66 protein-coding genes (1 of these 66 cut by a window edge) are annotated in these 57,671 nt (G+C 37.0%); 42 read left to right on the plus strand and 24 right to left on the minus strand.

Translation table 11 applies throughout. The features are described from left to right. Window positions 1-11 precede the first annotated feature (11 nt). A complete protein-coding gene (locus AN161_RS04660; RefSeq protein WP_143114608.1) occupies window positions 12-479 on the plus strand; it encodes a DUF6097 family protein in 468 nt (155 codons plus the stop codon). Window positions 480-1,002: 523 nt separating this feature from the next. Here AN161_RS04660 and AN161_RS04665 read toward each other — a convergent pair. Continuing rightward, window positions 1,003-1,353, minus strand: a complete 351-nt coding sequence (locus tag AN161_RS04665; protein ID WP_053593218.1) for a DUF3592 domain-containing protein — start codon at window positions 1,351-1,353, stop codon at window positions 1,003-1,005. 537 nt (window positions 1,354-1,890) lie between these two features. On the opposite strand from AN161_RS04665, the gene AN161_RS04670 reads away from it, so the two are divergent. From AN161_RS04670 to AN161_RS04730, 13 genes are all read left to right on the plus strand, one after another. Further along, entirely contained in the window at window positions 1,891-2,883 is a 993-nt protein-coding gene (locus tag AN161_RS04670; protein WP_082339672.1) for an ABC transporter substrate-binding protein, read from the plus strand. Window positions 2,884-3,006: 123 nt separating this feature from the next. Then, on the plus strand, window positions 3,007-3,444 hold the full coding sequence (locus tag AN161_RS04675; RefSeq protein WP_053593424.1) for an Rrf2 family transcriptional regulator: 438 nt from the start codon (window positions 3,007-3,009) through the stop codon (window positions 3,442-3,444). Between the two features lie 80 nt (window positions 3,445-3,524). Next, a complete protein-coding gene (locus tag AN161_RS04680; RefSeq protein ID WP_053593220.1) occupies window positions 3,525-4,124 on the plus strand; it encodes a DsbA family oxidoreductase in 600 nt (199 codons plus the stop codon). A gap of 101 nt (window positions 4,125-4,225) precedes the next feature. Beyond that, complete coding sequence (locus AN161_RS04685; protein ID WP_053593221.1) at window positions 4,226-4,828, plus strand: nitroreductase family protein; 603 nt, start codon at window positions 4,226-4,228, stop codon at window positions 4,826-4,828. A gap of 791 nt (window positions 4,829-5,619) precedes the next feature. Then, entirely contained in the window at window positions 5,620-6,477 is an 858-nt protein-coding gene (locus AN161_RS04690) for a DUF72 domain-containing protein (protein WP_053593222.1), read from the plus strand. After that, window positions 6,477-7,298, plus strand: a complete 822-nt coding sequence (locus AN161_RS04695; protein WP_053593223.1) for a sulfite exporter TauE/SafE family protein — start codon at window positions 6,477-6,479, stop codon at window positions 7,296-7,298. The genes AN161_RS04690 and AN161_RS04695 overlap by 1 nt, the downstream gene beginning before the upstream one ends. A gap of 122 nt (window positions 7,299-7,420) precedes the next feature. Beyond that, the gene (locus AN161_RS04700) at window positions 7,421-8,788 is read left to right on the plus strand and encodes a bifunctional UDP-sugar hydrolase/5'-nucleotidase (protein WP_053593224.1); all 1,368 of its coding nucleotides are present in this window, start codon (window positions 7,421-7,423) and stop codon (window positions 8,786-8,788) included. A gap of 35 nt (window positions 8,789-8,823) precedes the next feature. Further along, window positions 8,824-9,927, plus strand: a complete 1,104-nt coding sequence (locus AN161_RS04705; RefSeq protein WP_053593225.1) for an HD-GYP domain-containing protein — start codon at window positions 8,824-8,826, stop codon at window positions 9,925-9,927. 23 nt (window positions 9,928-9,950) lie between these two features. Continuing rightward, window positions 9,951-10,748, plus strand: a complete 798-nt coding sequence (yunB, locus tag AN161_RS04710; RefSeq protein WP_053593226.1) for a sporulation protein YunB — start codon at window positions 9,951-9,953, stop codon at window positions 10,746-10,748. Window positions 10,749-10,940: 192 nt separating this feature from the next. Continuing rightward, window positions 10,941-11,864 (plus strand): lipoyl synthase, encoded by a 924-nt coding sequence (gene lipA, locus AN161_RS04715; protein ID WP_053593227.1) that lies wholly within the window; start codon window positions 10,941-10,943, stop codon window positions 11,862-11,864. A 32-nt stretch (window positions 11,865-11,896) separates the two neighbouring features. After that, window positions 11,897-12,250, plus strand: a complete 354-nt coding sequence (locus AN161_RS04720; protein WP_053593228.1) for a YutD family protein — start codon at window positions 11,897-11,899, stop codon at window positions 12,248-12,250. 248 nt (window positions 12,251-12,498) lie between these two features. Then, window positions 12,499-13,026 (plus strand): HAD family hydrolase, encoded by a 528-nt coding sequence (locus AN161_RS04725; protein WP_053593229.1) that lies wholly within the window; start codon window positions 12,499-12,501, stop codon window positions 13,024-13,026. Window positions 13,027-13,107: 81 nt separating this feature from the next. After that, window positions 13,108-13,293 carry a hypothetical protein gene (locus tag AN161_RS04730; RefSeq protein ID WP_143114610.1) on the plus strand — a complete coding sequence of 62 codons (186 nt, stop codon included), beginning with the start codon at window positions 13,108-13,110 and terminating at the stop codon, window positions 13,291-13,293. A gap of 175 nt (window positions 13,294-13,468) precedes the next feature. Here AN161_RS04730 and AN161_RS04735 read toward each other — a convergent pair whose 3' ends face one another. Next, the gene (locus tag AN161_RS04735; protein ID WP_053593231.1) at window positions 13,469-13,735 is read right to left on the minus strand and encodes a DUF3055 domain-containing protein; all 267 of its coding nucleotides are present in this window, start codon (window positions 13,733-13,735) and stop codon (window positions 13,469-13,471) included. A gap of 88 nt (window positions 13,736-13,823) precedes the next feature. Between AN161_RS04735 and AN161_RS04740 the strand changes: the two genes are divergently transcribed. Together AN161_RS04740 and AN161_RS04745 are read left to right on the plus strand one after the other, a co-directional pair. Further along, on the plus strand, window positions 13,824-14,276 hold the full coding sequence (locus AN161_RS04740; protein ID WP_053593232.1) for a DUF86 domain-containing protein: 453 nt from the start codon (window positions 13,824-13,826) through the stop codon (window positions 14,274-14,276). Further along, on the plus strand, window positions 14,273-15,022 hold the full coding sequence (locus tag AN161_RS04745) for a TIGR01457 family HAD-type hydrolase (protein WP_053593233.1): 750 nt from the start codon (window positions 14,273-14,275) through the stop codon (window positions 15,020-15,022). Before AN161_RS04740 ends, AN161_RS04745 begins: the two co-directional genes overlap by 4 nt. A gap of 112 nt (window positions 15,023-15,134) precedes the next feature. Here AN161_RS04745 and AN161_RS04750 read toward each other — a convergent pair whose 3' ends face one another. Next, the gene (locus AN161_RS04750; RefSeq protein ID WP_053593234.1) at window positions 15,135-15,371 is read right to left on the minus strand and encodes a YuzB family protein; all 237 of its coding nucleotides are present in this window, start codon (window positions 15,369-15,371) and stop codon (window positions 15,135-15,137) included. A 360-nt stretch (window positions 15,372-15,731) separates the two neighbouring features. Here AN161_RS04750 and AN161_RS04755 point away from each other — a divergent pair, with 360 nt between their 5' ends. Beyond that, on the plus strand, window positions 15,732-16,796 hold the full coding sequence (locus AN161_RS04755; protein WP_053593235.1) for an NAD(P)/FAD-dependent oxidoreductase: 1,065 nt from the start codon (window positions 15,732-15,734) through the stop codon (window positions 16,794-16,796). Between the two features lie 71 nt (window positions 16,797-16,867). Here the strand turns inward: AN161_RS04755 and AN161_RS04760 are convergent, their stop codons facing one another. Further along, a complete protein-coding gene (locus AN161_RS04760; protein ID WP_053593236.1) occupies window positions 16,868-17,203 on the minus strand; it encodes a YuzD family protein in 336 nt (111 codons plus the stop codon). Between the two features lie 83 nt (window positions 17,204-17,286). Between AN161_RS04760 and AN161_RS04765 the strand changes: the two genes are divergently transcribed. Continuing rightward, complete coding sequence (locus AN161_RS04765; RefSeq protein WP_004228295.1) at window positions 17,287-17,523, plus strand: NifU family protein; 237 nt, start codon at window positions 17,287-17,289, stop codon at window positions 17,521-17,523. Window positions 17,524-17,575: 52 nt separating this feature from the next. Here the strand turns inward: AN161_RS04765 and AN161_RS04770 are convergent, their stop codons facing one another. Further along, window positions 17,576-18,268, minus strand: a complete 693-nt coding sequence (locus tag AN161_RS04770) for a DUF2225 domain-containing protein (RefSeq protein ID WP_053593237.1) — start codon at window positions 18,266-18,268, stop codon at window positions 17,576-17,578. A gap of 185 nt (window positions 18,269-18,453) precedes the next feature. On the opposite strand from AN161_RS04770, the gene AN161_RS04775 reads away from it, so the two are divergent. Then, window positions 18,454-18,825 carry an iron-sulfur cluster assembly accessory protein gene (locus tag AN161_RS04775; RefSeq protein ID WP_053593238.1) on the plus strand — a complete coding sequence of 124 codons (372 nt, stop codon included), beginning with the start codon at window positions 18,454-18,456 and terminating at the stop codon, window positions 18,823-18,825. Between the two features lie 719 nt (window positions 18,826-19,544). On the opposite strand, the gene AN161_RS29435 is transcribed toward AN161_RS04775, so the two are convergent. Together AN161_RS29435 and AN161_RS04780 are read right to left on the minus strand one after the other, a co-directional pair. Then, window positions 19,545-19,718, minus strand: coding sequence for a hypothetical protein (locus AN161_RS29435; RefSeq protein WP_158002972.1), 174 nt, complete (start codon window positions 19,716-19,718; stop codon window positions 19,545-19,547). Between the two features lie 658 nt (window positions 19,719-20,376). Beyond that, on the minus strand, window positions 20,377-20,868 hold the full coding sequence (locus AN161_RS04780) for a CarD family transcriptional regulator (RefSeq protein ID WP_053593239.1): 492 nt from the start codon (window positions 20,866-20,868) through the stop codon (window positions 20,377-20,379). A 147-nt stretch (window positions 20,869-21,015) separates the two neighbouring features. Here AN161_RS04780 and AN161_RS04785 point away from each other — a divergent pair, with 147 nt between their 5' ends. Next, the gene (locus tag AN161_RS04785; protein ID WP_053593240.1) at window positions 21,016-21,459 is read left to right on the plus strand and encodes a MarR family transcriptional regulator; all 444 of its coding nucleotides are present in this window, start codon (window positions 21,016-21,018) and stop codon (window positions 21,457-21,459) included. Window positions 21,460-21,601: 142 nt separating this feature from the next. Here the strand turns inward: AN161_RS04785 and AN161_RS04790 are convergent, their stop codons facing one another. Beyond that, complete coding sequence (locus AN161_RS04790) at window positions 21,602-21,856, minus strand: hypothetical protein (RefSeq protein WP_053593241.1); 255 nt, start codon at window positions 21,854-21,856, stop codon at window positions 21,602-21,604. Between the two features lie 228 nt (window positions 21,857-22,084). On the opposite strand from AN161_RS04790, the gene AN161_RS04795 reads away from it, so the two are divergent. From AN161_RS04795 to AN161_RS04815, 6 genes are all read left to right on the plus strand, one after another. After that, window positions 22,085-22,582, plus strand: coding sequence for an NUDIX hydrolase (locus AN161_RS04795; protein ID WP_053593242.1), 498 nt, complete (start codon window positions 22,085-22,087; stop codon window positions 22,580-22,582). A 23-nt stretch (window positions 22,583-22,605) separates the two neighbouring features. Beyond that, a complete protein-coding gene (locus AN161_RS04800) occupies window positions 22,606-24,357 on the plus strand; it encodes a sensor histidine kinase (RefSeq protein WP_053593243.1) in 1,752 nt (583 codons plus the stop codon). 4 nt (window positions 24,358-24,361) lie between these two features. Further along, window positions 24,362-25,108: a LytTR family DNA-binding domain-containing protein gene (locus tag AN161_RS04805; protein WP_053593244.1), complete on the plus strand. Its 747-nt coding sequence runs from the start codon at window positions 24,362-24,364 to the stop codon at window positions 25,106-25,108. A gap of 118 nt (window positions 25,109-25,226) precedes the next feature. Continuing rightward, window positions 25,227-27,020: a carbon starvation protein A gene (locus AN161_RS04810; RefSeq protein WP_053593245.1), complete on the plus strand. Its 1,794-nt coding sequence runs from the start codon at window positions 25,227-25,229 to the stop codon at window positions 27,018-27,020. A 140-nt stretch (window positions 27,021-27,160) separates the two neighbouring features. Continuing rightward, complete coding sequence (locus AN161_RS29440; protein ID WP_158002973.1) at window positions 27,161-27,322, plus strand: hypothetical protein; 162 nt, start codon at window positions 27,161-27,163, stop codon at window positions 27,320-27,322. Window positions 27,323-27,424: 102 nt separating this feature from the next. Then, window positions 27,425-27,754, plus strand: a complete 330-nt coding sequence (locus AN161_RS04815) for a YuiB family protein (protein WP_053593246.1) — start codon at window positions 27,425-27,427, stop codon at window positions 27,752-27,754. Window positions 27,755-27,947: 193 nt separating this feature from the next. On the opposite strand, the gene AN161_RS04820 is transcribed toward AN161_RS04815, so the two are convergent. Further along, window positions 27,948-28,430 carry a divergent PAP2 family protein gene (locus AN161_RS04820; protein WP_053593247.1) on the minus strand — a complete coding sequence of 161 codons (483 nt, stop codon included), beginning with the start codon at window positions 28,428-28,430 and terminating at the stop codon, window positions 27,948-27,950. 112 nt (window positions 28,431-28,542) lie between these two features. Here AN161_RS04820 and AN161_RS04825 point away from each other — a divergent pair, with 112 nt between their 5' ends. The 7 genes from AN161_RS04825 to cysI all read left to right on the plus strand — a co-directional run bounded on the left by AN161_RS04825 (window position 28,543) and on the right by cysI (window position 36,298). Beyond that, on the plus strand, window positions 28,543-30,051 hold the full coding sequence (locus AN161_RS04825) for a leucyl aminopeptidase (protein WP_053593248.1): 1,509 nt from the start codon (window positions 28,543-28,545) through the stop codon (window positions 30,049-30,051). A 68-nt stretch (window positions 30,052-30,119) separates the two neighbouring features. After that, window positions 30,120-30,299, plus strand: a complete 180-nt coding sequence (locus tag AN161_RS04830; protein WP_053593249.1) for a hypothetical protein — start codon at window positions 30,120-30,122, stop codon at window positions 30,297-30,299. A 540-nt stretch (window positions 30,300-30,839) separates the two neighbouring features. After that, window positions 30,840-31,616 (plus strand): uroporphyrinogen-III C-methyltransferase, encoded by a 777-nt coding sequence (gene cobA, locus AN161_RS04835; RefSeq protein ID WP_053593250.1) that lies wholly within the window; start codon window positions 30,840-30,842, stop codon window positions 31,614-31,616. 11 nt (window positions 31,617-31,627) lie between these two features. Then, entirely contained in the window at window positions 31,628-32,368 is a 741-nt protein-coding gene (locus AN161_RS04840) for a sirohydrochlorin chelatase (protein WP_053593251.1), read from the plus strand. Continuing rightward, window positions 32,368-32,517, plus strand: a complete 150-nt coding sequence (locus AN161_RS27345; protein ID WP_075807174.1) for a YezD family protein — start codon at window positions 32,368-32,370, stop codon at window positions 32,515-32,517. Before AN161_RS04840 ends, AN161_RS27345 begins: the two co-directional genes overlap by 1 nt. A 254-nt stretch (window positions 32,518-32,771) precedes the next feature. Further along, window positions 32,772-34,559 (plus strand): assimilatory sulfite reductase (NADPH) flavoprotein subunit, encoded by a 1,788-nt coding sequence (locus AN161_RS04845; protein ID WP_053593252.1) that lies wholly within the window; start codon window positions 32,772-32,774, stop codon window positions 34,557-34,559. Between the two features lie 17 nt (window positions 34,560-34,576). Beyond that, window positions 34,577-36,298: an assimilatory sulfite reductase (NADPH) hemoprotein subunit gene (cysI, locus tag AN161_RS04850; protein WP_053593253.1), complete on the plus strand. Its 1,722-nt coding sequence runs from the start codon at window positions 34,577-34,579 to the stop codon at window positions 36,296-36,298. A gap of 61 nt (window positions 36,299-36,359) precedes the next feature. Here the strand turns inward: cysI and AN161_RS28555 are convergent, their stop codons facing one another. Further along, window positions 36,360-36,620, minus strand: coding sequence for a hypothetical protein (locus tag AN161_RS28555; RefSeq protein ID WP_143114612.1), 261 nt, complete (start codon window positions 36,618-36,620; stop codon window positions 36,360-36,362). Between the two features lie 188 nt (window positions 36,621-36,808). On the opposite strand from AN161_RS28555, the gene AN161_RS04855 reads away from it, so the two are divergent. The 4 genes from AN161_RS04855 to cysC all read left to right on the plus strand — a co-directional run bounded on the left by AN161_RS04855 (window position 36,809) and on the right by cysC (window position 40,620). Then, a complete protein-coding gene (locus AN161_RS04855) occupies window positions 36,809-37,510 on the plus strand; it encodes a phosphoadenylyl-sulfate reductase (RefSeq protein WP_053593254.1) in 702 nt (233 codons plus the stop codon). Window positions 37,511-37,522: 12 nt separating this feature from the next. Continuing rightward, window positions 37,523-38,587 carry an inorganic phosphate transporter gene (locus AN161_RS04860; protein ID WP_053593255.1) on the plus strand — a complete coding sequence of 355 codons (1,065 nt, stop codon included), beginning with the start codon at window positions 37,523-37,525 and terminating at the stop codon, window positions 38,585-38,587. A 303-nt stretch (window positions 38,588-38,890) separates the two neighbouring features. Then, entirely contained in the window at window positions 38,891-40,030 is a 1,140-nt protein-coding gene (gene sat / locus AN161_RS04865) for a sulfate adenylyltransferase (protein ID WP_053593256.1), read from the plus strand. After that, complete coding sequence (gene cysC / locus AN161_RS04870; RefSeq protein WP_053593257.1) at window positions 40,027-40,620, plus strand: adenylyl-sulfate kinase; 594 nt, start codon at window positions 40,027-40,029, stop codon at window positions 40,618-40,620. The genes sat and cysC overlap by 4 nt, the downstream gene beginning before the upstream one ends. Window positions 40,621-40,692: 72 nt before the next feature. Here cysC and mnhG read toward each other — a convergent pair whose 3' ends face one another. The 7 genes from mnhG to AN161_RS04905 are packed head-to-tail and all read right to left on the minus strand — an operon-like array spanning window position 40,693 to window position 46,451. Continuing rightward, a complete protein-coding gene (gene mnhG / locus AN161_RS04875) occupies window positions 40,693-41,061 on the minus strand; it encodes a monovalent cation/H(+) antiporter subunit G (protein WP_053593258.1) in 369 nt (122 codons plus the stop codon). Beyond that, window positions 41,045-41,326 carry a Na(+)/H(+) antiporter subunit F1 gene (locus tag AN161_RS04880; RefSeq protein WP_053593259.1) on the minus strand — a complete coding sequence of 94 codons (282 nt, stop codon included), beginning with the start codon at window positions 41,324-41,326 and terminating at the stop codon, window positions 41,045-41,047. The genes mnhG and AN161_RS04880 overlap by 17 nt, the downstream gene beginning before the upstream one ends. Beyond that, window positions 41,323-41,802 carry a Na+/H+ antiporter subunit E gene (locus AN161_RS04885; protein WP_053593260.1) on the minus strand — a complete coding sequence of 160 codons (480 nt, stop codon included), beginning with the start codon at window positions 41,800-41,802 and terminating at the stop codon, window positions 41,323-41,325. The genes AN161_RS04880 and AN161_RS04885 overlap by 4 nt, the downstream gene beginning before the upstream one ends. Before the next feature lie 4 nt (window positions 41,803-41,806). After that, entirely contained in the window at window positions 41,807-43,294 is a 1,488-nt protein-coding gene (locus AN161_RS04890; protein ID WP_053593261.1) for a Na+/H+ antiporter subunit D, read from the minus strand. Beyond that, the gene (locus AN161_RS04895) at window positions 43,287-43,628 is read right to left on the minus strand and encodes a Na(+)/H(+) antiporter subunit C (RefSeq protein WP_053593262.1); all 342 of its coding nucleotides are present in this window, start codon (window positions 43,626-43,628) and stop codon (window positions 43,287-43,289) included. Before AN161_RS04895 ends, AN161_RS04890 begins: the two co-directional genes overlap by 8 nt. Continuing rightward, the gene (locus AN161_RS04900) at window positions 43,628-44,050 is read right to left on the minus strand and encodes a Na(+)/H(+) antiporter subunit B (protein WP_053593263.1); all 423 of its coding nucleotides are present in this window, start codon (window positions 44,048-44,050) and stop codon (window positions 43,628-43,630) included. Before AN161_RS04900 ends, AN161_RS04895 begins: the two co-directional genes overlap by 1 nt. Next, window positions 44,037-46,451, minus strand: a complete 2,415-nt coding sequence (locus AN161_RS04905; protein ID WP_075807175.1) for a Na+/H+ antiporter subunit A — start codon at window positions 46,449-46,451, stop codon at window positions 44,037-44,039. Before AN161_RS04905 ends, AN161_RS04900 begins: the two co-directional genes overlap by 14 nt. Before the next feature lie 154 nt (window positions 46,452-46,605). Here AN161_RS04905 and AN161_RS04910 point away from each other — a divergent pair, with 154 nt between their 5' ends. Then, window positions 46,606-47,169: a DUF5366 family protein gene (locus tag AN161_RS04910; RefSeq protein ID WP_053593264.1), complete on the plus strand. Its 564-nt coding sequence runs from the start codon at window positions 46,606-46,608 to the stop codon at window positions 47,167-47,169. 122 nt (window positions 47,170-47,291) lie between these two features. Here the strand turns inward: AN161_RS04910 and AN161_RS04915 are convergent, their stop codons facing one another. Further along, complete coding sequence (locus tag AN161_RS04915; protein WP_053593265.1) at window positions 47,292-49,142, minus strand: transglycosylase domain-containing protein; 1,851 nt, start codon at window positions 49,140-49,142, stop codon at window positions 47,292-47,294. Window positions 49,143-49,651: 509 nt separating this feature from the next. Here AN161_RS04915 and AN161_RS04920 point away from each other — a divergent pair. Beyond that, a complete protein-coding gene (locus tag AN161_RS04920; RefSeq protein ID WP_053593266.1) occupies window positions 49,652-50,239 on the plus strand; it encodes a peptidylprolyl isomerase in 588 nt (195 codons plus the stop codon). Window positions 50,240-50,261: 22 nt separating this feature from the next. Further along, window positions 50,262-50,474: a hypothetical protein gene (locus AN161_RS04925; RefSeq protein ID WP_053593267.1), complete on the plus strand. Its 213-nt coding sequence runs from the start codon at window positions 50,262-50,264 to the stop codon at window positions 50,472-50,474. Between the two features lie 114 nt (window positions 50,475-50,588). Here the strand turns inward: AN161_RS04925 and AN161_RS04930 are convergent, their stop codons facing one another. From AN161_RS04930 to AN161_RS04950, 5 genes are all read right to left on the minus strand, one after another. Further along, window positions 50,589-51,293 (minus strand): hypothetical protein, encoded by a 705-nt coding sequence (locus tag AN161_RS04930; RefSeq protein WP_075807176.1) that lies wholly within the window; start codon window positions 51,291-51,293, stop codon window positions 50,589-50,591. Between the two features lie 179 nt (window positions 51,294-51,472). Further along, window positions 51,473-52,753 carry a hypothetical protein gene (locus tag AN161_RS04935; protein WP_053593268.1) on the minus strand — a complete coding sequence of 427 codons (1,281 nt, stop codon included), beginning with the start codon at window positions 52,751-52,753 and terminating at the stop codon, window positions 51,473-51,475. Beyond that, on the minus strand, window positions 52,746-53,273 hold the full coding sequence (locus AN161_RS04940; RefSeq protein WP_053593269.1) for a sigma-70 family RNA polymerase sigma factor: 528 nt from the start codon (window positions 53,271-53,273) through the stop codon (window positions 52,746-52,748). The genes AN161_RS04935 and AN161_RS04940 overlap by 8 nt, the downstream gene beginning before the upstream one ends. A 273-nt stretch (window positions 53,274-53,546) precedes the next feature. Then, a complete protein-coding gene (locus AN161_RS04945; protein WP_053593270.1) occupies window positions 53,547-53,804 on the minus strand; it encodes a hypothetical protein in 258 nt (85 codons plus the stop codon). A gap of 312 nt (window positions 53,805-54,116) precedes the next feature. After that, window positions 54,117-55,289, minus strand: a complete 1,173-nt coding sequence (locus AN161_RS04950; protein WP_053593271.1) for a MalY/PatB family protein — start codon at window positions 55,287-55,289, stop codon at window positions 54,117-54,119. A 72-nt stretch (window positions 55,290-55,361) separates the two neighbouring features. Between AN161_RS04950 and AN161_RS04955 the strand changes: the two genes are divergently transcribed. Beyond that, a complete protein-coding gene (locus AN161_RS04955) occupies window positions 55,362-55,622 on the plus strand; it encodes a DUF1871 family protein (RefSeq protein ID WP_082339692.1) in 261 nt (86 codons plus the stop codon). Between the two features lie 262 nt (window positions 55,623-55,884). Here AN161_RS04955 and AN161_RS04960 read toward each other — a convergent pair whose 3' ends face one another. Further along, the gene (locus tag AN161_RS04960; RefSeq protein ID WP_053593273.1) at window positions 55,885-57,225 is read right to left on the minus strand and encodes a sodium-dependent transporter; all 1,341 of its coding nucleotides are present in this window, start codon (window positions 57,223-57,225) and stop codon (window positions 55,885-55,887) included. A gap of 266 nt (window positions 57,226-57,491) precedes the next feature. On the opposite strand from AN161_RS04960, the gene AN161_RS04965 reads away from it, so the two are divergent. Next, window positions 57,492-57,671 carry the beginning of a sigma-70 family RNA polymerase sigma factor gene (locus tag AN161_RS04965; protein WP_053593274.1) on the plus strand. Its footprint extends 369 nt past the window's final position, so only the first 180 of its 549 coding nucleotides appear in the window; the start codon lies at window positions 57,492-57,494; the stop codon falls past the right edge of the window.

The raw sequence follows: 57,671 nt of genomic DNA on the forward strand, positions 1-57,671 counted from the left end.
GCGAGAAAGAAGTGAGGAATCTGAATTACGGAAAAACGATGCTTGAATTTCATTCTAGCGCGGAAGAACTTAAACAGCTTCACAAAATAATTAGTGATTACAACTTACCTATTAGAAGTGAAGATACTTTTGAAAAACAAGCGGTGGAAGTTAGCGAATATTTAAATGAACCTACTTTTATCGAAGCTCGGAATAAAAAACGATCTTTAAACATTATGTCAGGTGTTATTGCATTACCAATCGTTGTCTTTATTGTTTATATGATATTAGGAAAGTTAAAAATAATAGGTCGCGAGGATATCTTTAAAAATATACTTGATTGGTTTTTAGCGTATCCATGGGCTTTTATTCTGTACGCTTTTATATTTGCTTCTATCGTAATTGGACATAAATTAATAGAAAAGAAAATGTATAATAAAATATATCCTAATTTAAAGTTGAAATTATTAGACCAATTAAATCAAAATATTGAAAAGTAGGTTTAACTGAGTACGGAGTTTCTTTCCGCTCATTTCTCTAACAGCAACTCCTGCCTGAGGAGCAATGAGATAGGCATGTCAAGCGCAGCAACGTACTGACCTAGAAATTCTAAGATAAATAAAAACACCTTTCGTTGGAAAACGGGTATTACACCTTATGAAAACAACGTGAAGGTGTTTTTTCTATGGTGGATTTATTAATCGTTAATTTGACTTGTTTCTCCAAGTATTTGTTGATTCATATTCTTTTTAAAAAAACAAAAGAATCGTAATAAATCCTACAGCCTATTTGTGATGATTCAGGTGGTATTTACTATATTTTTGAGTTAATAATTTGTCCTAGTACTATATAAAAATCTAAAAACCATGGCTGAGAATTGTATAAAAGCTAAATATAGCAGTTTCTCACAGCAATAACGTTTGAATATGAGCAACTTGTTTATTCAGAAGGTGTTAGTGATACTATTTTGTCATAGGAAAGGGGAAATCTCATTTTCTATGCATTATTCAATGTACCTACCTTCTATATTTGATATTTAAGCTTAAACTGTTGAGGCTTCTCTTTATTATAAAGAATCGTCACCCATTGTCCTTCCTCAAAAAAAGAGCGATTTTTCGTATATGTCCACACTTTGTTCGTGACAGTGATTGATTTATTTTGTAATGACGTAAATTGTACTGTCAGCTTCACTCTACGCTTTGATTCTCCTTTTGCATATGTAATCTCATGGCCAACTGTTCGGTGTGAAAAATCACTTTCGATAATCTGTGCGTTCGTTTCAATCCATTCAATTTTTTGATACCTCAGTGGTAATATCCATAGTGCGACAAAAATGATTAGAAAGAAGATAATTACCCCAATAAAAATGTACATTTGCATCCCTACCTTTTTTCTTTTTTAAACAAAAGCCTATAGGTAAACTCGAAATTTTTGAATTTTGTTTTTTTTTGTGAAAGGTTGCCAGAGCCAGCAATGCTTTGGAAACTTTACTTTTATAATACTATACACTCTTTACTTTGTTCACAATTTAAAAGCAATTGAATATAACTTATGGAAATAATACTAGATTTTATTAGCAATAAAGATTAAAATGATAATGATTATCAATATCAATTAAAAGGAGACGATTAATTTCAATAGACAAAGACATTGTTCTTAAGAATAGACATTTTTTTAGGAGTTAAAGGAGGTATAGGTGTGAAAAAGTTGTCGTAATAGATGAAGGCGCTTTACAAGGTGTTTTTTGATACCCACTGGATGTAGTAAGAGGAATTGTAGAGTGGTTTAGGCTGAAGATGATACATTGCTCTTCTAAGTGGGACAATAAATTCCCTTGAACTTTCTCTATGAAAGTTAATGTATTACTGTGTTAGTTATCCGCAAAAAAACTTTGGAAGGAGCATAAGAAAAGTGAAAAAGAAATTTTTATTAGCTAGTTTTATAGCATTATTTATACTTATTTTAGCTGCATGTGGAGGAGAAAAAGAGACAGAACAAAATGTATCCTCTAATAATATTGAAGAAACACCCCAATCTAAAGAGGAAATTACTGATGAAAACGGAACTAGAACAATTGAATATCTTGGGGAAAGCTATACAGTCCCACAAAATGTAGAAAGGATTGTTGTGACTGGTGCAATGGAAGCGATGGAAGATATGGTAGTACTTGATGTTCATCCAGTAGGGGCTATATCTATAGGCGGGAAATTTCCTGAACTTTATGCTTCAGTAATGGATCAAGCAGAATCTATTGGTGAAAAAATAAAGCCGAACTTTGAAAAAATAGTAGAATTGAGCCCAGATGTTATATTAGGTTCAACAAAATTCCCTGAGGAAGTACAAGGTAAATTAGAGAAAATTGCTCCTACTATATTAGTGTCACACATTGCTACTGACTGGGAAGCTAATTTAAATTTATTAGCTGAATTAACTGGAAAGGAAGCAGAGGCAGAAAAGATTTTATCGAAATACAAAGCAGATATTGAAGCTGCAAGATCAACTTTAAATGAAAAACTAAAAGGTCAAAAAGTGGCTGCTATTCGTATTCGAGGAGGGCAACCTTATGTATATCCAAAAGAAGTATTCTTAAATCCTGTATTATATGGAGAGCTTGGTTTAGAGGTTCCTAATGAAGTTAGCAAAGCTAAATCGCAAGAAGCAATTTCTGTAGAGCAATTGGCAGATATGAATCCAGACTATTTATTTATACAATTCTCAGCAGATGAAAACTCAGATTCGCCAAATGCATTAGAAGATTTCAAAAAGAATCCAATTGTTCAAAATATCAATGCCTTTAAAAATAATCAAGTGTTTGTAAACGTGGTAGATCCTCTTATGGAAGGAGGACCGGCATACAGTCGAATTAAGTTTTTAGAAGGTATCCAGCAGCATCTTATAAAATAGCATGTTCAAGTATAGACCCAACAGTTTTGGGTCTATATTTTTTCATGTGTTGTATTTTTTTATAAAACAGTTGACTTATTTTTTTGGTTGTAACTATAATGGTTACAGCTGGAGGTGATGAAGATTAAAATTAGCAGTCGCTTTACAATCGCTGTTCATATTTTATCAATCATCAAACAAAATCCATCGACCATTTGCACATCAGAATTTATGGCGGAAAGCGTAAATACAAATCCAGTAGTGATTAGGAAAATATTGTCCTATCTTAAAAAGGCAGGTATAGTGCAAGTGCGCCGAGGAACAGGTGGAGCTTCTTTAGTAAAAGATTTACATTCTATCACTTTGCTAGAGGTTTTTCGTTCAGTAGAAGTTGTTGAAGAAGATAAGTTATTTCATCTACATGAAAATCCAAATTCTGATTGTCCTATAGGTGCAAATATACAGGCTGTGCTAGAGCTAATTTTAGTTCAAGCACAAGAAGCTATGGAGCAAGTATTAGCCAATATTACTATGGAACAAGTGATTACATCTTTAGTTCATGAAATTCAACAGTCACAATAAATGCATTGAATGCATTATTTATTTGACTTAGTTGTAACTAAGATGGTTACAACAGAAAAGAGAAAGGGAGGTTTTATGGGGTGACTCTTAAAATTAAAGCATATTCGGATTTTATTTGTCCTTTCTGTTTTTTAGGGAAAGGGCCATTAGATGAAATTGCAAAAGAAAAGGATATTGAAATAGAATGGATGCCGTTTGAATTAAGACCTAAACCATATCCTAAAATTGATCCTTGGAAAGAGCCTGCTAAATTAGGATCATGGGATTCCTATATTCTCCCTACAGCGAAAAAGCTAGGGATTGATATGCGATTACCGCGTGTATCTCCACATCCTTATACAAATTTAGCTTTTGAAGGATATCAATTCGCTAAAGTACATGGAAAAGGAAATGAATTTCATCATAGAGTTTTCACAGCATTTTTCCAAGAGGAACAAAATATTGAGGATGTAGAAGTGTTAACTCAATTAGCGAGTGAGGTAGGTTTGCCTAAAGAAGAATTCAAAGAAGCCTTACTTTCAGGTAAATATCATGAAGCACATCGAGAGGCTTTGAAGCATGCTTATGAAGAAGCAAATATTACTGCTGTTCCTACATTAATTATTGGAGATGAAATGATCCAAGGTTTAGCTAGTAAAGAAAGAATAGCGCAAGTGATCGATCAGCAATTGAAAAAATAGATACTGTAAATACTAGATTTAAACAGTAGCGTATAAAATGAAGCTGCATGTAAAAGTCTATGTATATAAATTAATTTAATTGAAATTTGGAGGAAATACAAATGTCAGTAAACACAACTAATGTAAAAGAAGCAATTATTAATCGTCGTTCAATCCGCAAAGTGAAAAAGAACGATGCGATTACACAAGAAAAAATTGAAGAGCTATTAAAAATCAGCTTACATGCACCATCTTCATTTAATATGCAAAGTGGACGTGTAGTAGTTTTAATGGATAATGAACATGAAAAGTTTTGGGATATTGTCAAAGAAACATTACGTGCACGTGTTCCGGCAGAAAATTTTGCTGCGACTGAAGAGCGTTTACAAGGATTTAAAGATGGTGTAGGCACAATCTTATTCTTTGAAAACCAAGCAACAATTAAACAAATGCAAGAAAATGCCCCTTCCTATAAAGAGCAATTCCCATTCTGGTCACACCAAGGAAGTGCAATGCTGCAGTACGCAACATGGATGTCTCTAACTACTGAAGGAATTGGAGCATCTCTTCAGCATTATAATCCAATTATTGACGAGGAAGTTAAAGAAACTTGGAATATTCCTGCAGAATGGAACCTAGTAGCTCAAATGCCATTTGGTGAACCAAATGAACAACCAGGAGAAAAAACTTCTTTACCTTTTGAAGATGTAGTGAAATTTTATTAATTAAATCAATAACTATAAATAAACCCCGTTAAGTGGACGTGATTTGGCTTAGCGGGGTTTTTAACATTTAGTCGAATGAAAAATCGTATCCCACATAGTTAAAAATATTATTAAATCCTATATTTTCTGTTACAGCAATGGAAGGCTTGTTTGATTTCATATATTTGATTATTAAATTGTTCATTTTCTTCATTTCCTATAAAGAAAAATCCATCATTGTTGCCTAATCAAATAAGTGCTGTACGTGATGTGTCGATATTATCCGCAAATATTCGTCCAGGATTCACATCATCCACGACAGCTTGCACTTCTAAGTGACATTTCTCATTTAACAGCTCTTTACACCTGTAAAATTCATTTTGCTATAGTTCAGTAATCATTTACATCACTATCCTTTCGCATTAAATTTGCTATATTTTGACTAAAGTTCGGAATGACATTTATTAAAATGTATATCGTGTGCTTAGGTTTATTTTCGTTCCGACTGGGCGACTCCTTGGGGATCCGTCTGGTGCGAAGCGAAGCGGCTCATCGGACGCCTCCAGGAAGCTCTGCTCTGCGCGTCAGCGGCAATGTTTTATCTGTGCGAAAGCGAAGCGTCAGCAACAAAGCGCCCAGCCGGAATGGAAATCAACCCTACCCCATGATGATGATCCTATATTTTAATCGAATAGTAAAATAATGGTAATTTTCATCATTACTGTCCTTTATGAGTTATGTTTTTTTACGATACGTTCATATTTCGTTAGAAAGTGTATGCTATGATAAATGTACATAGAGGAGGGAGTCACATGATTCGGGTTGGATTAACTGGTTGGGGTGATCATCCTTCGCTTTATAGTGGAGTGACTGCCTCAAAGGATAAATTATTCGATTATACAGGTCATTTTTTAGCGGTAGAAGTAGATACTTCTTTTTATGCAATACCTTCGAAAGAGAATGTTCAAAAATGGTGTGAGGATACGCCAGAAAATTTTCGTTTTGTTGTAAAGGCTTATCAAGGAATGACTGGTCATTTACGTGGCGACATACCGTTTGAATCAAAGAATGACATGTTTAATACCTTTATTGAATGTGCCAATGAGTTTAAAAGTCATGGGAAGCTAGCAATGATACTAGCGCAATTTCCACCATGGTTTGATTGTCAGGCAAAAAATGTACAGTATTTATTGTATATTAGGCAGCAGCTCAAAAGCTTTGATGTAGCTATTGAATTTCGCAATCAGACATGGTATGCGGATAATGTAGTGCAGCAAACAATGGATTTTTTACGAGAGCAACAATTTATTCATACAATTTGTGATGAACCACAGGCTGGCGTAGGCTCTGTACCATTTTATCCTACTGTTACTGCAACTAAGGCACTTGTACGTATTCATGGACGAAACATTCATGGTTGGCGCAATACTGGAAATGCCGAAAACTGGCGGAAGGTTCGCTTTTTATATGATTATAATAGTGAAGAATTGCAGCAGTTTGGACAGCATATGAAACATCTTCAATCAGAAGTACAGGAGCTCTATGTATTATTTAATAATAATTCAGGACATCATGCTGCTAAAAATGCTAAGGAGTTACAAGAAATTTTAGCGATTAGAGATGTTGGGTTAGCGCCTAAACAATTAAACATGTTTGAAGGGGAACTATAATGGAATTTATTCTTTTAGTGATTATTGCATTGTTTTCGGGGTTAATTGGCTCGTTAGTTGGGCTTGGTGGAGGAATTATTTTAGTCCCAGCAACATTATACGTTGGGTTAAATCTTGGGATGATTCCAGATATAACTCCCCAAAAAGTGGTTGGTTTATCTGTGGTCATGATGATTTTTACTGGACTTGCCTCTACGTTAAGCTTTATGAAAACTAAAACAGTGGACTATAAAAGCGGTTTTATATTTTTCATAGGGAGTATTCCTGGAACAATGCTGGGTGCATGGGTAAATAAGGGATTAGATTTATCCTCATTTAATTTATATTTTGGTATTTTACTGATCATTTTAGCTACGATATTACTTGTACGTGATAGATTGAAACCTGTAAAATGGTTTGTAAAAAATGGTATGCAACAAGAATTCACGGATACTGAAGGAAATACCTTTGTATATGGATATCCAATTTGGTTTGCAATTGTCTTAACATTTGGCATTGGCTTTGCCTCTGGATTATTTGGTATCGGTGGAGGCTCGATGATCGTGCCTGCCATGATTATTTTATTTTTATTCCCACCACATGTTGCAGTGGCAACATCGATGTTTATGGTATTTCTATCGTCGCTTGTTAATTCAGCGAGTCATATTTATTTAGGACATGTGCCATGGCTCTATACGATTCCTGTTATTCCAGGAGCTTATATCGGGGCAAAGCTGGGGGCAGCATTAAATAAAAAAATTAAATCAGAAACTCTTGTAGTAGCCCTTCGAATTATTTTATTATTATTAGGAATTCGTTCCATTATCGAAGGCTTATTGTAATATTGATTTGAAGTTTCTGTAAATCAACTTTATACTGGACAAGAAAATCCGAAGAGTAAAGGTTATTTTGATATCAGGACTTATACAGATAAGGAAGCTAATTTAAAGAAGAGGTGGCTTAAATGCTGGAAAAAATTCATATTTTTCACACGAATGATTTGCACAGTCATTTTAAGTATTGGCCACGAATGCAAAGCTATGTGAAAGAGATGCGTACTGAGCTTACAACCCAGGGGGAAACAAGCTATTTATTTGATGTCGGTGATCATTTAGATCGTTCAAATATTTATACAGAAGCAACAGTCGGTAAGGGCAATGTGAAGTTATTGAATGAAGCTGGCTACGACGTAGTGACAATTGGTAATAATGAAGGCATAACATTGTCACATAAGGAGCTATATCATCTATATGATGAAGCGACTTTTGACGTTGTAGTTGCCAATGTGTATGCCTCACAAGGAACGAATCCAGCGTGGATGAAGCCATATGTTGTATTAACTACTGACCATGGCACAAAGCTTGCAGTTATTGCAGCAACTGCTATGTTTGAAATTTATTATAAGGAATTAAACTGGCAGATGGATGATGCACGAAGCACACTCACTCGCTTAGCACTTCAGCTTCGTAAAGAAGTAGATATTATTGTTTGTTTGTCACATTTAGGGATAACAGAGGATGAGCTTTTAGCTGAGGAATGCCCAGAAATAGATGTTATATTCGGCTCACATACACATCATGTTCTCCCAAATGGAAAGCTGATTAATGGCGTTTTATTAACAGGCGGAGGGAAATTTGGACAATATACGGGACATCTTGTGGTAGAATATGATAAAAAATTGAGGAAAATTGTTGAAAAAAAGGATGCATTAATTCATAATAAGGATTTGCCTACTGTTCAATATGAAAAAAATATTGTACAGTCTTTTGAGGAAGAAGGCAGACGATTACTTGATATTCCAGTATTCACTACGAAAAAATCGTACAATAAAGAATGGTTCCATTATTCGCAATTATCGGATTTGTTTGCACGGGCCATTTTAGAGAAAAGTGGAGCAGACTGTGCGTTATTTAATGCGGGTATTTTTTTAGATGGTTTACCTAAGGGAACAGTGACTGCATTAGATTTGCATAGAATTTTCCCACATCCTATAAATTTATGTACGATTGAATTATCTGTTCCTGAAATGAAAGAAATTTTTCAGCAATCTAAAAATGAAGAGTGGCCCTATATTGAACTGAAAGGTTTAGGGTTTAGAGGCGTTATCTTTGGGAAGATGCTGACTTATGGCTTTTCCATGAATGAAGATCGTCAATTACTTATCAATGGAAAACTTGCAGAGAACGATCGAATTTATAAATTAGTAACTCTTGATTTGTTTACATTCGGTTATTTTTACCCAAGCTTTAAATATGCGAAGAAAAAATATATTCTACCAGAATTTTTACGAAACATTATGATAGATTATGGGCAAAGATTTTTTAAGCAATAGTTAAAATGCTTTAAGAATGGATTGGGGAAGAAGTCATGCGATTAATTTCAATCGATGTATTAAAAGAAGGAATGGTGTTAGGAAGAACCATTTGGAATGAGGCAGGACACCCTCTTTTAAAGAAAGACGTTGTCATTAATGAACGTATTATACAAAGACTTCAACAATTAAATACGCATTATGTATATATAAACGATAAAATTTCTGAGGGTATTGAGGTAAATGAAACAGTTTCAACTGTTACTCGAAATAAAGCAATTTCAACCATTAAAGATTCTTTCCAGTCAATCGATGGTTTAAATCCAGTAAATGCCTCTTATGTGCTTGACCAGCAATCAAAAGCGATTATCTCAATTGTAGATGAGTTATTGTCGGCAGTTAGTGGTAATGAAGAAATTCTAACAATACTGACAGATGCGTATTTATTTGATGAATATTTATATCAACACTCCTTTCAAGTTACCCTTTATTCGATAGCAATTGCTAAAGAGCTTGGATACTCATATGAAGATTTACGCTTAATAGGGATTGGCGCTTTGTTACATGATATAGGGAAACTGATGGTACCAAAAGAAATCCTGACAAAACCTGGGCGTCTAACGCATGAGGAATATGAAGCAATGAAGCAGCATACTCGATATGGCTTTGATTTGTTACGTAATTTACATTCCATATCATTGCTTGTTGCACATTGTGCCTTCCAGCATCATGAACGAATTGATGGGAGTGGCTATCCACGGGGATTAGTTGATTTTGAAATCCATCCGTTTGCAAAAATTATTGGTGTAGCAGACGTCTTTGATGCGGTGACTACGAGTCGTGTATATCGTGAAAAAATGCTACCATCTCAGGGTCTAGCAATTTTAGAAGCAGGCTCTGGAACTATATATGATGCACGTATTGTGAAAGCACTGACAAAGTCTGTTGTACATTATCCTAACGGTGTTATTCTAAAATTATCGGATGGACGTCGAGGTATTGTATCAAGACAAAATACATTGAATGCAGCATTACCGTGGATTCGTATTTTTGAGGAGCAAAACCAATTATTAGCAGCTACATATGAAATTAATTTAATGGACTACCCAACCGCAACAATTGAAAGTGTTGAAGCGGATTATATTGCGAGAATCGAATAAAAATCTCCTCCTGTTCATATTTTATGGAACAGGAGGAGATTTTTTTGTTTTTCCCTCGAAAAAGAATGAAATTACGATCATATAGTAATTCTGGTAACTATCGGAAAAAAGGAAACAAGTTGAATCGTTTAACCCTATTAATTGTAAGCATTGTTGTTGGTGTTATTTTATTTATTTATTTTTTAAATGAGCGGCTTATGCCCACCTACTTACAATATGCTGAAGTACAAACGACTAAGATTGCATCCTATGTTGTGAGTAAAGCCACAGCAAATAATTTAGATATTAATGATGTTCTTGTAGAAGTATCCCCTGGCAGCAACTCTGATTTGACAATTAATACAGAAATAATTAATCGAGTTCGAGCAGAAACGGTAAAGCAAGTAAAATTGAATTTAGAGCAGGCAGAGCAAGGAGAGTTGTCGCATTTGCCAAATCTTGATAATGTTGAATATGATTATAATAAGATAAAAGAAGGTAATGGGGTAGTTTTTTATATACCTATTAGCCAAGCGGCCAATATCCCTTTACTCGGGAATTTAGGACCTAAAATTCCAGTACGTTTTCATGTCATTGGCAATGTGCATAGTGAGGTTACTTCTTCAATAACGGAATATGGTATTAATAGTGCATTGGTGGAGGTAGGAATTCATTTAGAGGTAAATGTACAAATTATTGTCCCTTTTGCTAGTAAAACCTCTACCATTTCTCAGGATATTCCGGTGGCAATCGGCATAGCCAGGGGGCAAGTGCCCAATGTTTATTCAAATGGTGATCAAGCAACACATCCCTCAATTGAAATACCTATCCCTAATAAATAGAAATGTTTACCTCCGGAGGATGTCACGGAATCGGAAAGGAGTTTTGTGCAAGCACAAAGCCGATTCCGAACGCAATTTTGTCGAGGCAAAATTGATTATGATAGTTGTTGGAGTCCATTTATTATGTTACATTGACAACAGTAAAGATAGTTAATAGAAAAAATGCACAATTTTGATAGGGGCGATATTCGTATGACATCTTGTAAACCTACAAGCAAAGAAAAAGAAGAACATTTAAGAAAACCAGATTGGTTAAAAATAAAACTAAACACAAATGATGAATATAAAGGGCTAAAGAAGCTCATGCGTGAAAAAAATCTGCATACAGTATGTGAGGAAGCACGCTGTCCGAACATTCATGAATGCTGGGGTGAACGACGTACAGCGACAATGATGATTCTTGGATCAGTTTGTACGCGTGCTTGTCGTTTCTGTGCTGTTAAAACAGGCCTACCAAATGAGTTAGACTTAGCAGAGCCAGAACGCGTAGCAGATTCAGTAGCTATTATGAACTTGAAGCACGTTGTTATTACAATGGTAGCGCGTGATGACTTAAAGGATGGCGGTGCACAAGTATTAGCTGAAACAGTGCGTGCGATTCGTCGTAAAAGTCCACTTACATCCGTTGAAGTTTTACCATCCGATTTAGGTGGTCTGAAAGAGAATCTTCAAATTTTAATGGATGCGAAGCCAGATATTTTAAATCATAATATTGAAACAGTGCGTCGTTTAACGCCAAGAGTACGTGCACGCGCAAAATATGAGCGTTCATTAGAGTTTCTTCGTTTGGCAAAAGAAATGCAGCCAGATATCCCTACAAAGTCATCTTTAATGATAGGCTTAGGTGAAACAGATGAAGAAATTTTAGAAGTTATGGATGATTTACGAGCGAATAACGTTGATATTATGACAATTGGTCAATACTTACAGCCAACGAAAAAACATTTACCTGTCAAAAAGTATTATTCTCCAATAGAGTTTGGTAAACTGCGTAAAATCGCAATGGAAAAAGGTTTCAAGCATTGTGAAGCAGGCCCACTTGTACGTAGTAGTTATCATGCTGATGAACAAGTTAACGCAGCAACAAAAGAACGTCAGTTACAAGCAGAATCGTAAAAACAAATGTTGAAATGGAAGGTGGTGTCACTTTGATCAATATTGAAGGATATGAGTACGAGCTTATTCAAGATTACCGAGAAGCTTTTGAAGAGGAAGTGTTCAAGGAGCGATACTCAGATATATTAGCCAGATATGATTATATTGTAGGCGACTGGGGCTATAATCAATTACGCTTAAAAGGCTTTTTTGATGATAAAAATCAGAAAGCAACTTTCGATACGAAAATTAGTACACTGCAAGATTACTTATATGAGTATTGTAATTTTGGCTGTGCATATTTCGTATTGCGCAAATCCGGAAAATCTATTAAACAGCCAGAAGTTGTAATAAATGAAGATAGCGAAGTGACAAAGCCTGTTGAGAATGAACAACTAGCAGAATAAGCTTTTAAAACCTGATGTGATTTGCATCAGGTTTTTACTTTGTAGTGATAGGTTTTTTAAAATTGGGAATAATAAAAAATGATTACAAATAAATGCTTTATTTTGACTCATCACCAACAGTGAGAGATGACATTTGTTAAAATGCATGCCATTTATATAAGTCGGAACGGAAATCAACCCCACGTTATGGTGATGAGCTTATATTTTAGTATTGATTTTTATTTTATATTTAAAGGTGTGTTGTTAAGATGGAAAAAGCTGTATTTTTGGACCGTGATGGGGTCATCAATGAAGTGTTAACGAATCGAGTTAAATTTGTCAATAAGCCTAAGGATCTCTATTTCCTGCCACATGTCCCTGAAGCTATAAAAAAATTGAATAAGTACTTTGATTATATATTTGTGGTAACCAATCAAGGTGGCGTTGGATTAGGGTATATGAAAGAAACGAAGCTTCAACAAATACATGAGCATATGATAAAGGAGCTAAAGAAGGAAGGGGCCACTATCCATGAGGTCGTATATTGTCCCCATAAACCAAAGTCGGGCTGTGCATGCCGTAAGCCCAATAGTAAATTAATCGTTGATCTTGGTGAAAAGTATAATATTGATTTGGCAAAATCCTATATGGTAGGAGATACGGATACAGATATTATCGCAGGCAAACGAGCAGGGACTAAGGGAGTATTCTTAGGTGAAAAAGATCCGCTGGCAGATGCGGTTTTTCCAGATTTAATTAGTGCTGCTGATTGGATTATTAAGGATGCAATAGCATAACTCGCTAGCATTGTTGATGTAGCAAAGCGATACGTATAAATTCCTTAAAAAAGGATAATTTATTTACTGGAGGTGATTAATTTGACGAATGAAAAACGCAATAAAAAACCGTTAGACCGAGAAGAATACGGATTTGGCTTTGATATTAGTGTTGATGACTTAGCAGTAATCGGACAAAATCAACAAGCCAAAAAGCAAAACGACAATGAAAACAAAGACAAGCCTCACAATAAGGATAATCCTGCTATTTTAAATGATGAAAAGTAGGGGCATGATCCGCCGAGACATAATTGATATTTAAGATACTTACAAAAAAATTCCGCCATCCTTCTGTTGAACAGTGCGCAAAGTATATCCCTATGTCCGCAGAAAAGCGGAATTTTTTTGTATTAATTCTTAATTGCTACTATTGTAGGTATAAAAAAACACCCACTGAAGGGTGTTAATTTAATAATTCACGTAAATATTCTCGTAGCTCGACTGTCTCTTCCTCTGTGCGATTGTATACATGTTCAAGATAGCCAGGCTCTTCTACATCATCTGGACCAATTATAGCAAAGCGTCCAAATTGGATATCCATAACAAGTACTTTTCCAAAGAAGCGGCCTGATTGTAAAATGGCTAAATCATATCGTAATTTATTTCCAGCAAAACTAACAAAGCGTGTTTTCGTATCTTCTACATCATCATATAAAAAAAAACGTTCCATCTTTTATTCTCCTTCCAGTCCTATAGATATGGTACTATAGAAGAGAAATGACTATCAACTTTTAAAGATTTGAATGGGGGCTTTCCTTGTGTATTTTGTAGATCGTAATAAAATCACAAAAAATTTACAGTACTTAGATGGACTATTAGCTATCTTAGAGACAGAAGATAACTGGGTAGAAAATGATATTAAGAAATTAGCAATCGAGCGAATTGGTCACAATATTATGGAGTCAATGATGGATGTAGGAAATTTAATGATTGACGGCTTCATTATGCGTGATCCAGGAAGCTATGAAGATATTATTGATATATTACTCGATGAAAAAGTCGTATCGACTGAAATGGAAGCACCTTTAAAAGCAGTAGTTGGCTTACGTAAAATGCTTGTTCGTGAATTTACAGATGTAGATATTCAGGAAGTTGTAAATGTGTTAACAGCGAATCTACCAACGTTAAAGCAATTCACACCAGCTGTGAACAATTATTTAACAAATGAACTCGGCCCTGTTTCAGCATTTTTGCCAGAGGATCATCAATGAAAACCTACAAGGCGTATTGCTTTGATTTAGATGGTACAGTATATCGTGGAAAAGAAGGTATTCCTTCTGCGGTTACTTTTATTAATCGTTTACAACAAGCAGGAAACGAGCCATTTTACGTAACAAACAATTCTTCTAAGACAAGAGAGCAGCTGCAGGAAGCTTTAAGCGCTATTGGTGTGAATGCACCGTTAGAGCATATTTACTCTAGTGCATTAGTCACAGCGAAATATGTAGCCTTGAATTTCCCTGGTAAAAAAGTAGCTATGTTGGGTTCTGACGGTATTCGTAAAGCGTTATTTAATGAAGGTATTGAACCTACTGAGGATGAACCAGAGGTATTTGTTATGGGGATTGACCGAAATCTAGATTATATGGCACTTGCAAAGGCGACGATTGCTGTGCAAAATGGTGCGACGTTTATAGCAACGAATCAGGATATTAAATTTCCGACAGAATATGGATTTCTGCCGGGGAATGGGTCGTTTGCCCGATTAGTAGGAGAGGTTGCAGACGTTGAGCCAATCTATATCGGTAAGCCATCACCTGCAATGCTTGAAGTCATTGCGACAGAGCATCGCTTTACAAAAGATGAAATGGTGATGATTGGCGATAATTACGACACAGATATTATGTGTGGCATTCGTTTTGGTTGTGACACAATCCATGTTAATACAGGTGTTACACCAACAAAGGTTGTCCTTGAGAAGGAGCAGCAACCAACCTATGTGGTAGAAGCTCTATAAACATAAAAAAAGGATGCTTATGTCGATTTTTTTGGCATAACATCCTTTTTATATGTTCAAATTTAGTATTAGTAGCGTTTTATCATTATATGAATGAGGTATTACGCCTTCATTACCATAACGGATTTTCCTCGATAAATTGATAAATGGCTTTCGTCAACTCTTCAGGAGATTCAGCCTCAACTAATTCACCATTGACGATTGCATAAAAGGATTCTGAACACTTTGTACAGTAGCTGAGGCAGCCATATTCCAAAACGTCGATGTTAGGATCGCGCTCTAGTGTTTCATAAGTTTTTTGAGAGCCATTTGCCAAATTACTTATACAAAATTCAACCATTGGATTCATACATGTTCACCTCACCAAAGTAATGCTACTCGCTTTTAAAACATTCGTCAATGATTTAAGTTTTGCTTTGAGGTGAAGATAAGGCTGGTGCATGCAAAATGAAAAGGCAAGCTACAGTGTTAAACAAACTTTGCAAAAGTGAAGAAAAGGGCACAATATTTAAGGGAAATTTGGGCTGTAACGACAATTTGTTGAAGTGTAAATGATTCAAAAATCGTTCGAAAAGAGCAAGTTATCATTTGTTTTGTGAAATCTTTCACAAAATTGCATTCTGATATTGTGAAACATCTCACAATCGGTTATACTCATTTGTGGATACTTTGTGAACAATTATAATAAGAGTTATAAAAGGAGACTATTATGGGAAAATTAGTACTTTTAGGTGGCGGCTACGGCAATATGCGTGTCATGCTTCGATTATTACCAAACCTTCCATTAGACACAGAAATTGTGCTAGTAGACAGAGCGCCTTTCCATAGTTTAAAAACAGAATTTTACGCATTAGCAGCAGGGACTTCAACAGACAAAGAAATTCGTGTAAGCTTCCCAGAGCATGAACGTTTATCGGCTGTATATGGAGAGGTCGTTGAAATTAATCGTGCGGAAAAAGTAGTCATTCTAGAAGATGGACAACGTATTGAATATGATGATTTAGTAATTGGTCTTGGCTGTGAGGATAAATATCATGGTGTACCAGGTGCAGAGGAGTACACATATAGCATTCAGACAATGGCGAAATCTCGTTCAACATTCCAAGCACTTTGTGGTTTACCAGCAGGCTCTACAGTCGGAATTGTAGGAGCTGGCTTAAGTGGTATTGAACTAGCGAGTGAGCTACGTGAAAGCCGATCAGATTTAAAAATAAAACTATTCGACCGTGGTCCACGTATTCTGAAGGACTTCCCAGAAAAGCTGAGTAAATATGTGAAAGCTTGGTTTGTCAAACATAATGTTGATGTCATTGCCAATTCAAATATTACAAAAGTTGAACCAGGTAAAATTTATAATCATGAAGAAGAAATTTTACTTGATACGGTCGTATGGACTGCTGGGGTACAACCAGTCAAAATTGTCCGTGACATGGAGCTTGAGAAAGACAAACAAGGTCGCCCAATTGTGACACAATACTTTAATGTTCTTGAAGATGAGCATGTATATGTAGTAGGTGACAGTGCTTCTTCAGAATTCCCTCCAAGTGCACAGTTGGCAGAGGAACAAGCAGAGCTTATCGTAAAAGTTCTTCGCATGCGTTGGAAAGGCGAACATTTACCTGAGAAAATGCCAGATATTAAATTAAAAGGTTTCATGGGAGCTCTCGGTAAAAAACAAGGCTTTGTTTATTTAGCAGATACAACAGTAACAGGACGCATTGCTCGCCTGATGAAATCAGGATTATTATGGTATTACAAACGTCAAAATGATTAATTAGCTAGTTGATTTTTTATAAAAAGGAATTGTTTCAAAATTTATTTTTGAAACAATTCCTTTTATTTCTTTTAAACAGTTTCGTCAGGTACGAAGCCTAGATTTTCAAGTGCAGTAAATACAGGCTTTAATTGCACATAGCCTTCTCCCACTACTTCATCATTTATGAGAACAAGTGGATAGAAAAATTCATCTTCTTGAATGCGTGTAGCATAATCTTGATCGCGCTCATTCTCAATTGATCCCTCAATATCGACATAGCGAATATCATATCCTTGGTTTGGATATTTTCGATCTATGGCTGCTTGTAGCCACTCATATGTATCCTTTGAAGATGGCGCGTTGACACAGCTCGCGCAAATTACCGCTGTTCCGTAAATTTCAATCATTGGTTTCGTTTGTCCCATAGCATTTCCACTCCTCGTGATTCTATATTGGATTTTTTCTGTTGCTAACATTATAATCATTATAAGGAAAGGAGTCGAGACAAATGGCAGAAGCAACAATTAACGACCAAGTTCAAGAGGTATTAGATAAATTACGCCCATTCTTACTACGTGACGGTGGAGACTGTGAATTAGTAGATGTAGAAGACGGTGTTGTAAAATTACGTTTATTAGGTGCATGTGGTAGTTGCCCAAGTTCTACAATTACACTTAAAGCTGGTATCGAACGCGCATTATTAGAAGAAGTACCAGGTATTGTTGAAGTAGAGCAAGTATTCTAAAATGACTATAGAAAAGTTCTAGCTGATTATTCAAGCTAGAACTTTTTTGTTCCTAAACTTGACGAGCATGCTCTTTTTCTTCTCGAATAATGGCCCACTGTTCTTTAGCCATATCAATGATCTTTGCTTCTCCTCCAATACTTTGCTTTTCAATGACCTTTGAAAAGAACCGAGTAGCATTTTCTAAATCACCGATACGACGTGATAATTCGGCAATCATATACATAATTCGTACATCTGACATTTGAGTTGAACTATAATCCTCAGTCGAATAAGAATCCATATAGTAATCTCGGGCCATTTTCATAAAACGTTGCTCTTGGCCTTCATTTTTCAGTGAACGATACAGCCAAGCAAGACGTAACGTAAGTCCAGCTATTGCAACAAATTTTTCTTTTTTAATCGTACCACAAAGAAACGCCAATTTATAAGCTTGTATCGCTTGGAATACAGTACGTTCCCCTTTAAAATCATGATGTACCCATTTTTCTGTAATTTGCGTGCGAATTTCATCTTGCGTGCCAGGTGCAAAATATTTAGAAAAGTCTTCTGTAAATGAAAAGCCGCAATGCTCACAAACGAATACATTATAATAAAGAGCATTTACACCGTCTGCATAGATAGGTTGAAAATCTGTTTCTGTATGATCTACTTTAATGAATTTAGAGCGTACTTTTAATGTTGGAAATTCTTTTTTGCAATTATGACATTGAATTTTTTTTTCGTAATAAGGTGAAATCTCCATATTTTATACCTCTTTCATCGACTTGTTATAACTATTATACCAATGCAATTTTTATAAACATGAATAAAAACTACTATAAATGTGAAAAAAATTAGAATTTTTACTAAAAATCCTCTTGAAGCTGAATGTTTGTCATACAATGGTCAAAATTGATATGATAATAAATAAGAAGGAAGGTGATTGGGATGACAAGTAAGCAAGTAATTGAAATTACTGAAGCGGCAGTCTTTCATATTAATGAAATGATGGAGCATAATGAAGAGCAAGGTGCATTTTTACGCGTAGTTGTTAATGGCGGTGGATGCAGTGGCTTATCATATGGTATGCATTTTGATAAAGAGAAAAAAGAAGATGATTTTGAAGATGTCCAACATGGTTTAACAATTCTTGTTTCCCGTGAAGATGCGCCTATAATAATGGGAACGAAAATTGACTATAAACAGTCACTAATGGGCGGTGGCTTCACCATCGATAATCCAAATGCCATCGCATCATGTGGCTGTGGCACGTCTTTCAAAACAGCAAAACGTGAAGGTACGCCTGAGATTTGTGATTGATTAATAATTGTCTACATGTTGAAGTAGGGTTGTAAATAACAGAAGAAATTGATGTTTTACACAACCCTAGAATGATGCATTTAGGATTGTAGATACCAAGCCTTTTTGATTTGTATGTTGCAACAACATAACAAATCAAAAAGGCTTTTTACTATGGTCTTAACAAAGAAGAAACGAACAGCTATAGGTAAAATGGCAATGGAGAAGGAAATATCCAAAGATTACTTTTGAGCAAGCAATTGACCTTGTAGCATCTGCTAAAAGTACGGAGGGAGTTCGACCACGAACGTTAAAGGATTATCACAAGGATTGGGGGGGCTATTTTGTAAAGTGGCTAGAGCAAAACTATGAGGGGGCATATATGCATCAAAAAATAGGCGGTGTGGTATAAACTGAAACAACAATTAATATTCGTCTACGAGTTTACAAAGCAATGTTCAACCATTTAGAGCGTGAGGGTTGATAGCGTTTATATTTATTCCCTCTTTAATTTTTCCCCATTACTTGAATAGGTATTAAAAGCATTTCGGTGTCATTCAAAAATATCTATCTTCGGTTTCTATCCTGCTTCGTAAGTTGAGAAACTAAATTAATCAGTTGTTTGGCATAATGTAACACATTTGAAAATATTGGTATTGAAAGGTGTGTAAGTGTAGCAAATGGCTAAAGAAATTGGGAAGGAAAACTATATAAAAATTATGCTATGTACAACTAAATCTTTATTTTTTCCATTTATATGGAACCTTTGCCCAATCATAGAACATTGCGAACAGGAATGTTAAAATTGAGATTGCTGCAGCTTCTCCCCATCTAACAGCATCTAGAAAAAACCATTGCCATACAATCGTTACCATGAAAAAAACCAATGGAAATAGAATGTTTCTCTTTATCATTTTTAAACCTCTTCTCGTTTTTTTACCTGTCCTTTTCATAAAGAATCATATCACAGTAGAGTAATGTTTGGTGGGAAAATGGAAAAATGCGTAAAGAGTGAGACTGGCTGTTACAAGCAATGAGTAGCTGGTTTATAGAAGCGTGTTGCTAACCTGTGAGCGTTGATAATTGACTGGAGGAATCATTTTACATCAAGAATATTATTATTGACTCTTCTAATTGAATCATAGATCGCAAAAATACTAGCAAATATTAAAATTGCAAATAGTAAGACCATTATTTACCTTCTTTCTACTTAGATACTTTCTTATATTCTGTGCCTTTCTGAAAATTCCATTTATGGAGAAATTGTAACATAGTAAAGTATATAATTGGTAAAATGTGCTGGGGTTGAAATTGACTGTTTAACGAGCCTGTGAGCGTTGAAGGTGGAGCTGAGGAACATTTACATTGGTTTTCTGATTGTAGCCCATAGCAGAAATCAGCGTAGTCTAATTAATTGGAATGGATAAAAGTGGCTAATTAACACACCTGATAAAATTCAATAACCTTGAAATAAAAACTGTAAAACGCTTGTGACTTTGTGCTTTTAAAATATGAAAGAAGCCGCGATCATTTCTTCTGGTCGTGGCTTCTTTATGTACCGACAATTCACAATTAGTGAAGTTGTGTTAATACATATTCATAAATTTCATCGGATGATTTATTAAGAGCTATGGAAAACTCTGAAAAGATAGTATCTTGTAAAGATTGCAATAATTTTTCTTCTTGGTTAGGGAATTTTTTTTCATTGGACCTATATTCGAGCTTTTTTCGTAACAATGTGTTTAAAAGATTTGCTTGTTTTTGGCGATTGCCGGATTTAATGATTTCTAAATGAAATCTCATTCGATGTGTATTTTGTTCAATCCATTCCACACCAGGTGATGTGAATGAATGTAAAATACTGAGGGCTTCTTCTTTTTTGATAATATCTCTAAGCTGTTTTTTTGAATTGTCAATAGGGGTACGAATGATTAATTGTGGTTCATTTAGCGGTTGTAAAACGTAATAAGATTTAGTAATGTCGTTAAAGGTTTGTTCACAAATATCTTCAATAGAACAAAGTCCATGTGATGAATAAATGACTACATCGCCAACATTGTACATGTATATCCCCTCCAACAAACTATTATATTGTCAACTAAGTTGACTAAATTAATTGTAAGCAATTAAAAGGTTTTTGTCAACTTAGTTGACGATTGCTGCTGGTTTTTGTATATTAATAACGAAAAATATGAAATGAAGGTGAACTAGTTGAAGGACGAATTGCAGAATCGAGATGTCATTGATTTGTTGAGCGAACGTCACGAACTACTTCGTAGACTTGCAGAAGAGAAGTGGAATAAGCATAACGATATTTATATTTCGAATTCAGAATGGTATATTTTAGGTAGAGTTTATAAAAAACAACTTACGATTTCAGATGTAGCTAAGAATGTTAACTTTTCAAGACAAGCAACCCATAAAATTATAAAGAGTTTGGAAGTTAAAGGGTTGGTGAAAGTTACTAGTGTCGAACATAGTAAAAAACATAAAGCTATTCGTATGACTGAATTTGGTGAAGATTGCTTTGAAAAAAATCAATCTTGTAAAGCAGAAATAGAAAAACAACTGGTCAATACAATTGGAGAAGATCAGGTCATCAAATTAAAAAATATATTAAAACTTAATTGGGATATGGAGCAGTTGAAAGCGTAAGTATCGTTGCTTAGAGTTTGGTGCACAAGAATTACACAGCCTATTACATGAAAAGGTAGGGTACTATTTTAGCAGGTAGGCTACATAGAAATATTTCACAAGCCTCTTTCGTCGAAAGGGGCTTTTTTTAAATCAATAATAATTACTTTACCATTTCGCGCTCTACAAATGAAGCCCCATTTTCATTTGCTAAATGGTAAATGGCTCTTTTTTCATCTAAGCCAAATTGTCCGTTTTCTTCAATGACGAACGTTTCATTATTTTTCGTTTGAAAATAATAAGTGCCTACTGTACCTATTTCATACTCATAAACAACGATATTATCTCTACTATAATAAAACGTTTGGGAAACGGTAAATGGCAACATGACAACAATGATGGGTGATAGTAAAAGCATTACTATCGCAGAAATAAAAAGCTTTGCATTAGGTGATAATTCGCTTAATATAAAATTTCCTCCTTTTGAATAGAGTGAATATTCTATATTTTATTAGTGTAACATATTTACAAAATTGGCGTACAGAGTATTTTATGTTTGAGAATGAAAAGTAACCATAAAATTCTGAATTAATACTTCTATATATGGAAAATAGGCCGTTATAATAGTGATATAGAGGTGAAGATTATGAGAAAAGATAGAGGAAAAGTTTGGTTAGGAGTTGCAGGGGTTACGGTAAATGAGCTAGGTCAATGGCTAGTTGTCAAAAAAGCATATAGCGGATTAAAGGGAAGATGGTCACTGCCAGCTGGTTTTGTCAATGCTGGCGAAACAGTAGATGAAGCCGTTGTACGCGAATTAAAAGAAGAAACAGGTATTGATTGTAACGTATCAGGTTTAATCGGTTTTCGAACGGGTGTGATTCGTGATGAAATTAGTGATAATATGGCGATATTTTATTGTCGGATGAAAGATGAGCAACAGAAAATTTGTATTCAGGAAAATGAATTATTAGAAGCGAAATGGATGTATCCAAAGGAGCTTGCACAAGATGAACTGACATCAGTTATGTTAAAAGAAATGGCATCTAATCAATTTGAAAAGCACCAATTAGAGGGGATTGAAGGTATTAATCCAGGAGATGTCTTTGGGTACTCCTCTTATAAATTGTTCTTTAAAAAATAAAGCGACAGAGGAGGGAACCTATGATGGAACTATTTTTGTTTATGTTAGAGCGAGTAGGGCTAATCATTGTGTTTGCCTTTTTAATGTCAAGATGGCGCCTCTTTCGAGAAATGCTATTTCAGGATCAAGGGGTTAAGGAAAAAATCTGGCTTATTATTATTTTCAGTGCTTTAAGTATAGTTAGCAGCTATACAGGGATAAAAATCGAAAGTGGTACCATTCATCCTTTAAATAAAATGATACATAGCACTATAAATGCAGAGGAAGCCATTGCGAATACGAGGCTAATTGGCGTAGCAATTGCCGGTATTTTTGGTGGCCCGCTTATTGGTGTTAGTGTGGGTATTATTGCAGGAATTCATCGTATCACCCTTGGCGGTTTTACAGCGGTTGCCTGTGGCATTTCGACAATACTGGCAGGATTCATTACAGGTGGATTAAGTAAGCAATTAAAAATACGTCAAACGTTCTCCTATAAAAAGGCAGTTATCATCGGGATTTGTGCAGAGACTTTACAAATGATTGTTATTTTAATAGTAGCTAAGCCATTTGAACAAGCGTTGCAATTAGTTTCGTTAATTGCGCTACCGATGATTTTTATGAATGCCTTTGGGATTTTGATATTTTTCATTATTATTAAAACTTTTATTGATGAGGAAGAGCGCACAAAAGCATTACAAACACACCAAGCCTTTTCTATTGCCCAACAAACAATTGAGCATTTTCGTAAAGGGTTAAATGAAGAATCCTGCCACACGGTTGCGGAGATTATAAAAAAAGAGATCAAAGTTGATGCAGTCGCGATTACTGATACAAATGGAATTTTAGCACATGTAGGAGTAGGCGAGGACCATCATCTAATTCATCGAGGAATAATGACGGCTTTAACGAAGCGTGTATTAGTAGAAGGACGCATTATTACAGCGACGTCCGCAAAAGCAATCAATTGTCCACATGATGGCTGCTCATTAAGTGCTGCGATTGTCTTACCATTAAAAGTACAGCATAAAACGGTAGGTACCCTTAAGCTATATTTTATTAATGCTTCTTCATTAACAGGTGTGAAAAAGGAGCTTGCTGAGGGTCTCAGTCGACTATTTTCCTCGCAGCTTGAATATGCTGAAATTGAGCAACAAAGAAAGCTATTAAAGGATGCCGAAATTAAAGCACTACAAGCACAGGTTCACCCTCATTTCTTTTTTAATAGTCTCAATACTATTTCAAGCTTGATCCGAACGGATGCTGATGAGGCTAGAGCATTGTTGATAAAGCTTAGTACATTTTTCAGGAGTAATTTACAGGGAGCTCGTCAAATGCTAATTCCATTGAAAAATGAAATTGACCATGTAGAGGCTTATTTGTCGATTGAACAAACAAGGTTTCCGAACCGCTATGATGTGCAATTTCACTTAGATGAATCACTTTTTGACGTACAAATTCCTCCGTTTACCCTGCAGCCACTTGTCGAAAACGCTATTTATCATGCCTTTAAAAATCGCAAAGAGGGCAAAATTTATGTCCGGGTGCAACGAATCAATAATAAGCTATTGCTATTAACAGAGGATAATGGCTGTGGGATGAGAAAAGAGCAAGTTAAACAGCTTGGCAAAACCATTATGCAATCCGAGCAAGGAACAGGGACAGCTTTATGGAATATATATCAGCGTATTCATGAAATTTATGGAACTGAGGCAGATTTTCATATTTCAAGTACGTTGGATGTTGGCACGAAAATTATGATCCAGCTGCCTTTAAAAGCTACAAGATGGGAGTAGAGAAATGTTAAATGTCTATATTGTAGATGATGAGCCGTTAGCAAGGGCTGAATTGCGATATTTATTAGAGCAAACAAAGCTAGTTCAGGTTAGTGGCGAATCGGAGAACCTGAAGGAGTTACTGCAGGATTCAAAGTTTGAGCAGGTCGATTGTGTGTTTTTAGATATACAGCTAGGTGTAAACAATGGTCTGGAATTGGCGAAACAGCTGCTGCAAAGCATTCATAAGCCTGAAATTATTTTTGCAACGGCTTATGATGAGTATGCTTTACAGGCATTCGAAGTGAACGCCTTTGATTATATTTTGAAACCATTTGAGCAAGAGCGTGTACAGAGTGCAGTTGAAAAGCTAGTGGCCAAAAGAAGAGCGACACAGACGAAAACGATGGAAACATTAAAGCATTTACAATTGGACAAGCTTGATAAATTAACGGTTTATGTGAATGATCGAATTCTACTTATTAAAATACAGGAAATTTTATATTGTACTTCTGAAGATAGTAAGACGATTGTTGTCACTGAGCAAGGGAGATATTTTGCTTCAGAGTCGTTAGCAGCTTTGGAGAAAAAACTCACTTTAAAAGGTTTTGTGCGTGTCCATCGTGCGTTTGTCGTCAATTTAGAGTATATTGTAGAGCTGGAGCCATGGAGCAGCTCAAGATACAATTTGATTTTGCATAATAGGCATTCGATACCTGTCAGCAGGCTTTATATGAAGGATGTACGAAAGATCTTTCAGCTATCAAAATGACTGCATTTCAACGGTAGAAAACTTCCTTTCAACTTAAAATTCTGACATTTCGGTGAATTTTATGAATAATTGTTTTATTCATTTGCTATGATGTGGAAAAAGTAAAAGGAGTGATAAAATGAATGCTATTACAATTGTAATTGGTTCCATTTGTGTATTGATGATTAGCTATCGTTTGTACGGCATATTTTTCACAAAGAAGGTACTTAAGATAAAAGATGATACACCCACCCCAGCGCACGCTATGGAAGATGGTAAAGACTATGTTCCGACGAATAAATGGGTGACATTTGGGCATCATTTTGCGGCGATTGCAGCAGCTGGACCGTTAGTTGGACCTATTTTAGCTGCACAATTTGGGTATTTGCCAGGGCTTCTTTGGCTGTTAATTGGTGCGGTAATCGGTGGTGCAGTACATGATGCAGTAGTGTTATTCGCTTCTATGCGTCATGGGGGAAAGTCGTTATCAGAAGTTATGAAGAAGGAGTTAGGACCTGTTGCAGGATTCTGTACAGGCCTTGCCATGCTTTTCATTATTACCATTACAATGGCTGGGCTATCGATGGTTGTCCTTGGTGCACTGGAGCGAAATCCTTGGGGAACTTTTGCAGTAGGGATTACTATTCCAATAGCGATGCTTGTTGGTATTGCCTATCGTAAAACTGGAAATTTACTTGTTACGTCGACAGTTGGCTTTATTTTGTTAATGATCGGTGTATTTATGGGACCGATGATTCAAGGAACAGCATTTGGTGATTTTTTAACGTTTGACCGTGATATTTTAGCTATTATTCTACCTATCTATGCATTCTTTGCGGCGGCATTACCTGTGTGGCTCTTATTAGCACCGCGTGATTATTTAAGTAGTTTCATGAAAATTGGGGTATTTATTGCCTTAATCATCGGTGTATTTTTCGTTAACCCAGTCATTCAATTCCCACCCATTACAGAGTTTATTCATGGTGGTGGTCCTGTAATTGCTGGTCCAGTATGGCCATTCGTGTCTATTACAATTGCCTGTGGGGCGATTTCTGGCTTCCATGCTTTTGTAGGTTCTGGGACAACTCCAAAAATGATTGATCGCTGGGAAGATATTCGTGTCGTTGGTTTTGGTGCCATGCTTGTAGAATCCTTAGTTGGTGTAATGGCATTAATTGCTGCAACGGCTCTTCATCCTGCAGATTATTTTGCTATTAATTCAGCTCCAGCAGTCTTTGCTACATTAGGAATGGAGCCGGTTCATTTACAGACATTAGCTCAAAGTATTGGGATGGATTTAGAAGGGCGGACAGGTGGAGCTGTAACTTTAGCTGTTGGAATGACTGATATTTTCACGGGGATTCCTTGGTTTGCTGAACTGTCCTCTTATTTCTATCAATTCGTGATCATGTTTGAAGCGGTCTTTATTTTAACGGCTATTGATGCTGGTACACGTGTTGCGCGCTATTTAATTCAAGATTTTGGTGGCAATGTCTACAAGCCGCTGAAGCAGACAAATTGGCTTCCAGGTACAATCTTTGCAAGTGCACTTGCATGCTTCATGTGGGGCTACTTATTGTATTCAGGAGATATTAGTTCGATTTGGGTATTATTTGGCGTTTCGAATCAGTTGATGGCGGCAATCGGTTTAGTATGTGGTGTAACAATGGTATTAAAAGTTGCAGATAAGCGAATCTACGCCTTAACATGCTTTATCCCACTAGCATACTTATATGTAACTGTAAACGTAGCAGGCTATTGGATGATTAAAAATGTTTATTGGAATACAGCTGCTGCTGGTTACAATGTGTTAAATGGTGTATTGTCGGTCATTATGTTAATTTTAGGCTTGATTATTGTGATCACTGCCTTTAAAAAATGGGCAGAGCTTTGGAAGTCACCAAGGTTTTTATTATCACAGACAGCTTCATAACGAAGAGCGAGAAATTATTGAAAATTAGTTGTATACTAGTTTTCAATAGTTTTTTTATTTACTAAATATGTTGAATAACTAAAAGTTGTGGATGACATTTGTTTTAAATTGTCTTGGCCATTTATCTGTGTGAAAGCGAAGTGTCAGCGGCAATGTTTTATCTGCGCGAAAGCGAAGCGTCAGCGGCAATGTTTTATCTGCGCGAAAGCGAAGCGTCAGCGGCAATGTTTTATCTGTGCGAAAGCGTAGCGACAGCAACAAAGCGCCTAGTCGGAACGGAAATCAGCCACACGTTATGGTGATGATCCCTAAATATGACGAACAAGCGAAATCAAAGATATGTTCATTGAAAGCGTTGTAGTAATCATGTAAACTAATGAGAGGAAAACGGAGGTTATACATACATGGATGGTCCAGTTTCATTAGTACAGTTAATCATTTCAATTTTGTTATTTTTTGTCATGTTCTTTGGTATCGGATTTTTATTGAATATGCTTCTGCGAATGACATGGTTAATGGCGATTGTGTATCCAATTGTAGTTATCTTTATTGTCGACGATGTAAGCTTTTTGGATTATATTTTTAAACCCGGTTCCGCATTTCCAGCACTTTTAGATAAGTTGCAAGCGCTACATGTTGTAGATATTGCAATCCTATCTGGTGGCTTTGCCGGTTCAATTGTTGCGGGAATTGTCATGATTTATTTACGTAAAAGTGGATATCGAATGTTTTAACGTTATGTCAGTATTCTTCTTCCGATGGAGAGAAGAATACTGATTTTTTTATAAGATGTTTCCGATAAACCTTGAAAAGTTTCCGATAAAATCACAAAAGTTTCCGATAAACCGTGAAAAGTGTTCCGATAAATCACAAAAGTGTTCCGATAAACAAAAAAACACAACCTCAATATGAGGATGTGTCCATCTGTCACAAAATAAACTGGTAGGTTATGATGGCGATAAAAATTCCAGTTAATGCCCCAAAAAATACCTCGCTTCGTTTATGGCCCAGCAATGTTTTTAACTCTTCCATTTTTTCCTGCCCATCCATTTGCGGCCACTGTTTTAAATCATGAAGCAGTGTTTGAAAGTCCTTACGCAGTTGATTTAAAACAGCTGCATGTTGACCTGCCTGATAGCGTACTCCACTCGCATCATACATGACGATAAATGAAAACATAGCGGCTACGGCAAAAATTGGGGAATCTAACCCTGTTTCATAGGCAATAGAGGTTGTTAGTCCTGTTACGGAAGCGGAATGTGAGCTAGGCATACCGCCAGTAGAAGTAAATAGTCCCCATTTAATTTGTCTTGTGATTAAAAAATGAATAGGGATTTTTACAAACTGTGCAAAGAGAACGGCAAAGAGGGCAACGAGTAAAGGGGTATTTTGAAGTAAACTCATAATCATCACAACCTTCACTTATAATGTTTTTATTATAACATTCATTATTTTCTAAAAGCCAAATATTACGTGTTTTCTGAAACTTAGGTATAATAGAATACTGAATGGAGGAATTTACATGCATATTGTAAAAGAAGCAAAAACATTTGAAACGATTTCTACTGAGGTGTTAGTAGTAGGGGTTACTAAACATCGTGAGCAAATGCAGGATTGGGCAAGCTTTTCATCATTTTATGGAGAATCCCTTGATGCGTGGCTTGGCGCTGGGGACGTATCGACGGAGCTAAAAAAAATTACGAAATTGCCATTCTTAAAGGTTCACACAAATCTAAAACGCATTTTATTTGTTGGTTTGGATGAGCGTAAAAACCTAACAGAGGGTGATGTTCGTGCAGCATTTGGATCAGTTGGAAAGGAACTAAGAGCCTTAAAAGTTAAAGAATATTCAATTTGGCTTGAATCGTTTACGACAGATTCTATTACTGTAGCAGATGTTGCGTTTTTAGCTGGTGAAGGAACAGGTCTCGGTTATTATTCAATTCCTCATTACAAAACAACATCAAATGAAGTTGATAAGCATGTTGACGCTGTTCATCTTGTGACTACTGCTGATGATTTAGATGAAGTCGTGGCAAGCTTTGAAGTTGGCACTATTTACGCGGATGCAGTAAATGAAGCACGTAGCTTGATTAATTTACCACCGAATCTACTTACAGCGGCAGACTTAGCCAATTATGCAGAGTCCCTTGCAGTCGAATACGATTTTGAAGTCGAAATTTTAGATAAAGCACAATTAGAGGAGCTTGGTATGGGCGGTATTTTATGTGTCAATCAAGGCTCCCTTGACGAACCTCGTTTAATAACATTGAAGTATAAAGCGACTGAAGATTTTGATGATCCAATTGGCCTTGTTGGCAAAGGGGTTACGTATGATACAGGTGGCTATTCTTTAAAGCCAAAAGATTCATTGGTAGGCATGAAGGGTGATATGGGCGGTGCGGCATCAGTGCTTGGTGCTATGAAAATCATCGGCGAATTACGTCCTAATAAAAATGTCGTAGCAGTAATTGGTTCAACTGATAATATGGTATCTGGCACAGCATTTAAGCCAGACGATGTCATTACGACATATAGTGGTAAGACGGTAGAAGTTTTAAATACCGATGCTGAAGGACGTTTAGTATTAGCCGATGCTACTACATATGCTAAACAACAAGGCGCAACTTCCCTTATCGATGTTGCAACGTTAACAGGTGGAGTTATTACTGCACTTGGTATGGATAAAACAGGTGCACTTTCTAATAATGATGAATTCTTTGCTACTTTCATGGAAGCGGCACAAGAGACTGATGAATTTGTGTGGCGCATGCCTTTAACAGAAAATGATAAAAAACGAATTCGTAAATCCGACGTCGCCGATTTAAATAATTCTCCTGGTCGTGATGGACACATGATTTTTGGAGGAGGCTTTGTTGGTGAGTTTGTTGGTGATACACCATGGATTCATCTAGATATTGCAGGAACGTCAGATGCGATTGCTGTACATGACTTAGGCCCAAAAGGTGGTACAGGTGTTATGGTACGTACACTAGCAAATTTTGTGCAACGTTTAGGAGAAGAAAAATAGAATAGGCGATAGACATGTGATATATGCAACCTCCTACATAAGATAGAGTAAAAAAAGGGAGGAAGCTTATGACATTCTTCGGAGGTTATCCAGGAGGCTTTTGGGGTGGGCCGTTTTACCGACCATTCTCACCGTTTTACGGACCAGGGTTTTTCGGACCACCGTTTTTCGGACCACCGTTTTTCAGACCGGGTCCACCATTTTTCAGACCAGGTCCACCGTTTAGAGGGCGTCGTAGATTTTATTAATTCCAATAAGACAAAGATCTCAACGAAAATATCTAACCAGTTGTCAGCAATAAAATAGACAACTGGTTTTTTTCTTTTATAGAATAGTAGCCATTTTAACTTCTTTCAGCAAATGTCTTTTGTACCAAAAGCGTAGCGACAGATACAGAAGTCTCCCACCTCTACAGGTGGTGAGATGAATGCGGGTAGCGGGTGTCCAAACACAATTCAAAAGCCGGACGCCCCCAGAAAAACACCAGTCGGAACGGAAATCAACCACACGTTATGATGATGATCCTTAATATACCTTAATTTGAAAGGGATAAAACGACGAAATTAAAGATATGACGTAATTGAATGTAAATCATTTGCTAAGTGCTAAATAAACGGTTGACAGAATATACTAAATTGTTTATTATTCTTATTATATTACTAAGAATTAAATACGTAGCTGACTAGCAAACTAGAGGCTCTTATTATTCGCAGGCATTGCTATGCCTATGGATAATTTGAGTCTTTTTTTTTCAATCTCTAACAAGTGACGAGAAGGAGTGAAATGAAATGGGGAAAGTTTTTATCGTAGGTGCTGGTCCTGGCGATGTTGATCTTATTACGGTAAAAGGATTACGGTGTATCGAATGTGCAGATGTCATCCTGTATGACAGACTCATCAATAAGAATCTACTATCCTATGCTAAACGAGAGGCGAAGCTTATCTTTTGCGGTAAGCTACCTCAGCAGCATGCCATGATTCAAGAGCAGATAAATCAATCACTTGTCAATTATGCACAACAAGGATTGATTGTGACGAGATTAAAGGGGGGTGACCCATTCGTTTTTGGCAGGGGGGCTGAGGAAGCAGAGGTTTTAGCGCAGCAAAATATTCCATTTGAAATTGTGCCTGGCATTACTTCAGGAATAGCAGCACCGGCCTATGCTGGGATTCCTGTTACACATCGTGACTTAAGCTCAAGTTTTGCAATGGTCACTGGACATATGAGAGAAGGCAAGGATGATGCAATTCAATGGGAAAGTCTTGCAAAAGGGATTGATACAATTGCTATTTATATGGGAGTCGGTAATCTGCCTTATATCCGTCAGCAGTTGCTCAAGTATGGGCGTGATAAAGAAACACCAGTAGCACTCATCCATTGGGGCACATTTTCTCAACAAAAAACAGTCACTGGTACTTTAGCCAATATTGAAGATATAGTGCAGCAAGAAAATATCCAAAATCCAAGCATAATTGTAGTAGGAAAAGTTGTTACCTTGAGGGAAACAATTCAATGGTTCGAGCAAAACATTCCACAGCCACAGTTAGCAGAAATTTCTGTGTAAGGAGTGGGGTCATGCAAGCCATTTTATATATTGCTCATGGAAGTAGAGTAAAGGCGGGAGTGGAGCAAGCCGTTACCTTTCTAAAGAGTGTACAACAGGAGATTGACATACCAATTCAAGAAATTTGTTTTTTAGAACTCGCGGCACCGACAATTGCTGAAGGCATAAATAGCTGTATTAATCGAGGGGCTACAGATATTGCCGTCATGCCTATTTTATTGCTAGCTGCTCAGCATGCAAAGCACGATATTCCAAGTGAGATGGATCAAGCAAAAAAACAGCATCCACAAGTGAGATTTACATACGGTGAACCACTTGGTGTCCACGAACTATTAATCGATACACTACAGACTAGAATTTTAGAAACAAGGTTACCAACTAACAATGCAAATGTTTTACTGATAGGTCGTGGGAGTAGTGATCTTGCAGTAAAGAGGGATTTAGCCAAAATTGCAGCAAGATTACGCGACAAATATGCTTATGAAGCCGTAGACACATGCTTTTTATATGGAATGGGTCCTACATTTGAAGAGTGGCTACAGCAAGAGAAGAATAGGACCAATCAAGTATTTATAGTGCCGTATTTATTGTTTACTGGGATTTTGCGCCAAAGCATAACAAAGCGATTACAAGATTATGAGAACAAGAGCATTATTTTATGCGAAAGTTTAGGCTATGACGACAATGTAAGGAAAGTTTTAGTGGAACGTATTTATGGATTACTAAAATTTACTAAGGAAGGTGTTTTGTAATGGTAGATAAAAGGACTGAAAATGTAAATCTAGCATTAGATAATGTCCGCCAAATTTTAAATACTGTGAACCACGGATCAATTACATTGGTTGTGCAAAATTCCTACGTGGTCCAAATTGAAAAGAAGGAAAAAATACGACTTCGATAGTTTTAACTTATTTCAGCAAATGTCTTTTGAAGCGAAAGCAAAGCGAGTGAAGCGGCTTATCGGACGCCCCTAGGAAGCTTTGCTCTGTGCGAAAGCGAAGCGTCAGCAACAATGTTTTATCTGCGCGAAAGCGAAGCGTCAGCGGCAAAGCGCCCAGTCCGAACGGAAATCAACCCCACGTTATGGCGATGAGAGCTCAAATACAGACAAATTACTAAGAGAAGAAAATGATAATAATATGTGAGGTGGCAAGATTGAAACTGCAAGTAATAAACAGTCCATTTAATGAGGAGCAGGTAAAGCTATTAAATGAGCTGCTTCCAAAACTAACAGGAGAACAGAGGATTTGGTTAAACGGCTATTTAAGTGCACCACTAGCAACTATTGATACCGTTATCGAAGTAGCAACACCGTCAGTAAAACCAATCACCAAAACAGTGACGATTTTATATGGCTCACAAACAGGCAATAGCCAGGGCTTAGCTGAAAAATACGCTTCAGCATTGAAAGACAATGATGTGGACGTAACAATTTCGTCGTTAGCAACGTTTAAGCCAAATAATTTAAAAAAGGTAACAAATCTTTTACTCATTGTTAGTACACATGGGGAAGGGGATCCACCTGATCAAGCGATACAGTTTTACGAATTTTTGCATAGTAAGCGTGCTCCGAAGTTAGAGCATCTTCATTATTCAGTGCTAGCTTTAGGAGATAGCTCCTATGAATTTTTCTGTAAAACAGGAAAGGATTTTGATGAGCAGTTTGCAAAGTTAGGAGCAACTCGAATCGTTCCTCGCACAGATTGTGATGTAGATTATGATGATGCGGCAGCACAATGGTTCTCAGCTGTTCAGCAGGAGTTGCTTCAACAGACTGATATAGCTGCTACACCGACTACACAAAATCAGACAGTACAAGGAGATACTACATATTCTCGAAAAAATCCGTTTTATGCTGAAGTCCTGGAAAACATTAATTTGAATGGTCGTGGCTCAAACAAAGAAACACGTCATATTGAATTATCTGTCGAGGGTGCTAATTTCCATTTCGAACCAGGGGATAGTATTGGTATTCAACCAGAAAATGATGAAAAACTGGTTGATGCTTTAATTACAGCGTTACAGCTTGATCCACAAACTGAGATAAATGTATTTGATGAAACAATGCCATTAAAGGACGCATTACAAAAAAAGTTAGAAATTACAGTGCTTTCTAAGCCCTTGTTACAAAAAATTGGTGCCTATACGGTGCATCAGGAATTTACAAAGCTACTGGAAGACACGAGTGCCTGGAAGGACTATGCAAAAGGAAGAGATTTGCTTGATGTTGTGGAAGATTTTGCACCATTTATATGGGATGCACAGCAACTTGTTAACTTGCTTCGAAAAATTCCAGCGCGGCTTTATTCAATTGCTAGTAGTCAAAAGGCAAACAGCGATGAGGTTCATTTAACAATTGGGAAAGTAAGCTATGAGACGAATGAACGACAACGACTTGGCGTTTGCTCTGGTAGCGTTGCAGAGCGCATTCAAATTGGTGATACATTACCAATATATGTTCATAAAAATCCGAATTTTAGATTGCCAGAGCATGAGGACATTCCAATTATTATGATTGGTGCTGGTACAGGTGTTGCTCCTTATCGTGCATTTTTGGAGGAGCGCGAGGAACTAGGTGTCGAAGGAAAAACATGGCTAATTTTGGGTGATCAGCATTTTGTCACAGACTTTCTATATCAAACGGATTGGCAGCGTTGGCTTGCTTCAGGCACATTAAGTCAAATGCATGTCGCCTTTTCACGCGATACAGATAGAAAAATATATGTTCAACATAAAATTGAGGAAAATGCTGCGTCCTTTTATGAATGGTTAGAGCAAGGAGCTGTCATTTACGTCTGTGGCGATGAAAAGTCAATGGCGGCTGATGTTGATGCAACAATTCATCGCATCATAGAGGAGCAGGGACAAAAAACGCCAGAGGAAGCTAAAGCCTTTATCAATGAGCTAAAACAACAGAAACGCTATCAACGTGACATCTATTAATAAAGGAGCGATAACAAATGACGGAAAAAATTATTTTACCTCCACAACCTGGGAAGCCTAGTGATGTAGAGCGTATTAAGACCGATAGTAATTATCTACGTGGAACATTAGAGCGTACGATGAATGATCCATTAAGCTCAGGAATTCCAGAGGACGATAACCGCCTGATGAAATTCCATGGTAGTTACTTACAAGATGATCGTGACCTTCGTAATGAACGCCAGCGTCAAAAGCTAGAGCCAGCTTATCAATTTATGGTGCGCGTACGTACACCGGGCGGGGCAGCCACATCAGCTCAATGGCTAGTAATGGATGAAATGGCTAGAAAGTATGGCAACGGTTCCTTAAAATTAACGACACGTCAGGCATTCCAAGTACACGGCATTTTAAAATGGAATGTCAAAAAATATATGCAGGAAATTAATGATGTGTTATTGGATTCTCTTGCTGCCTGCGGGGATGTGAATCGCAATGTGATGTGTAATGTGAATCCAAACCAATCTGCATTACATGAGGAGATTTATAACTGGTCTGCAAAATTAAGTGAGCATTTACTACCTAGAACACGTGCATACCATGAGCTATGGCTAGATGGTGAAAAGGTAGTTGATAGTCAGGATGAAGAAATAGAGCCTATTTACGGTGCGCAATATTTGCCACGTAAATTTAAAATTGGTATTGCTATTCCGCCAAGTAATGATGTAGACGTATTTTCACAAGATATTGGATTAATTGCCATTGTTGAGCATGGTAAGCTAGTAGGCTTTAACGTAGCAGTTGGCGGAGGAATGGGCATGACACATGGCGATCATGAAACATACCCACAGCTTGCTCGCGAAATTGGCTTTATTACGCCTGACAAACTACTGGAAACAGCGGAGAAAATTATTACGATTCAGCGCGATTATGGGAATCGCTCAGTCCGTAAAAATGCACGTTTTAAATATACAATTGATGCAAGAGGACTTGAATGGTTTAATGAAGAACTGACGCGTCGCCTAGGCTGGAAAATTCAACAGGCTCGTCCATATACCTTTGAGCGTACAGGTGATGAATATGGATGGATTAAAGGAGCAGAGGGCCAATGGCATTATACATTATTTATTCAAAATGGCCGTATTAAAGACTTTGAAAATTATGAGCTTCTAACAGGATTACGTGAAATTGCGAAGGTGCATACAGGTGATTTCCGCTTAACGCCAAACCAAAATTTAATGATTAGTAATGTAACACCGCAAAAGAAGAAAAAGATTGCTGCGATTATTGAGCAATATAAGCTTACAGATGGTGCGCACTATTCCGCATTGCGCCGTAACTCAATTGCTTGTGTATCATTACCCACATGTGGTTTAGCAATGGCAGAAGCGGAGCGTTATTTGCCTTCTCTTATTACAAAAATTGAAACAATCATCGAGGAAGCAGGCTTACACGATACAGAAATCGTTATTCGCATGTCAGGCTGTCCGAATGGTTGCTCACGTGCAGCAATGGCTGAGATTGGTTTTATCGGTAAAGGTCCAGGGAAATATAATATGTATTTAGGAGCGAGTTTTACTGGTGATCGCCTTAATAAAATATATCGTGAAAATATAGGTGAAGAGGAGATTTTAGCGGAGCTTCGTCCAATCCTTCTACACTATGCGAAGGAACGTTTAGAGGGCGAGCATTTCGGTGATTTTGTTATTCGTGCTGGTTATGTAACAGCTGTTCACGACGGACGAGATTTTCATCATAAATAAAATAGTAGCGCTGTAGCAAATTTCTCTGTTACATGGCTTATGTTGTTGAAAAACAAAATGATTAAGGTAATATTTGTGAATGTTCGGGTGCTTTAAAGGTGGTGATTTCCGTTCTAGATCTCTTACTATAATAGAACAGAATAGACTTATTATAGTTACGCGGTTTTACACCTGCTGCTGCTGACGCTTCGCTTTCGCACAGAAAAAACAATTGTTGCTGACGCTTTGCTTTCGCACAGAAAAAACAATTGCTGCTGACGCTTCGCTTTCGCACAGAAAAAACAATTGCTGCTGACGCTTCGCTTTCGCACAGAAAAAACAATTGTTGCTGACGCTTCGCTTTCGCTACAAAAACATTTGTAGCTGACGCTTTGCTTTCGCTACAGAAAATAATTGCTTTAAGAAGTTAAATAATAAGCTGGCTAGTCAAACTAGAGGCGTTTTAACAAAGACATGTCTATTACTATGTCTTTCGTTAGAACGCCTTTTTTCGTTACGAGGGGGGATTATATGTTAACATATGCAACTTGGCATGAGCCAACAATGGATTTTAAGGTAGACGAAACTTATAAGGCTGCGCTGGAGGTTTTACAGTGGAGTTATGCTGAATATGGAGAGGATATCGTCTATGCATGTAGCTTTGGGATTGAGGGAATCGTTTTGATCGACCTCATTTCAAAGGTGAAGCCCGATGCTACGCTTGTCTTTTTAGATACAGATGTTCATTTTAAGGAAACATATGAAACGATTGATAGAGTAAAAGAAAAGTATCCGCAGCTTAACATTATTATGCAAAAACCAGCACTTACACTCGAACAACAAACAGCTCAATTTGGTGATGAACTCTGGAAGTCTACTCCAAATAAATGCTGCGAAATTCGCAAGATAAAGCCGCTACATGAAGCGTTAGCTGGCGCAAAAGCTTGGATTTCAGGCTTGCGTCGTGAACAATCATCAACTCGACAAGATACAAACTTTATCAACCGTGACGATAAATTTAAGTCGATTAAAATTTGTCCGCTTATTCATTGGACGTGGAAGGATGTGTGGCGATATGTCTCGAAGCATAATTTGCCGTATAACCCTTTGCACGATAGAGGCTATCCAAGCATTGGCTGTGAGCATTGTACAAAACCAGCATTTACGATGGATGATTTACGTTCAGGTAGATGGCAAGGATCTGGTAAAACTGAGTGTGGGTTACATGAGTAAAGGAGTTTTGCCATGCTTGAATATGTTGCAATAGCGATTAGTTTATTTTTTGCGATGAATATAGGCGCCAGTGGAGCAGCGGCCTCAATGGGGGTCGCCTACGGAGCAGGTGCCATCAAAAGAGCTTGGCTAGCATTGCTAATTTGTGCAGTAGGTGTTTTTAGCGGAGCAGTTCTTGGTGGTGGAGAGGTAGTAAAAACAATCAGCTCCGGTATCATGCCACAGGAGTACATTACTGTAAAGATAGTCATTATTATTCTGATTTCTGCTACAAGCTCGCTATTTCTCGCTAATCTTATAGGCATCCCATTATCGACGAGTGAAGTGACAGTTGGGGCAGTTGTAGGTGTAGGAATTGCCTATAAAGTGTTATATGTTAAATCATTGTTTGTCATCATTTCATTTTGGGTAATTGTTCCGATTGTAGCATTTGTCATTGCGTTGATATTTGGTAAGTTGCTATACAAGCTACAAGGCAAGGGACTATTAAAAAATCATCCGATTTTAACGATTCTCCTTGTCTTTGCTGGATTTTTCGAAGCATTTTCAGCAGGGATGAATAATGTAGCAAATGCAGTTGGTCCACTTGTTGGTGCAGGAATGATGGGTGTAACAAGTGGCATATTGCTTGGTGGGGCATTTGTGGCGCTCGGTGCAATGCTACTAGGAAAACGTGTACTTGAAACAAACGGTAAAAAAATTATGCGCTTTGAAAAGGCCGAAGGGATATTGATATCGAGTACAGGTGCACTCCTTGTCGGTATAAGCTCTATTTTTGGGCTTCCGGTACCGTTAACACAAGTAACATCCTCTTCCATCATCGGAATGGGGATGGCCAAAAACGGGAAACAAATTTTTCATAAACATATTGTGAAAAAAATAATCCGTATTTGGATTGTCTCGCCAATCTTTTCTTTAGCCATTTCTTATTTTTTAGTACAGCTTTTCTTGGAGAAAGATTTCTATGCCATCATATTAATTGGCAGTATTATTGTTGGAACACTTGGTGTCATTAGCTTAATGCGGACAATGCGTGAAGAAGAGGGCTCGATCTACGACGCAGGTGAAGGTATTTGAGCAATTTTTAACTTTTGAGCAGGAGCCGAGAAAATCAGCGTAGGACCTGATTGTTTTTGAGTAAAAACTGATCAAATAAGTGGGAAACCTGATCACTTTCGGGAGGAAGCTGATCAGTACTGCGGTCAACCCGATCACTTTTGAAAGGAAGCTGATTAAGTCAATAAAATCAGTAGGAGACTCAGTGCACACTGTGAAGCGATTGGAGCGTCTCTACATCTAAAAAGTTCAATCCTCCAATCAATGCGCAAATGCACTTAATCATAAAACTTAGTATTTCAATAAAATTAGGAGGAGATTTTGATGAGTTTACAACCACATGGGGGACTATTAGTGCAAGCCTTTAATCCAGAGAAGGATGTAAAAAATATAAATAAGATCATTGAGCTTGATGCCATTTCACTTAGTGATTTAGAGTTAATTGCTGTCGGTGGTTATAGTCCGATTGAAGGTTTTTTAACACAGGAAGATTATGAATCAGTAGTTGAACATACGCGTTTAGCATCAGGTGTTGTGTGGAGTATTCCAATTACGTTACCCGTAACAAAGGAAGTAGCGGCAACATTGCAGCCTGGTGATGAGGCTAAATTAGTATACAGTGATGCTGTTTACGGCGTTATCGAAATTGCCGATATTTATGAGCCGAATAAGCGAAAAGAGGCGTTACTAATATATGGAACAGAGGATTTAGAGCATCCGGGTGTTAAAAAATTGCATGAACGCCCAAGTATTTATGTTGGCGGAAAAATTACTTTAGTAAAACGTCTGGAGCAAAAGTTTCCTGCCTATTCATTTGATCCGATTGAAACACGTCAGCTTTTTGCAGAAAAGGGCTGGAAAACAATTGTTGGCTTCCAAACACGTAATCCCGTGCATCGAGCACATGAATATATTCAAAAGGCCGCGCTTGAAACAATTGATGGGTTATTTTTAAACCCGCTTGTTGGGGAAACAAAATCGGACGATGTTTCAGCTGCAATTCGCATGGAAAGCTATAAGGTTCTACTTAAAAATTATTATCCTGAAAATCGCGTGCAATTAGGCGTGTTTCCAGCTGCAATGCGTTATGCAGGACCAAAGGAAGCTATTTTTCATGCACTTGTACGAAAAAATTATGGCTGTACGCACTTTATCGTTGGGCGTGACCATGCAGGGGTTGGTGATTACTACGGCACATATGATGCACAAAAAATCTTTGAACAGTTTACGGAAGATGAATTAGGAATTGTTCCATTAAAATTTGAGCATAGCTTCTATTGCAACAATTGTGAGGGAATGGCAACGACGAAAACTTGTCCGCATGATAGCTCTGCACATGTCATTTTATCGGGTACTAAGGTTCGTGAAATGTTACGTAATGGCGAAGTGCCTCCAAGTACATTTAGTCGTAAAGAGGTTGTGGATGTACTGATTAAAGGAATGCGTAAGGAGGTTTTAAAGTGAGTTCGAACATCGTTTGGCATGAAGCTTCCATTACGAAAGAGGAGCGCCGTACACAAAACAAACATCAAAGCTTTATTTTATGGTTCACCGGTTTATCAGCTTCAGGCAAATCTTCTGTGGCGAATGCCTTCGCACGCCGACTCTTTGAACGTGGCAATCAAGCATTTGTCTTAGATGGTGATAATGTTCGCCATGGCTTAAATAAGGATTTAGGATTTGATGAAGCTGGTCGAAAAGAAAATATCCGACGTATTGGAGAGGTATCTAAGCTTTTTGTGGAAAGTGGTCAAATTGTTCTGACTGCCTTTATTTCACCTTATCGAGAAGATCGTCAAGTTGTCCGTGAATTAGTGGAAGCCGGGGAATTTTTAGAGGTCTATGTGAAGTGCTCTGTTGAAACGTGTGAAAAGCGTGATCCAAAAGGTCTTTATAAAAAAGCACGTAATGCAGAAATTCCTAACTTTACGGGTATTAGTGCGCCATATGAGGAACCAGAACGTCCAGAAATTATTTTAAATACAGAAAATTACTCAATAGACGAATGTGTTGATCAGCTAGTGAGTATTTTATTTTCCAAAGGATATATTTAAGTAGAAATATAAAAAAATCTGCTCGATTTATTAATTAAAATCGAGCAGATTCTTTTTGTCTTTGTCTAAAAGTTATTTAATACCTTGTTCCTTTTTCATCCGATCAATTTCAGGTCCAAGCTCGTCGCGTACTGTGCCTTTCCAAGGTTTTACGCCTGCGATGTATGAGGAGCGCGTCATAATATGACCTCCAACGGGACCTGTAATGAACAGGAACAATATACCTAGCAAAATGCGGGGATTGAAGTGATCTTCAATAAGCCAAAAGTGAAAGAATACGCCAATGAGTACGCACATAACACCGAGCGTTGCACTTTTTGAAGCAGCGTGAGCGCGTGTGTACAAATCAGGTAAACGGATAAGACCAATAGCTGTCACGACAATAAATAGTACCCCTATAGAAATGAAAAAGATAACTAAACTATTAGCGAGAATTGTCACGTTTAATGATATCTCCTTTCTCTATAAATTTAGAGAAAGCAACAGTACCGATGAACGATAAAATCGCTAACAACAATATAATCTCAAGGAAGAAGCTTGTTTCAACTAATACTGAAAAAAGTCCAATAAGTGAAATCACTGACACTCCTAATGAATCAAGTGCTACAACACGGTCGGATGCAGAAGGTCCTTTAACCATTCGATAAATAACTGCAATCATCGATAAGCAAATCACTACAATAGCAGTAACAATAAACGTCGTCATGATTTACTCACCTCCAAAATCGCTTTCTCAAATGAATCTCGAATTGCTGTAATTGCTTCATCGACATCACTCATGTCGATCGCATGCACATACAAAGTTTTTGCATCATCTGATACGTGAACTACTACTGTACCAGGTGTTAACGTAATAAGACTCGATAATAAAGTAATTTCCCATTCTTGTGTTAAAACAGTCGGATAGGCAAAGAATGCAGGCTGCATATCCAATTTAGGCTTTAAGACCACTCGAAGAACTTGTATATTCGCTAACACTAACTCCTTTAAAAAGAGTAAAGTCAGTTTAATAATTGCCCATATACGGTAGACGTAAAGTCGGGTAGTAAAAAATCTACGCATAATAATGAGCAATATAATACCGAGAATGAATCCAACGATAAAGCCTGTTGCTGTGTAATTAGAAGAAAGGAACATCCAAACGAAGGCAAGTACAAAGTTTAAGATAATTTGAAATGCCATAGCTCTAATCCCCCTTCAATACAGCATCTATATAAATAGATGGATCACTTAATATTTTTGCCGCATCGTCCATAAATGGTGTAATCCATTCAGAGCCAACTCCATACACTACGGTAATGAGCACTAGAATAACAGTAGGCACAAATAGTGTATAATAGACTTTTTTATCGACAGTCCCCGTTGTTTCTTTTTCTTCACCCCAGAAGGCATAAAGGAAAATACGAATAACAGACAATAAAACGAGAAGTGATGAAGCTAAAATAAAAATACTGCTCCATTTACTGCCTGCTTCAAATCCTCCCTGTACTATCAACAGCTTTCCGACGAAGCCACTAAGTGGGGGAATTCCTGCTAAACCAAATGCTGCAATTAAATAGAACCAACCAAGAGCGGGATATTTACTCATGAGACCGCCCATTTTTCGTAAATCAGACGTGCCAGTAATGTAAATCACTATACCGATCAACATAAAGAGCGCTGCTTTTATCAGCATGTCATGAATTAAATAGAACATTGCACCCTTTAGGGCGATTTCATTCATTTGAGATACACCGAATAAAATAACACCTACAGCAATGACAATATTGTAAATAATGATGAGCTTAACATCGTGATAGGCAAGTGCACCAATGCAACCCGCAATAATTGTTGCAATTGCTAATGCCATCAGTAAATCATGTGTATACGATAAATCATGAACAAAGAACAATGTATATGTTCGAGTAATCGCGTAAATGCCGACCTTTGTTAGTAGTGCACCAAATAGCGTTAGTACTGGTATAGGTGCTGCCGCATAAGAAGTTGGAAGCCAGAAGTATAGCGGGAAAATAGCCGCTTTTAACCCAAATACCATTAAAAATAGTACAGCTATCACAGTAACAATGCCTGGTTGATTGATTTCAGCAATTTTCACTGCAATATCTGCCATGTTTAATGTACCTACTACAGAGTAAAGGAAGGCAACTGTAATAACGAATAGAGCAGATGAAATAACATTAATTAAAATATATTTAATAGAACCTTTAAGCTGTCCCTTTTCGCCCCCAAGAACGATGAGCAAGTACGAGGCCATTAACAATACCTCGAAGAATACGAAAAGGTTAAAAATATCGCCTGTCGTAAATGCCCCGTTAACCCCAGTTAAAATAAACATGATCCCAGGGTAATAGAAGAAGCGTTCACGTTCCTTTGTGATGGAACCAAATCCATACCAAACAACAAGGAGGGTAATCAGTAGCGTTGTTGTGACCAGCAGTGCGGACACCATATCAGAAACCATCGTAATGCCATAAGGCACAGGCCAATTCCCGAACGTCAACATTTGAATACCATCATTTTTAACTTTAATAAGCAGTGAAATGGCTGATATAAGTGCGAGTCCTATACCAAGCAATGCGAATGAACGCTGGTATTTTAAGTTTTTTTGCCCAAACATTAAAATCATGCCGAAGAAAAATGGAATGATAATGGGCAGTAGAAGGAAGTTATTCATCCTCATCACTTCCTCTCATTAAGCTAATATCATCTGTCTCGAGCTCCTGATAAGAACGGTAAGCAAGTACAAGGAAGAACGCCGTTACCCCAAAGCTAATAACAATCGCTGTTAAAATAAGTGCCTGTGGTAATGGGTCTGCAAATGTTTTAGCCCCTTCTTTTAAAACCGGTGGTGCTTCTCCGCCAAGTCCACCCATTGTTAAAATGAGTAGATGAGCGCCATGACTTAAAAGACCTGTCCCGATAATAATGCGCAATAAGCTTTTGGATAAGATTAAATAAACCGCTGCCATAAACAGAAAGCCGATGACAAACGCCATAATTATTTCCATTATTCATCCTCCCCAATCGTTTGAATAATGGTCATCGTAACGCCGACAACAACCAAATAGACACCGCTATCAAAAAGCATAGCCGTGTGCAATGACTGTTTGCCTAGAAGCGGTAAATCGAAATAATCAAAGTAATGTGTAAAAAACGGTTTGCCCAAAAACATCGGGAAAGCGGCTGTTGCAAGGGCTAGTAGTAAGCCAATTGCTGTTAAATACGAATAATTTATTGGTAATACCTTACGAACTGTATTTAAATCAAAGGCAAGGACTAAGAGCACGATGGCACTTGATGTTAAAAGTCCGCCTACAAAGCCGCCCCCAGGTGTGTAATGACCTGCAAGAAAAATATGAATGGAGAAGAAGAAAATAATGAAGAACACAAACTTTGTTGTAAATTGTAAAATCACATCATTTGTTTTCATGTGTTTTCTCCTTTCTATTCATGCGTAGCTTAATCATTGCTAAAATGCCCATTCCAGCAATAGCTAGCACTGTAATTTCAAATAGTGTGTCAAAGCCACGGTAGTCTACTAAGATTACATTGACAATGTTTCCACCGCCGGCTTTTGAATAAACTGTTTCCTCATAATACTTAGAAATAGTTGGAATCAGTTTTTGTGAATGTGCAGATAGCGCTACAAGCGTGACCATAACACCGACTGCAATGGAAACAATCGCACGATTTAATTGGAATCTCATCCGTTCTTCTCGTTTTCCAAGCTTAGGCAGATGATAAAACGCTAGTAAAAATAGCGCAACAGAAATCGTTTCAATGACAAGCTGTGTTAATGCTAAATCAGGAGCATTAAAAATAACGAAGAATAATGCCACTGTGTAGCCCACTGCGCCAAGACCTATAATCGCTGTTAAACGTGACTTTGCTAAAATTGTAATGGCCGTTCCAATTAGTAAAACCACAACTAAAATAATCTCGTATGGATTAATAGGAGCAGTATTTTGGAAGGAGACTGTAAAGGCATCCTTCACAAATAAAGAACCAATTACAATCGCTGCAATGCTACTGAACATATATAGCAGGTAGTGACGCATAGAGCCCGTCATATAAAGACGTGATACACGATTTAACCCAACATCTAGTCCAAGCATAATTTTGTCGTATGCATTATTTAATGTTAAAGCTCGTGGGAATTTTTGATAGATGCCCTGCCATTTCGGTAATGCTACAAACAGTAGAACTCCAACAATTACTATGCCAAATGTCATGAGTAATTCTGGCGTAATTTCACCATGCCAAGCTGCTACATGAATATCAATATCCTTTGGTGAATCATATAAGAATGGTTGAATGGCTTGTACAGCTGGCTTTACAAAAGTATCCCCAACTAGGTTCGGAATAAAGAATATTGTTACGACTAATGCTGCTAAAATCATCGGCGAAATCAGCATGCCAATCGGTGCCTCATGTGGTTTATGAGGCAATTTTTCTGGTGTATATTTACCAGTAAATGTTCTAAAGACAAAATAGAAGCTATAGATAAATGTGAAAATACTAGCAATCCAAGCAATAATCGGGAAGAGTGCTCCCCATGTATCAAAGCCGAAAAATTCAAAATTTTGAAGTGCAAGCATTGCAGTTAAAAACATTTCCTTACTTAAGAAGCCATTAAATGGTGGTAGACCAGCCATCGATAAGCTTCCGATTGCCGCGACAGTAAAGCTAATCGGCATAATACTCATTAAGCCACCGAGCTTACGAATATCACGTGTACCTGTTTCATGATCGACAATACCTGCAATCATGAATAAGCTACCTTTAAACGTAGCATGGTTGATAAGGTGGAAGATCGCCGCAAAAGCAGCAAATTTAATAGTATCTGTTGCTCCATTGTCATGAAACGCTACGGCACTTGCACCGAGCAATGACATAATAAGTCCAAGCTGACTCACTGTAGAGAAAGCAAGAATTCCTTTTAAATCTGTTTGCTTCACTGCAAAGAAGGAACCCCAGAATAGTGTTAAGATACCTACGCCGGTAACGAGCCATATCCAAAGCTCCGAAACAGCAAAAATCGGTGTAAAGCGTGCAACTAAATAAATACCTGCTTTTACCATTGTTGCGGAGTGAAGGTATGCACTAACTGGTGTTGGCGCTTCCATTGCATCTGGTAACCAAATGTAGAATGGGAATTGTGCAGATTTCGTAAAGGCTCCTAGAAGTATTAAAACGAGCGACCAAGTGAACAACGGATGCTCCACTAAATTAGGTACCATGACAATAAGTTCACGGATTGAATACGTTCCTCCCATTAAATAAAGAAGGATAAATCCTCCCAACATCATTAAGCCGCCACCGACCGTAATCATCATTGACTTAAGTGCACCAAAGCGGGAAGCATCGCGAGTATACCAGTAGCCGATCAGTAAAAATGATGAAATAGATGTTAACTCCCAGAAAAAGTACAAGGTAATTAAATGATCTGACTGTACTACTCCTAGCATCGCGGTCATAAACAATAATAAGTAAACATAAAAATTATGTAATTTTTCTTTATGTTTGTCTAAGTAAAAAATAGAGTAAAGTACGACCAATGAGCCGATTCCAGTAATCATGAGTGAGAACAGCAAGCTAAGTCCATCTAAATAAGAAACAACAGAAATATCGAGCGATGGAATCCACGGAAGCTCCTCAAGAAATACTTTACCGTCTGCTACTCTTGTGATATATGATGCGTAAATAATCGCGAGTGTGGCAGGTACTGCAAGCACAAACCAGCCTGTGTGAATATTTTTAATGCTTTTATATAAAAATGGCACAAATATTGCAGCAAGCATTGGAATGAAAATATAAAGTACTTGTAACAAAAAAATCCTCCTTTATGCAGGTAAGTATGTTAATTATAACGTACTTTTTGCCTGAATGCATATGTACTCATAGGATTTAGCTTGCGATAGTGGAAGAATTTTGGCTATATTATAAATAGGAAGTTATCAATATAGTTAGAGGGAAAAAATTTTTATGAAGAACCCTTATATTTATGGTTATTTACCATTAATTACAATTTTATTATTTAGTTTAACATTTGGGATGTATGCTGTAAGTGAATCGTTGCAGGTTTTTCATGCAATTGGCGTATATTCTGGCATGCGTGAATTTTTATCAGATTTTGAACTACGTGTCTTTTTGCTAATTGTCTTTGCTGTAATCTTTTTTATGTTATTTTCAGCGTTAAAATTAGTAGGGGAAACTATTCATGAACTAGGAATGTTATTTTTCTCAAAAGATAATGAAGGTGCGACAGTTAATCAAGCACGAGGCGGATACATCATTTTATTTGTTGGTGCAATATGTTCAGCCTTTGCGATTCAATTTATTTACGTTTTAGTAGGTATTTTTGTCTTAACCGTCTTTATCTATTTTATTTACCTTATCTATAAAATGAGCCATTTTATGTCGATGGGTGGAACGATTGGCTTACTAGTATTTGAGCTATTTATGTGGACAATACTATTATCGCTTTTAGTTTATGTCGTTTTAAAATTGTATAATGGCATCTTGGCAAGTTTACCGTTTGCTAATTAAAAGCCATGTTTAAGTATTTACTTAATTACATAACAATTTTAAACAATGAAAGGAGCAGCCCCAGTAGTGATGAATTTCACTATGGGCTGCTCCTTTTAATTGAGGATGTATTACTTTTAACTTTATTCTAATAAAACATTAAATAGCTGATGATGAATCTTATAATCTTCTAATTTCTCCATAGATTGTGGCTTATCGTAGCCAAGCCATACTGTTGCCGTGTATTCATCATTTAATCCCGCAAGCCAGTAGTCGAGATAGTTGTTAGTTGTTCCTGTTTTCGCACCGATATAGTTACTTCTACTATAAACGCCTTGTCCTGTACCTTTAGTAACAACATCTGAAAGAATTGAACGCATATTCTTAACCGTTTTCGGTGACCAAATTTGATCGCGTGCTGAATCCCAGCTGTAAAGCTCCGTTCCATCAGCCGTTGTTACTTTACGGATGCTATGGGCCTGCACGTATGAGCCGTCTATAAAGCTTGTATAAGCGTCTGCTAGCTCAAGTGCTGTAACACCATACGTTAATCCTCCCAAAGAGACAGCATAATTATGGTCTTTTGCCACGATGGAGCGGAAGTGAAAGCGATCTAAGTAACTAAATGCTGTATCAATTCCGACAGTGTTCAACAGACGGAGAGCCGATGTATTGTAGCTATATTGAAATGCTACTCGAATGGGTACATCACCGTATTTAAAGCCACCATAGTTTTCTGGACAATATGAACCGACGCAATAACTACCACCACTGACGATAGAATCTGGCGTATGTGCTGTCGTTTCAAAGAAAGGAGCATAAACCGCTAACGGCTTAAAGGCAGAGCCTGGCTGCCGCGTACCTTGAAAGGCACGGTGATAACCAAACTTTTCATAGTTTTTCCCAGCATAAAGACTAACAACTTCACGGGATTTATTATCAATAACTGCTCCAGCTGCTTGTAATTTGCCTGAACCTAAAATTGCAGTCATTTTGTTCTCATCATGTGCTTGCTTGTTTGGATCGAGCGCGGTATAAATCGTTAGTCCATTCTGGAATAATGTATTAAGTCGATTATCTAGCTGAGCTTTGATTTTTTTCTTTTCTTCCTCGCTTTGTGTATTGGCAAGACGATCTGCATAACCTTCTTTTTCTGATACTAACCATCTAAGCTCTTGTAGGACGTAAGAGCTGTACATAGGATTGTTTTGAACTTTATTCTTTACATTTAATGTTATCGTTTCTGCTTTATATGTAGTGGCATCTTCTGTTGTTATAGCACCACTTGCTGCGAGTGTATCTAATAGCCGCTCCTGCCTCGCTTTTGTTTTATCAAAATTTTTTAAAGGATTATAAAGTGAGGGGTTATTTGGAATGGCAGCAATAAATGCAATTTCAGCAATAGATAATTCTTGAAGTGGTTTCTGAAAATAATATGTAGCTGCACCACCGATTCCATAAACTTGATTGCTAAAATAGGATTCATTCAGATACATCGTTAAAATCGCGTCTTTATCAAATTCTTTTTCAAGTTCATAGGAATAAAAAAGCTCTGTTAATTTTCGTTCATATGTTTTTTCATCGGATAAATAACGCATACGAACGAGCTGCTGTGTAATGGTACTACCACCTTGAGAAGAAGAATTTGTGCTTGAGTTAGCAACTACTGCACGGACGATAGCACTGAGGTCAAAGCCGATATGGTCATAAAAATGAGCGTCCTCACTTGCAATAAAAATTTCCTGGGCAATTTGTGGAATTTCTTGTAAAGTGAGAGGTTGCCGCCATTCGACATATTCCTCACTAAATGTTTTACCGTATTGATCAATCAGTGTTATTGGAAGCTGTGTTTGTACTTCCGGTAAATGAATAGCGCCAGCAATTTGCTCCTCATGCGCTTTTGCCGTATTAATTTCTGTCCTAATATTTGTACTAATCCACCAAAGGACAGGTAAGGATAGTAGAATGATAAAAAAACCAAAAGCCTTTTTCATGTATGCCTCCACTCTAAATATGAGTCACTCAAAAGAATAACATAATTTGGATGGTTTCCAAATACTCGTTCGGACCTATTTGCTACATTATTAAATAATTGAATAGCGGTATGAGAAACTCTAGACACGTTAAATACCGTAATAAATTTGCTATGAAGTTGTTGACTCATCACGAATGGTTAGGAAAATATTTGTTAAACGTATGCCATAATATAGGTTGATTGGAGTGGAGACTGGGCGACTCCTTGGGGATCAGCGTCACAGATGAGACCCTGGAGCGAGCAACGCGAGTGAAGCGGCTCATCGGACGCCCCCAGGAAAGCGCCCAGTCGGAACGGAAATCAACCCCCACACTTTGGTGATAAGCCAAAAAATTAAAAGTGCAAAAAATCGTCAATACTTTGGTGAAGAAAACCATTGAGAAGTATGTTAGACTAAAATGAGGTCAGAAATGATAGTACTATCATTTTCATTGAAACTGAAATTTTACATTTAAAGGAGAGACTTCAATGTTTCCACAATTAACAACAGAAGTACTAGCAGGCGAAGTACTTGTAGAAATGAAAACAACATTAGGTGCCATCAAAATCAAATTATTCCCAGAGCATGCACCAAAAACTGTTGAAAACTTCTTAGGACATGCAAAATCAGGTTACTATAACGGCATTATTTTCCACCGTGTTATCGAAGACTTTATGATTCAAGGCGGTGATCCAACTGGTACAGGTATGGGTGGCGAATCAATTTGGGGTAACTCTTTCGAGGATGAGTTCTCTGATAAAGTATTTAACCTTCGTGGAGCCCTTTCAATGGCAAACGCTGGACCAAATACAAACGGTTCACAATTCTTTATCGTACAAATGAAGCACCTTCCAAGTGATATGCTTCGCCAATTACAAGGTGCTGGCTTCCCTGAAGAAATTATTGAAGCATATGCTCAAAATGGTGGTACACCTTGGTTAGACCATAAACATACAGTATTCGGTCATATTGTTGAAGGAATGGACATTATAGACAAAATTGCAGAAGTAGAAAAAGACTCCCGTGATAAACCATTAGAAGATGTGAAAATTGAGTCAATTACAGTTTTTGAATAATAATTGTAAGGACGTGTAAAACATGGAACACTTAATGTATCAATTTTTATATTTCCCAGAAGATAAGTCAGGCTATATTCCTGCAGCTTTTGAATTTTTAATCATGCTTATTTTATGTATTGTTGTATTTACCGTTTTCCGTAAAATTTCTAAGAAACAAGAAATTAAATCAAAGGAAATCGAAGCACGTATTCTTTCTGAGAAAAAAAATACAAACAATCAGCAAAATATTTAGTGTACTAGATGCCTCGTAGCCATTAATAGCTGCGGGGCATCAACTTTTGTAGATTAAATTCTATATAAAAAAGTTTGATTATTTTTGAAGCCCTTGCTGCACTAAAATCCTCCATTAGTATTCATTTGGTTTAAATTCAATTGATTTTGCTTGATACATTTTATCCTTAAACATATACATAATTTGAATATCGCCTATACTTCCACCTGTTGGAGAAATTTGACCTCCGATTTTCGCAATGAGTTGATTGTCGTTTATTTCAAAGTTGATAAGATTACCAAAGTATATATCAGGAAATAAATGTTCAGGATCAATTTTTAGAGGTTTAGTATCAATTGCATATTTCTTTTTACCAATACGAATGATTGCTTTGTTAGGTAATAACTCGGTCTTTACTTTTTTTAACGCTATTGCAATTGGGTCATCAACAAGCACTTCAACTGGTACTTCAACAAGTTCCTTATTTATTCTTTGATTTTGAATATGGAAAACGTGAACTTCTCGTTCTAATATTCCAGTACCAGTACCCTTTGTCAAAATTATAATCAACTCATTTTTTCCATCTTTATTGATGTCCTCATAGATAATTTGAGGGGACCAAGTAGGGCTTGTTGTATTTATCCAATAAGGTCTTGTCAGAACACCGCCTTGAAAATTAATTTTAAAATCTGTATATACTCCATTTATCTTTTTAGCATAAAGGGTAACATCCGCTTTATCAGACTTTGTAATTTCATCATATTCATTTATCATTGCTTTAGTTTTTGTTAAAACAGTAAAAAGAGAAATGACAATAATTAATATAAGAATATTTTTCATAAAAAAACACCTCATATTTAGTGTTTTCTATAATTGACTGTTTATTCCACTAAACTTTACCATTAGTACAAAAAGTTCAACAAAAAAGCGCTAATCCTTCTTGAAGTGGGCCCCTAACTCGGAAATTTAATAGATCAACTTTGTTCCCGTGTAATTGGTGGGTGACCCCGAATGTTTCGTCAGTAAAGATTCACTTCAAATCCATTAATCGTAATGGATTTAATTTGTTCAAGCTCTAATGGCTCCTCGGACAGTAACTTCAGTTTCACTTGATTTTTATCCGTGAAGGAAACTAAGCTTGTCAGTTCCTTATGACTTCCGTCTTTTAAAACAATTGTAGCCGTTAACTCTTCAGTTTCTGTCGCATCGCCTTTCCCTAGAATCGTTAAACCAAGTGGGGAAATCTTCAGCTCTTTCGCTACCCAGTCACCAAAGTCCATAGCAAATGGCACCGACTGCCCTTTCATCTCTTCTAGTTTGAAGGATGCTTCCCAATCTCCCTCCATATATTGACCAGCTGTATAAATCTTCGCCTGCAACTCATACTCAGATATATTGATATCCTTCACATTAAATATATTTTCCTCATAATTATACGCATAAATTGGTTTTCCTTGTTCATCTCTCCCGTAGGAATAACTCACTGTAGGAAGAATCTTCTGCCCAGCTGGATTCACTAAATAAAATTCCCCGTGTTCAATCGCATTATTGGCTGGCCACTCTGTTTGCACATATAGTTTGTCATTATGAAGTCCTATATTTGTAATTCGCATTCTGTCGTATAGTTGTGTTTGAATATTCAAGTTACCCGCTGGTAGTACATATACATCTCCTTCAGAGGATGCTCCACCACTTCCGCGAATTGTATCATCTGGCAAGAGCTCAATTTGTTGTTTTTCTACATCTTGTAAATCCAGTGGGAATGTTACATTCTCTAACACTGATTTATCACTTAAAAAAGAACGGATATTTAGCTTAAACTTATCTATACTATTCCCGTTAAACGACATAAATCGAACTAGGGCTGTTTTCGTTGTAGGATCAAAACCAATTCTTTCAGCAGTAAAAGACCGTCCTTTTGACATGTGATAATCATAAATATCCAATGTTTCATCAATACGGTTCCCTTCAACATCCTGCATCGTCACATACACGACAGCCATATCTTCATCCTGCATGGCTGAAACGATTTCCATTTTTATACCCTCATGTTCAACCGTGCTTTCTATCGGTTGAAGTAGTACAGCTATTTCAGGGCTAATTTGCCATAGTAAATTTTTTACATCGTCATTCATTGCAGCACCGACTGTAATAGAGCTAGCTAGAAATACGGTAGCTACAGATGGAATGAGCCATGTTTTCTTTCTTTTTTTCTTTACTTGGCTAACACCCATTTTCACTCTTTTATGTAAATCCTGTGGCAATGGAATCGACTGCACTGATTCTTTTAACTTATCCATAAAAATCTGCCTCCTCTACTTGAACACGTAACTTTTTCAATGCACGATATAGGATTGACTTTACTGTTCCTAATGGGATATGGAGCGTGTCAGCAATTTCTTGAAAAGTATAGCCCTCGTAATATTTCAGTAATACAATTCCTTTTTCATCACTTGTTAATTCCTCTAGTATCTGTTGAAGCAAGACTTTTACGGTTGGGTCACCCTGTTCAAATTGTATTTTGTCTATGTATTCATTTTGCATAGGCACAATCTTTTCTAGCTTTTTTAAACGATTCAGTGAACTACTAATGGCAATCTTAATAAGCCATGTTTTAATGTAAGCAGGCTCTTTTAAGCTTTCAATTTTATCGAACGCTTTATAAGCAGTTTCTTGTACAATATCTAAAGCCTCCTCTTCATTCTTCAAATAAACAAATGCCATTCGATATATATCTGCTTCATACATCTGAAAAAGTTTTAAAAAGGCTTTTTCATTTCCTTTTTGAGCTTTTTTAATTAATCGAATAATGTAACTCACTCCCTTCTATACATTAGACAATTTAGTTCATGTTTTAGCTTAAATAATTTTCATTTTCTCATAAAAAAAGTAGGGAAATATTCTCCCTACGATTTCATTTATATTAATTCCAATTAATAAAACCTTATTACGGAATATTGCTCTAATACGGTAAACAGAATATAAGTATTCCATTTTGATTAGCAATAGCTCATTCCTGCTCATTAAAGAAAACTACGCAGTTAGTGAAAAAGCGACTGCTCTATTGAACAATCGCCCCTGTTAGTGCAATGATCATCTATCGGGCACTGGCATATATTTTGTGAAATAAGCACCTAAAATCAACAATATAACAGTAATAGACCAATTCAATAGCCCCATAAAGTCAAACCAATAAGCAAGAAGATTTGTTACAGCAATTAAATATAAACAAATTGAAGTTAAAATACTCTTAATCCCCGTGATACCAGCTTTTTTTCTTTTTTGAATCAAAACTGATATAGAAAAAATAAGTGTAATTATTAGAATAATAGATAAAATAATCTGTACCAATTTAGTTTCCCCCTTTGTAGTAATCATGCCATTTTAATACTTTCTAAAATGCTTATTAAGTTTCATTTCTTCACAATTCTTTAAAATGATTTTAACATAAATATCCAATAAAAAATCTCTTCTAAGAAAAACTAACGAGGTGATTTTTATCAAACTACAAAGCTACAGAAGAATGGAGCAGATCATTAATAGTCAGCCGCGTATTTTTTGTCGTTGCACCAACCCCCAGATGCTTAGTCTCCAGTTGAGATATATTTCTAAACAAAAAAGGATATCTCAGAAAAACTTGAGATATCCTTCACAATTTACTTATTATTGCTGAAATGCTTGCTTAAAGCGTTGAACACCGTCTTTTACTGTGTCAAATGAGCAAGCAACATTCATACGTAGGAATCCACGACCCTCTTCGCCGTATTTTGACCCTGGCTCTATTGCAAGCTTGCCATTTTCAAGCAAACGTTTCATAATTTCTTTTTCATCAAGTCCTAATTCTCGATAATCAATCCAAAGTAAATAAGTGCCTTGAGGTTTTGTCATATGGATACCAGGTAATTGTTCTAATTCAGCAATTACATAGTCCATATTATTTGAAATGTAAGTAAGCATTTCCTCTAACCATGAAGAACCCTCTGTATAAGCAGCCTGAATTGCAACAGAAGCAAAGGTATTTAATGAGCCTTGACCACTAGCCATATTAACTGCTTCAAGCAACATACGCTTTTTCTCATCCGTCACGATCGTATAGGCAACCTGAATACCAGCTAAATTAAAGGTTTTTGTCGGTGCCATGCATGTAATAATACGATCAGTTTCATCACCAGCGATTTTTGCTAGAGGTGTATGTTTTGAACCATCTAACATCAAATCAGAATGAATTTCATCGGAAATAATCACAACATCATATTTTGCACAAAGTCGCACGATTTCTTTTAATGTAGCTTCATCCCATACATAGCCACCTGGATTATGTGGATTACACAATATGTAGGCTTTCACATTTTGAGCGAGTGCTTGTTCAAAGGCTTCAAAGTCATAGACAAATGTTCCATCTTTTTCTACTAAAGGACAATTCACAATCTCTCGAGCATTACTTTTCGGGATGTTATAGAATGGGGGATAGACAGGTGAGGAAATAAGTACTTTATCTCCTGAATTTGTCAGTGCCATAATACTATTCGCTATAGCTGCAACAACACCGTTACAGAAAACAATTGAACCTTTGTCAATGTGCCAATCATGATGAGTATTCTGCCAGTCTACTATCGCCTGTATAGCTTCATCACTAACATAGCTGTAGCCGAAAACAGTCTTTTCAGCATGCTCTTGTAGCGCTTTTGATACGGCTGCTGGAGCGGCAAAGTCCATATCAGCTACCCACATTGGTAGTATGTCTGAAGCATCTTTTAGTCCATATACTTTTTCCATTGCGTCCCATTTTACAGAGTTTGTACAGCGACGTTTAATAGTTTGATCGAAAATAGACAAGCAAATCACTCTTTTCTTTTTTATTTACTATGGTATCATACGAGTATGATAAAAGGATAATAGGTGAGTATTTTGGAAAATATTAAAATGAATCAAGCGGCCGTACATCTGCTAGAGGAGTGGGATCCATTCCACTTAGGTCCAGACCATTATGATACTGAAACCGCAGATGTTGTAGCAGCATTGCAAGGTATTGATGATCCATCTGTTCTTGCAAAGGTTATTCAAGAAACATATGAGCATTCGTTTGAAGAATGGATTCCATTTGAAGATTGTGTAGCCATTTCGTACAAACTTATTGCGATAAAATTTGAAGCAAAATGTATTATTTAACTATGCTTTTGCTTTTTTATAGAAAACGAGGTTGTCATTCAATTTTGAGACAACCTCGTTTTTAGCTGTTAAGGAAACTTTAGATTTTAAGTTGTGGAAAACTAAGGGCATAGTTTTCGTCTAGGCTCAAGCGCTACATCCTCGAGGTCGCTTCAATCCCTCGGGCAAAAGTGGAGGAGCGCTTACTTTTACTTCGGGCTCTCCAGCGCTTGTCGGATGTAAATGAGCGCTTTAACGCATTGTTCATACAAAATTAACTCTCTTATTTAAATAACGGTAAAATCCCCTGAATGAAAATAATTACTATTGCTATCGGAGAAACATAACGAATTGAATAATACCAAATATTGAACATCACACTAGATGAGGCAAGCTCTTTACGAGAAATGTCCTTTGTATAATAATAGCCTGCAAAGATGGAAATCAGTAAGGCTCCAATTGGCATACCAATACTATTAGTCAAAAAGTCAACAAAATCGAAAATTGAGCGGTCTAAAATTTTCACATCAGATAGGATGCCGAATGAAAGGGCACTTGGAATACCGAAGATGAAAATAATGATGCCACCAATCCAAGCGATTTTTTTACGCTTTTCAGGCTTATCTCCAATTGCGATTGCCACGACAATTTCTAACATGGAAATGGAAGAAGTTACTGTTGCAAATAGTAAAAGTACAAAGAAAATTATTAAGAACAGTCCACCAAGAGGTAATTGCTCAAAAACAGCAGGTAAAATAATAAATACAAGGCCAGGACCTTGATCAGGTGTATAGCCAAGTGCGAATACTGCTGGGAAAATTACTAGGCCTGCAAGTAAAGAAATAATGATATTCATCGATGCAACATTGATGGCCGAGTTTCCAATTTTTTCAGTTTTGGATAGATAGGAAGCATATGTGATCATGACCGCGATCCCAACACTTAACGAGAAGAATGCTTGTCCAAGCGCCTTTAAAAATGTTTCCGCATTTAAGTATGACCAATCAGGGACGAACATAAATTTGACGCCTTCCATTGCACCTTCCAATGTTAAAGAGCGTATAACTAACACAATGAAGAAAATGAATAATAGAGGCATCATCCATGTACTAGCTTTTTCAATGCCGCCTTTAATGCCTGCTGATACAATTGTTATCGTTAATAGCATAAATACCCCTTGTACAAGCACGGCTTCGAACGGGCTTGAAATAACGGTACCAAACAGATCTGCATAATTAGCATCTGAACCAGCAGTATTTAGCTGTAATGTAAAGGCTCGGCCTAAATAGCTTAAAATCCAGCCACCAACAACACTGTAGAATGAAAGTATGAGACCGGCAATAATCATGCCACCCCATCCTATCAAGTACCACGGTTTTCCTGGTGCTTGTTCCTTGAACGACGTAACGGCATCCTTTTGCCCACGGCGACCAATCATAAATTCTGCTATTAACACGGGCAAGCCGATGAAAAATGTACATAAGATGAATAATAAAATAAAGACACTACCGCCGTTAGTACCCGCCATGTAAGGAAACTTCCAAATAGCTCCTAACCCTATAGCACTTCCTGAGGCAGCTAAAATAAACCCAATTTTAGTTGAAAATTGATCTCTCGAAGACACTTAAAATAAATCCTCCTTATACTAAAGTTTTATTTTACCGCAATATTTTCATAACACAAGCAAATTTCAGAAAATGGCATATAGATATTCTTAAATTAAGCTCGTCATGCAACAGAGGTAGTTCTGGCGGCGCAATATATGGTTCTACCGGCGATATTTGTAGTTCGACCCGTAAAGTTATGGATTTATTCACTATAAGTAAAATCCATTTAAATATGTAACAATTAGGAGAAATGATTCGTTACATGTACAAAGGGGGGATAACTGTGACAGAAACTGAATTAATCGAACGGGCTCAGCAAGGAGACAAAGACGCCTATATAGAGCTGATCCGAATACATCAACGAACAGTTGAAAAATTTGCCTTTCAATGCGGCGTACATAGTAATGATTTAGCAGATGTTTCACAGGAGGTATTTGTGAAGCTCTATCGTTTTTTACATCAA

The sequence above is a fragment of the Lysinibacillus sp. FJAT-14222 genome, assembly GCF_001278875.1.
Lineage (GTDB): Bacteria > Bacillota > Bacilli > Bacillales_A > Planococcaceae > Lysinibacillus > Lysinibacillus agricola.

Coding starts and splice junctions, on each gene's coding strand:
- AN161_RS04665 (WP_053593218.1), bottom strand. CDS start 1,353: ATGTACATTTTTATTGGGGTAATTATCTTCTTTCTAATCATTTTTGTC.
- AN161_RS04685 (WP_053593221.1), top strand. CDS start 4,226: ATGTCAGTAAACACAACTAATGTAAAAGAAGCAATTATTAATCGTCGT.
- AN161_RS04690 (WP_053593222.1), top strand. CDS start 5,620: ATGATTCGGGTTGGATTAACTGGTTGGGGTGATCATCCTTCGCTTTAT.
- AN161_RS04695 (WP_053593223.1), top strand. CDS start 6,477: ATGGAATTTATTCTTTTAGTGATTATTGCATTGTTTTCGGGGTTAATT.
- AN161_RS04700 (WP_053593224.1), top strand. CDS start 7,421: ATGCTGGAAAAAATTCATATTTTTCACACGAATGATTTGCACAGTCAT.
- AN161_RS04705 (WP_053593225.1), top strand. CDS start 8,824: ATGCGATTAATTTCAATCGATGTATTAAAAGAAGGAATGGTGTTAGGA.
- yunB (WP_053593226.1), top strand. CDS start 9,951: ATGGAACAGGAGGAGATTTTTTTGTTTTTCCCTCGAAAAAGAATGAAA.
- lipA (WP_053593227.1), top strand. CDS start 10,941: ATGACATCTTGTAAACCTACAAGCAAAGAAAAAGAAGAACATTTAAGA.
- AN161_RS04725 (WP_053593229.1), top strand. CDS start 12,499: ATGGAAAAAGCTGTATTTTTGGACCGTGATGGGGTCATCAATGAAGTG.
- AN161_RS04735 (WP_053593231.1), bottom strand. CDS start 13,735: ATGGAACGTTTTTTTTTATATGATGATGTAGAAGATACGAAAACACGC.
- AN161_RS04745 (WP_053593233.1), top strand. CDS start 14,273: ATGAAAACCTACAAGGCGTATTGCTTTGATTTAGATGGTACAGTATAT.
- AN161_RS04750 (WP_053593234.1), bottom strand. CDS start 15,371: ATGAATCCAATGGTTGAATTTTGTATAAGTAATTTGGCAAATGGCTCT.
- AN161_RS04755 (WP_053593235.1), top strand. CDS start 15,732: ATGGGAAAATTAGTACTTTTAGGTGGCGGCTACGGCAATATGCGTGTC.
- AN161_RS04760 (WP_053593236.1), bottom strand. CDS start 17,203: ATGGGACAAACGAAACCAATGATTGAAATTTACGGAACAGCGGTAATT.
- AN161_RS04765 (WP_004228295.1), top strand. CDS start 17,287: ATGGCAGAAGCAACAATTAACGACCAAGTTCAAGAGGTATTAGATAAA.
- AN161_RS04770 (WP_053593237.1), bottom strand. CDS start 18,268: ATGGAGATTTCACCTTATTACGAAAAAAAAATTCAATGTCATAATTGC.
- AN161_RS04775 (WP_053593238.1), top strand. CDS start 18,454: ATGACAAGTAAGCAAGTAATTGAAATTACTGAAGCGGCAGTCTTTCAT.
- AN161_RS29435 (WP_158002972.1), bottom strand. CDS start 19,718: ATGATAAAGAGAAACATTCTATTTCCATTGGTTTTTTTCATGGTAACG.
- AN161_RS04780 (WP_053593239.1), bottom strand. CDS start 20,868: ATGTACAATGTTGGCGATGTAGTCATTTATTCATCACATGGACTTTGT.
- AN161_RS04790 (WP_053593241.1), bottom strand. CDS start 21,856: ATGCTTTTACTATCACCCATCATTGTTGTCATGTTGCCATTTACCGTT.
- AN161_RS04795 (WP_053593242.1), top strand. CDS start 22,085: ATGAGAAAAGATAGAGGAAAAGTTTGGTTAGGAGTTGCAGGGGTTACG.
- AN161_RS04800 (WP_053593243.1), top strand. CDS start 22,606: ATGGAACTATTTTTGTTTATGTTAGAGCGAGTAGGGCTAATCATTGTG.
- AN161_RS04805 (WP_053593244.1), top strand. CDS start 24,362: ATGTTAAATGTCTATATTGTAGATGATGAGCCGTTAGCAAGGGCTGAA.
- AN161_RS04810 (WP_053593245.1), top strand. CDS start 25,227: ATGAATGCTATTACAATTGTAATTGGTTCCATTTGTGTATTGATGATT.
- AN161_RS04815 (WP_053593246.1), top strand. CDS start 27,425: ATGGATGGTCCAGTTTCATTAGTACAGTTAATCATTTCAATTTTGTTA.
- AN161_RS04820 (WP_053593247.1), bottom strand. CDS start 28,430: ATGATTATGAGTTTACTTCAAAATACCCCTTTACTCGTTGCCCTCTTT.
- AN161_RS04825 (WP_053593248.1), top strand. CDS start 28,543: ATGCATATTGTAAAAGAAGCAAAAACATTTGAAACGATTTCTACTGAG.
- AN161_RS04830 (WP_053593249.1), top strand. CDS start 30,120: ATGACATTCTTCGGAGGTTATCCAGGAGGCTTTTGGGGTGGGCCGTTT.
- cobA (WP_053593250.1), top strand. CDS start 30,840: ATGGGGAAAGTTTTTATCGTAGGTGCTGGTCCTGGCGATGTTGATCTT.
- AN161_RS04840 (WP_053593251.1), top strand. CDS start 31,628: ATGCAAGCCATTTTATATATTGCTCATGGAAGTAGAGTAAAGGCGGGA.
- AN161_RS27345 (WP_075807174.1), top strand. CDS start 32,368: ATGGTAGATAAAAGGACTGAAAATGTAAATCTAGCATTAGATAATGTC.
- cysI (WP_053593253.1), top strand. CDS start 34,577: ATGACGGAAAAAATTATTTTACCTCCACAACCTGGGAAGCCTAGTGAT.
- AN161_RS04855 (WP_053593254.1), top strand. CDS start 36,809: ATGTTAACATATGCAACTTGGCATGAGCCAACAATGGATTTTAAGGTA.
- AN161_RS04860 (WP_053593255.1), top strand. CDS start 37,523: ATGCTTGAATATGTTGCAATAGCGATTAGTTTATTTTTTGCGATGAAT.
- sat (WP_053593256.1), top strand. CDS start 38,891: ATGAGTTTACAACCACATGGGGGACTATTAGTGCAAGCCTTTAATCCA.
- AN161_RS04880 (WP_053593259.1), bottom strand. CDS start 41,326: ATGACGACGTTTATTGTTACTGCTATTGTAGTGATTTGCTTATCGATG.
- AN161_RS04885 (WP_053593260.1), bottom strand. CDS start 41,802: ATGGCATTTCAAATTATCTTAAACTTTGTACTTGCCTTCGTTTGGATG.
- AN161_RS04890 (WP_053593261.1), bottom strand. CDS start 43,294: ATGAATAACTTCCTTCTACTGCCCATTATCATTCCATTTTTCTTCGGC.
- AN161_RS04895 (WP_053593262.1), bottom strand. CDS start 43,628: ATGGAAATAATTATGGCGTTTGTCATCGGCTTTCTGTTTATGGCAGCG.
- AN161_RS04900 (WP_053593263.1), bottom strand. CDS start 44,050: ATGAAAACAAATGATGTGATTTTACAATTTACAACAAAGTTTGTGTTC.
- AN161_RS04910 (WP_053593264.1), top strand. CDS start 46,606: ATGAAGAACCCTTATATTTATGGTTATTTACCATTAATTACAATTTTA.
- AN161_RS04915 (WP_053593265.1), bottom strand. CDS start 49,142: ATGAAAAAGGCTTTTGGTTTTTTTATCATTCTACTATCCTTACCTGTC.
- AN161_RS04920 (WP_053593266.1), top strand. CDS start 49,652: ATGTTTCCACAATTAACAACAGAAGTACTAGCAGGCGAAGTACTTGTA.
- AN161_RS04925 (WP_053593267.1), top strand. CDS start 50,262: ATGGAACACTTAATGTATCAATTTTTATATTTCCCAGAAGATAAGTCA.
- AN161_RS04930 (WP_075807176.1), bottom strand. CDS start 51,293: ATGAAAAATATTCTTATATTAATTATTGTCATTTCTCTTTTTACTGTT.
- AN161_RS04935 (WP_053593268.1), bottom strand. CDS start 52,753: ATGGATAAGTTAAAAGAATCAGTGCAGTCGATTCCATTGCCACAGGAT.